Genomic DNA, 48,640 nt, shown 5'->3' with positions numbered 1-48,640 from the left:
CGCCCACCACGCAAGGAAAGTTCAAACCAAAAAGATTCATTTTTTTTGGAGCCTTCTCCATCGAAGATAGTTTTGGTCCCCAGACAAGCGAGAAGAGCATTCGGTCAACTTCAACGATACTTTCAATTGGAGCAATTAAGTCGTTGTTCGCGGGTTTCGGAACTTTACTTTTGCTTCTTGAGGAAACTTTGGGTTTTTCGCCATAAGCGTTGATTTTTTTCTTTAGAGCGGAGAGATCGCCTTTAGAGACATCTAGAATAGTCGTTCGCTCCTCAGGAATATCAAATAAAACCCGAACACCACTGAGCTTGTCACCTAGGCTGTCAACCTTGAGCTGGGAACCCTCTGCACGCTTGACAGCGACGACAGCTCCTTTTGCTTCAGCCAATTTGTTTTTGGACTTAGATTGAATATGCTTTTCTACATTGGAGAGTTGATCCAAAAGATATTTTCTGTGTTCTTTGGGATTCCTAGGAGGCAATGGGGTTTTCGGAAAGAACTGGCGAATAGACGTAAATTTTTTCGGCGCCTTCATTTTGGAAAAAATGAACGGTAATTTTTTGTCCGCCATAGGTTATCTCTTACGCTTGGGTTTCAGTAAAACTTTTCGTTCCCCAAGGAGATCAAAGGCCCATTTCAAATCCTCTTGATTTGGCGTATTTCGATTAGATAAAGCCATATTGCGGATAACATCGTCACAGGCTCTGGCAATGTCGGCAAAGCTCAAACCCACAGACTGTTGGCCAATTTTGGTTAAGTATGCGGAGCCAATTTCGAACTGGGCGAACCTAGTCGAAATCAGTGATTGAATCTGCTGTTTAGTTGGTAGGGGGAAGCTGACAACTGAATCAAAGCGTCTCAGTAGTGCTCGATCAATTAAATCTTCAAAATTAGTTGCCGCAATAATTGGGCTCTGACTTCGATCAGCATCTAGCATCTGCAAGAATGAAGTTACAACTCGCTTTACTTCACCGACATCAACGGCGTCTGAGCGATGTTTTCCGATGGCGTCAAACTCATCGAAAAAATAAACTGCCGGACGTCTGGACATTTCATTAAATATGGTTCGCAGGTGAGTTGCTGTAGCTCCAAGAAACTTTGAGAAAAGGGCGTCGAAGCGAACAGTCATGAGTGGAAGACCAAGTTCGGCAGCTAGAACTCTCGCAGTTAGGGTCTTTCCGCAACCTGGTGGGCCAAAGAAAAGCAGTCTACGAGTCGCCTGCACTCCAAAATCTTGCAGGGTTGAGCGCCGGCGATTTTCAAGAACTATGCGCTTTAGTGTAGCTTCATTTTCTTCTCCAAGAACCACGTTACGAAAACCCTCTTGGGGGAAAGTACATTCGATCAACTCAGCCAATTCGCCTCGGGGTTGTGCGATATTGATCGGCTCAGAAATCATCTCTGATCTCTCTGGCATTTTAGAGATCAACTCGCGCAACTCTTCGGCCAGCTTAGAGTGGCCTATACGACTTTCATTGGCCGCTATTTGCAAGGCGCTCTTACGAAAGAGATCGGAATCATTGTTCGCATATGCTCGAAGAAGTTGTTTTATCAAATCAGCAGACACTATTCGGCCCTCAATTCATCCCGCTTGTAGAGACTCCTGGCATATTGCTTCTCGAAGATTTCAAGAAGTTTGAGGGCCGGACCAGAAGCCTGTCTAGAGCCTGATTCCCAATGAGCAACAGCAGCAGCGGACACACCAAACTCACGTGCAAGACCACGCTGAGAAAGCTCCAATAACGACCTAAGATTTCGGAATCGAGCAGCGGCTGGCTTTTTAGAATTCATGGTACTTAGCTTACCTAGTAAGCAAGATTATGGCAAACGTTAACTTGCATGCGATTGCATAAATAATAGTCTTTCTAAATCCTTAGCAGACATTGGTTTGAGAAATCTCTTTTGAGGAACGAAACACTTGTCCAATTTTCACATAAAAGCATTCATTTCTTTAGGAGCAACAAAGGTGGCTTGCCCCAGTTGGAGGATCTGGACTCTTTGAGCACTTGAAATTGCGCCATCCGAACAGAATTAATAAGCCGCGGCAGCTGACCTGTAGCAGCAGTAAGAAAAACAAAAATCACAACTGCTTCGATAAGTTTATTTGGAATCATGAGACTCTCCTCTTTGTTGATGACGCTTAACAATCGAAATAACAAGACCGTGAAACCATTTTTTGGAACTTCGAGATTTGATCTGCTGATCATTTAAAATATTTGCGATGGACCGCGAACTCTCGCCCTTTTGCCAAAGCTGAAGTATTTTTTGGACCACTCGATATTCGCTTGGATCGGGCACTAGCCTTCCATCAAGCCAACCGTAGCCATAAGGTAAGACCGGGGAACGACGAGGCAAGGACTGCGATCCATGATGGTTCGGTCCAATTCTTGTTGGCCTAAGTGTGTAGCCATGAGACCGCAGCGATTCACGGATCGATGATTTTGCAAATCCTGTTTGCTCTTGAATCTCTCGCAAAGAGTATCCCGCTATGTAAAGCGGAGCACAAACTGCAAAAATTCGTTCTTTTGTTTTTGGGAAAAATCTAATAGTATCATGGTGATGAGTGGTTGTTTTGCTTTGTGCGCCTGTCTTTGGTCCAACGCCACCATTTTTTGATCATTCAGATATTGACCGCGAACCCCATTTACCTTTCCAATTTAATCCTATACATATCGTCAAAAAATGGTTCTACGGTTCTACGGTTGGAAAATGAGTTTTTATAAATAATTGATTTATCGATATTGTTGTCGAAACAATCAGATAATACTTCCTAAAAATAGATAAACTATGTGACGTCATAAAGGATGATAAAACTTTTGCTATATCAATTTAAGCTCCCTATCATAAACGATTATCCTAAAATTTGACTCTTCTTTTTCGATTTATTACCATCCGGAGTCTGATCTAAAGTGCAGTAGCACAAGGAACGAATATGAAGATTAAGTTAGCTAATTTTAGCAAACACAAACTGCAAAAACAATTAAAGTTCGAAAAAAATCGTGGTTACATATCCTTTTCAGGCGACTATGATGACGATTCGAATTCTGCAAAAAGCTGGCTATTGAATATTCTAGCGGTTCCAAACAAAGATAAGCCAGATCATGAACACTTTTTTTTATCTTTAGGTGAAGTCAAAAAACTGCATAAATATCTGGATAATTATTTAAAAGAACTTAATAAACATAAATTTAAGAAAACAAATTAACCGCTGCTGGTCTCAATATAGCTCAAGATCAAGAAGTAAATTAACAATGTCTAATTTGAATTGCGCTGATAGATTTAAAAAAATCAGAATCCTCATTAACAAATATCCAAAAAGTAATAGTGCCAATTACAACTGCTGCTCTCGCCTGCTCGTTCGATAAAGTTTAAGTGTATTTAACTAAAAAAAGCGACGGTGGCCCACGGACTGCAAACAGATCTTCAATTCACAGCAATTTTCTCCGGTCCGTTTAAGTTTTGACCTTTGAGGTCATATACATGTAACGAACGAATTGATTTGTAGGTACATCAGATGAGGTGCCTTTTCCGTTAACATCTAGAGATTTTATGCAATGTCGAAGAGATCAATATCTAACCAACCATACTCTGCGCGGCGATCCAGCCGCCGGTCCAAGCGTTTTGGAAGTTGAAGCCGCCAGTGATTCCGTCGACATCGAGGACTTCGCCGGCGAAATAAAGGCCTGGGACTAATTTGCTCTGCATGGTTTTAAAATCGATTTCTTTGAGGGAGACTCCTCCGCATTCGACAAATTCGTCTTTGAATCTATTTTTTCCTAAGACTTTAAATTCGGTGGCGAAAAGGACTTCGGCGATTTGCTGTATTTCTTTGTTAGAGACATCGGCCCAACGCTTGTCTTCGGAGACTTGGGCTTTGGCTAAAACTTTCACCCAGAAGCGTTTGGCCAACTGTTCGGGATAGATATTGTGGACCTGGGATTTGACGGCCTGGGATTTTATGCTCTTGAGCAGATCTAAAACTTCGTCAATGCGTTGAGCTCCGAGCCAATTCACCTTGAGATCGGCTTTGTAGTCGGCATGGAGCATTTCGCGTGCGGCCCATGCGGAGATTTTTAAGACTGCGGGTCCACTCACTCCCCAATGGGTGATGAGCAGAGGTCCCCGTTCCTTAAATGGCTTTTCGTTAGGGATCAGCAATTTCACTTCGGCGTTTTCGAAGCTTAAGCCTGAGAGCTCTTCGAGCAAGGGGTCGGTCACTTTAAAACTAAATAGCGACGGTGCAAGCTCGGTAATGGTGTGCCCTACATTTTTGGCAAGCTCGTAACCTTGAGCACTACTGCCCGTCGCGATCATGACGGCATCGGCGATGATGGTGTCACTGTTGCGAATCTCCACCGTGAGTGTCCCGTCCTCGTTCTTGCGAACGGCCTCGGCCTTGTGATGCAATTGCAGCTTTACGCCCGCGGCGCGCGCGGCCTCGGTAAAACATTCGATGATGGTCTCTGAACTATTTGTAACGGGAAACATGCGCCCGTCCTCTTCGGCAACGATAGGGACTCCGCGCTTTTCGAACCACTCCAGCGTGTCCTTGGCTTGAAATCTTTGAAACGCTGAGAGGAGTTCTTTAGCCCCTCGCGGGTAACGCTCGCAGAAGGCGCGAGGTTCGAACAGATTATGCGTGACGTTGCAGCGGCCGCCGCCAGAGATTCTGACTTTTTTGAGTGTGCTCCCCGAGAGCTCTAAAAGTTGCACCTCTCCCGGAAGGCCTTTGGATTTTAAGTTTTCGGCGGCATTGATGGCCGTAAAAAATCCTGCGGCGCCACCGCCGATGATCACTATTCTGCGCCCGCTCACAAATATTCCTTCGACTAGGGGTGAATCTTACCGAATTCCACATTTACGAAGAAATTGACCGGGGAACAAGACAATTTTTATCAGAACGCATTGATAAACCCTCCGTTTAATCCTACGATGCTCTGATGTTCGATACAGAGTGCTTAGTTAAACTTGCCAATTGGAAAATGCCCTACGGGAAGTACAAGGGCTACCGGATGATGGATCTTCCTGAATCTTATGTGGTGTGGTTTTCTAAGACGGGCTTTCCCGAGGGAGAATTAGGAGAGCTATTGGCCATACTCTACGAAATTAAACTGAACGGTCTTGAGGGTCTTTTAAGACCGCTCAAGGAGTATTGATTCCAAAAGACAAAGTCCGCTTCATTTCGCGGTTCTCACAAAGAATTACTCAAATGCGAAGCAACGAACCGTGGTGAGGACCTGAGTTGCTGGTGGGGGGCTAGAGGTCTAATCCATCCAATCGACGATCACTTGGCGCGCGCAAAAAGCGGATCCCCCATTTTTAAGGCGCATGTTCCAGATATAGCCATGGTCATAAGTAAAGAAGGCTCTATCAACACGTGAGATCCCACTGCGACACTCGATTTGAACGCGTTGGATGCATTCTTTGCGATCGTTGGAATTGAGCGAAGGAATTGCATAACTAGATGTGGGGGCGAAAATCATAATAAGAACGACTAGACTGAATAACTTCACAAAAGCTCCTTTGTTTAGATCTGGGCAACGGTTTCTGAGTGCAGCTTTAGCGTTGAGGGCAATAGAACACAAGCCACCCTGATCTCCTCCCCAAATTTACATACCCATTACAATGGAGCTATCCAATCCACAGAAGATGAATTCGCTCCAAACCTCCAGCTAAAGCTTGCAAAAAATCCATTTTCCGAACAAATATCAAGCGACTTAAGACCTCTCCATCAAGGGAAGCTGTATGAAAAAATTTTACTTTTTGACCGCACTCTCTATCTTCGCACTCGCCCTGATCTTTGCCACTCCCCGCTCGGCGAGTGCTTGGACGAAAACTTTTGGCGGCAAAAAATATGATTCGGGTAAAGGTGTCGCTTTAAGAAAGAATGGCAACATCGTTGTTGTCGGCGAATACGAAAAACTCGGTGGCCCTGCCCCGTCGAATCCCCTGGAGCATAACTCGGACTTTACTCTTGTGGAATACACTTCCAAAGGTCGCTTTCTTCGCCAAGTGGATGTGGGTGGATCCAGTTACGATTCGGCGGCGGCTGTAGCGAGCACTCCCGACGGTGGACTTGTTTTAGTGGGAACGTCTCGCTCCACTGACGGAGCGGTGAAAGGCCACCACGGCTCTAAGGAAAACTCTGATATTTGGGTCGTTAAGTTACGACACGACAACACCATCGAATGGGAGCGTTCGATCGGTGGCACCGCGGAAGACACCGGGCAGACCGTTTCTGTTTTAATGGATGGACACATTCTAGTCGGTGGCGATTCTTATTCGATGGACGGCGATATTGCTGGGCCTCAATCAAAAAATCATCACCACGGTTGTGGAGGAACGCGCGATTATCTGATCTCCAAACTCTCTCCTGATGGAAAAATTCTTTGGGTGGCGTCTTACGGCGGAACGAACGAAGAGTACATTTCCCAAATCACCGCCACCGCCGATGGCGGTGGGATCACGGTGGGCCGTACGGAAAGTTTTGACGGCGATGTGACAAACTTTATGGGCGAGTACGATGCCTGGGTGGTGAAATTTGATTCCTCCGGCGCGATCCAGTGGCAAAAAACCCTCGGCGGATCGATGTGGGATTGGGGAAGCGCCATCCTCGTGAGCCAAGAGGGCGGCTATCTTTTTGCGGGCTACACTTACTCTTGGGACGTCGAAGGAGCGCGCATCATCGGCGAATACGACAATTTCTTGGTCAAGTTAGATCAAAATGGAGAAAGCGAGTGGACCAAAATTTATGGGGGCGAAGTTGATGAATTCCTCCACACGGCCCTGCAGTTGAAAGACGGAAGTTATGTGATGGCGGGATCCTCGGCCTCTCATGATGGTGATGTGGATAAAAATCGCGGTAGTGCCGACTTCTATATCTTGCGAGTGGATTCCAAAGGAAATATTTTAGGGCAAAAAACTATGGGCGGGAGCAGTTACGAAATTCCAGGGCTGGGATCCTCTTCCGTGCAACTTCCCGATGGGAGCGTGGTCATTGTCGGAGAAACTGAATCTACCGATGGCGATGTCAAGGGCTCCTCGGGTGACTATGACTTTTGGATCGTGAATGTAGATCCTTTAAAATTTAAAATTGCGGATCCATCAAAGACTCAAGAAACCTCAACAGTTAAGACTCAACATCCTCCTTCGGTCGAATGGCTTAAGAATTATGGCGGATCTAAAGATGATCGCCCGCAGGACAGTCCTCAAGCCCTTGTGCGCACCACCGACGGTTACGCTTTTGTGGCGACGACGAAATCCGAAGACGGAGATATTAAAAACCATCAAGGCGAAAACGATGTCCTGGTTGTGAAAACCGGTTGGAATGGCGAAAAAATTTGGGCCCGAACTTATGGGGGCTCTAAAAATGATCAAGGCGCTGCCATCGCCGCTCTTCCCGATGGTGGGTTTGTCTTCACCGCAACGTCGAGCTCAGAGGATGGAGATGCCCTGGGAAAAAAACAACTGAGTGACATCTGGTTAGTTCGAATTAATTCCAAGGGAGATATTCTCTGGCAAAAGAATTTTGGCGGTGCAGGGCCCGATTTCGCAGCCTCGATCACTGTCACCTCAAAGGGCGATATCCTCGTGGGCGGTACGGTTTACAACACCGACCCGCTTTGCTCTCAAAATTTAAGCGCTTACGACTGGTGGGTGGCGAAAATTTCCCCCGACGGCAAAGTTAAATGGCAAAAAAAGTTCGGCGGAACTTCCAATGAGACTCTCACCCAAGTGATTGAATCCCGTGACGGAGGGATTTTAATTTCTGGAAAATCGGAGTCGGACAATGGCGACGCCATCGGTAACCACGGCACTTATGATTTCCTCGTGATCAAGTTAAATGCCGAAGGCGATAAATTATGGTCCAACACCTATGGCGGTTGGGACTGGGAGTGGGGAAATGCCATTACCGAAGCCAAAGATGGCAGCATCATTGTCACAGGTTACACCTATAGCTTTAAAGATTGGTATGTCGGTCAAGTGAAAGGCAGTCACGGCGAATTTGACTACTGGGTGATTCGGCTCGATGCCAACGGAAAACTCATCTGGCAAAAATGTTTTGGGGGCGCCAACTACGAACTCGGCTATGGCGTGGTCCAAACCAGCGACGGAAACTTCGCCATGATCGGCGGAAGCCCCTCTTCGGATCAACAAGTCCAAGGCCATCGTGGCAAATGGGACGCGTGGCTCATTCGCTTTTCAATCGATGGAGACTTCCTGGGACAACAGACCATTGGTGGAAGTGAGTACGATGCCGCTTACGCGATCGTCGAAGGCCCCAATCAAAGCCTGACAATCCTGGGCGAAAGTTTTTCTGAGGATGGCGATGTCACCGATCCTCAAGGGGAAAACGATATTTTCTTGGCGAATATTTTAATGTCCAAGGTGAAAAAGCCTTAGCGATTTTGGCGCTATTGAGAGCGAGTTGTTTTTAAACTCGCTAGCGCACACAAACGGCCTTCGGTGCGACTAAGCACCCACCGGTTCCATTTAAAAACATGACCATTCAAGTAATCGCTCTTCACTTGCTCTCGTACTTTATCGACGAGATGAGGCTTTTCGAAAAAAGAATCGGCCGAGTCCTCGATCCAAGCGTTGAGCTCCGATAACTCCGGCTCTTGCCCGAACTGCACCAAATAATCGTCTCCAATGACCACGGGCAACTGCGCCCGGTCTCCAAAAGCTGCGAGTGCATTGAGAGGGATACCTTCTAAAACCACAAGGCTTGTGAGATAACCTAAAGATTTAAGAAAAGTTCTTCGTCTTGGATCTAACATTAAAACCTCATCTTTAAATGGTCACTCAAGCGCAAAGCTAGGGCGACAATTGTTAAAGTAGGATTGCCGTAACCGCCAGTGGGAAACACCGAGCTCCCCGCAATGTACAAATTATTTAAACCATGGGCGCGGCTATTGGCATCGACGACGCCCTCTTTGGGATTTGTCGACATGCGCGTGGTCCCCATGTGGTGACAGCCGATCCACACACTCCCCGGCCAAAGATTTTCCTCCAACATTTTGAGCTGAGATCGCCCGAGGCCTAAAAACGAAAGGTGCGACATCACGGCCTCTGTCGAAATTCGAATGGAGTCCAAATCTTTCTGCGAAAAATTCACGTTCATTTTGATGCGATTCAGCCCAAGCTCATCTTTTTGAGTTCCTAAAAAGACACGGTTATTGGAGTTGGGCTCCATATCGGCACGGACATTGAGAATCGAGAACTTGGGCGTCTCGGTGGTATCACTGACGAGTGCCTTCATCTGCTCGAGAGTTTTGGAATTGGAGGGCTCATCGCCGTCGGCCATAATTTCGCACGAGTAACTCATGGTTTTGTTTTTTCTTTGAAACTCGGGACTGGTCACAAAAATCCGTTTGCTTTGTCCAGGTCCGAGGGCTGCGAAACTCTTTAGCCAATCGGTTCCTTTTAAATTCATGAGTACGGCAAATTCGGAATGGGGATGTTCTAGGAAATACCGACCAACAACATCATTCTGATTGCACAGTCCTGCTGGTGCTTGGTGGTTGGAATTTAAAAGCAGTCTCGGATTCTCGAGCCCCCCACACGCCAACACAAAAACCTGGGCATGGACTTCGAAACTTACGCCATTTTGATTTTTACAAATGACTTTTTCAATGCGCTCATGAAATGGATCCATGTCCAAGCGAATCACGTTGGCATTGGTCGCCACGGTGACGTTGGCAGACTGATGGAGTTCGTCTCTATATTTTTCTCCAAATCTCGTCGGAGGACTGTAGGAAAAGTAGCGCTGCTCCAGTTTTGAATTCAACGAACTTTCTGCGAACAGCTGATCGTAATCTTCCGACGGCACAAAAAGTTCGGACTGGGAGAGATTCTCAAAATTAAATCGTGGGATTTCGATCAAGTCGCAGGCTTTGTCGTAGTAGCGAAGAATTTCCCGGCGAAGAAAGGGCCAGCCACTGTGATCCACCCAATCCTTTTGTACAAAGTCGTTCTCCTCCAAGGGACAACTCCACCCTCCCCAATGACCTGTTGAGCCGCCAAAATAACGGAGGCGGGACCAGCCCGGGTAAGTGCCATCTAAAACGCTTTCGGTGTTGGTGGTGACGGATTCGGCCTCGTAAACGGCCTGAGACTTTTGATCATACTCATAGTCGCCCGCCTCGAGCAGCAGGACCGGTACGTTCGTGCCTACAAATTCGCGTGCGATAGTAATACCCGCAGCGCCCGCACCAATGACGGCCACCTGTGTTTTAAAAATTCGCTTTTCAGAGAGATGATTTGCGTTAAACTCCAATTGAGCCCCCACAATAAAGAGAATACCGAACCTCGATAACTCGACCTTTAAAAGGTCACAATGGGAATCCTAGGCGAGAATGCAAAGGATGTTTTTTACAAAAACTAACCCCTTTGCCAGTCTGACAAATTGTAAAAAATAATATTTAACTCTGCATGACATAGGCATAGATGTTGATTATTGCGAGGGCATTCATTGGCCATAAAGTGAGTTGCATGGCGAGCTTTCTTTTCTTAACAGTACGTTCTTTATCTTTCATCGTTAAATAGTGAAGCACACGCCCCACTGAAAACGTCACCCCTATTACGTGGAGGAGAACACTATTAGTGTTTTGCTGTTCTAGTAAAAAAAACATCAATAGGAATAGTGGAGCATAACTTGAGAAGTTACCGTGGGCCGAAACTAAATGAAGGACCTCGTTATTCGCGCCAGGACCCAGCGATACTTTTTCACGCCCTCGGGCAATAATGGTGTCGAGCGAGATCTTAAAATACAGTAACCCAAGTAAGCCAATATAGAGGGAAGTCATCATAGTATTTGTTTCTTTAAAGGGGTTTGTATTCTTTCATCTTTTCTTTTTGAATGATCTCTTCGATTTGACTCCAGCTTAATGGAATCTCACTGGCCTTGACCTTAAAAACCAAGGATCGCATCTGTCGAATGGCGGAATCAGAGGTGTACATCGCATCGACGTGCTGGCGAGAGTTGGCAAATTGGTCTAAGGCCTCCTTGCTTTCCCAAACTGTATAGGTCCACACCTCTTCCCCCAGCAGACGGAGACGAATAGAGCCCACCAGATAGCCCATGTTTTGCTCTAAATTTTTGTAGATCTCCTGGGTTTTTCGATCAAATAGAGATCTCTTGGAGCGGATGACGTAGGCATTGGTGATAGCGACATAAACATCACGATTGAGATCTCCTTTGAGAGTTTCCGCAGAGCTATCATATCCAGGACCGGACATGGGCCGGGATATAGCAAAACCCAACAAGGTCCAAAGACCCAAAATTAAAAAGATAAAATGTTTCATGGATAAAAGAATATCAGGAGGTCACTATTAAATCAATAGTTACTATCGATTTAATAAATATTGTGCTAAAATAAGGCTATGAGTAGTAAAGTGATCGTTCGGGGGCTTAACTGCCCGGTGGCGCGAAGTTTAGAAATTATTGGTGATAGATGGACCATTTTGATCCTCCGCGATCTTTTTCTGGATGGCCCTAAGAAAAACCAAGAGCTTCAAAATTCGCTCCAAGGTATTTCCCCCAACATCCTCTCCAATCGTTTAAAAAAATTGGTTCAATTCAATATTATCGAAAGAGTCATTTACTCCGAGAACCCGCCGCGATACGAGTACCAACTGACAAAAAAAGGAAATTCCCTACGACCCGTCCTCGAGGAACTCCGAGATTGGGGAAAAGCCAATACTTCTGCTTAGAGCCAGTTCACATCATGGATGAAGGCCCGATAGGAACGATTCGGTAAGGATTTATAAAATCGTGGGAATAATAGTAGTGGTGTTTGATCTGCTTCATATTCGTTGTCGACTTGACGGCGTCCATCTCCATAAACCGTTGGAGGTAGGCCGAAAGATTTTTATATTCGGAGATTTTTTTCACATTACATTTAAAGTGGACGTAGTAAACGCTATCAAAGCGAATAAGCGTCGTGAGAAGTCGAATGTCGGCCTCCGTCAGCTGACTCCCCACTAAATATTGCCGCTTTTCTAAATGAGCTTCGATTTGATCGAGAGTTTTAAACAATTTACTGCAGGCGTCTTCGTAGGCTTTTTGTTTCTTTGCAAATCCCGATTTATAAACCCCATTGTTGACGGGCTCGTAAGTGACTTCATTCATTTGATCAATCTCGGAGCGCAGGGCTTCAGGGTAGAGATCAATTTGAGTGGGACTGAGTTTTTCGAAAGCCGTATTAAAAATGCGAAGAATCTCTGAAGACTCATTATTAACAATGGATTCGGTCTTCTTATCCCAAAGAATCGGCACTGTGACTTTGGTTGTGACCTTGGGATCGTGCCTTTGATAAATATTGTAGAGATATTTGCTATTATATAAAGTGTCACCGGTGGAACCGTCGAAATCTTTTCGAAATTCCCAGCTGTTCTCCAGCATCTCCGGATGCACTACACTGACACTAATAAAATCTTGCAGTTTTTTAAGATGACGTGTGATCAGGGTGCGATGAGCCCAAGGACACGCCAAACTCACAGACAGATGATAGCGATCGGCTTCGGGCTTAAACTTTTCGTGATCCTCGGAAATCTGGTCGCGAAATACAGAGGCCTCACGCTCAAACGCTCCACCCACTCCACTGGTTGCGACTTCGTCATTGTGCCACTGCCCGTTTTTTAAATGTCCCATCGTTTCTCCTCGCAGTCACCCACCATAGCATTGCTTGCGAGAAGATCAACCCCTGAGAGTCAAATCGAAATGGGGAACGTGCGAATCCTGATCGTCTTCGGAAAAATCGTGTTGCGGGTTCCACTTTGATTTTAACATTTCATTACGCTCGTACTCCGCATCCATGTAGTAGTGATCGTCTTCGCCCCAACGAAAAATTCGCGGCAGAGAATAGTACATCAAACTCAAATAAATCCGATGGGGTAAAATTTTGCGAAGCAGTCCAAAAAAATAAGCATCAATCGTGACCGGCACACGGAGCGGAGGATTGGAACTTTCCATCACCTTTCGAATCTTCTTAGCAATGGATGCTGGAGTTGCCGGTGAAAGCTTCATGAGTTTGGCGATAAATGGCGCCATCGAGCTGTAATGATAATAGTAGGGATTATTTTTATCCTGAATGGATTTACGACTTTCTCGTGAAAACTGGACATTCTTAAACGAATCCGAATTTATAAATCCAGGTTGAATCAGGCAAACTTTAATTTTCCAGGGACGAACCTCGTACCATAGAGCTTCGGTGGCTCCCTCGAGAGCAAACTTCGAGGCACTGTAAATCGACATGGTTGGCATCGCCATCATTCCAGCCACAGAGGAAAGATTAATAATGTGACCCGATCGCTTTTTTCTCATATGAGGAAGGACCCCTCGGATCAACGCCATCGGAGCTCTAAAGTTGGTGTCGATCTGCTGAAGGCGCTCCGTCTCGTTAACTTGCTCCACAACGCTTCTTAAACAGTAGCCCGCATTGTTCACAAGGACATCAATGCCACCCAGTTTTTCCGTAGCTTCGGTGAGTACGCTGTCTCTTTCCGATTTATTTAAAACGTCGAGGGGGCGGATCCAAAGATTTTCACCCTCCACGATTCCCGCCTCCTTGAATCTCTCCAAAGAAGACCTTCTCGCCGTCGCTATCACGTGATAATTTTTGGACTGAAGGAGTTCCTGCACAAGTGCTAAACCCAAGCCGGTGCTCGCTCCAGTGATCAACACCACACGTTGACGCATTGGAGCCTCATTGGTCGAAGGAGAAAGTGGAATCCTTAAAGCGGACTCGCCCCCAAGTTTCCAACTGATTCCGAATTGTTTTTTCAACCTGCTGAAGAGCTTTAAAAGGACTATCGCTTATGGCATCTGCCACAAATGTTCCTGCCTGGGAAACAATTCGACAAGAAACTTCTATGGCTTTTTTTGTTTTACGAACTGCAATCTTCGTCGTCGAGTCACTGGGCGCATTCCAGTGCAATTTATCCCCGACGAACCAAACGAAATCTTTCACTTCGTCATCTGGCTTAAATCCCAAAAACTCAAATTGAAGATCGTTCATCATAAATACCTCCTTTATTTATGAGAGCTTTTGCACTCTTCTTTTTTATTTTGGAAATGGCTCTTAAAATGTCAAGATTGGAAAATTTTGCTCATTTTCAAATCTAGACTTTGGATTATAAACAAAAAATATCGTGGCTGCGCCGCAAGGGCAGCCACGATCTCCAACCCCCAGCACTAGGAGTGCTTCACGTCTTTCATTTCGGGAGAAGAATCCTTTTTAGATCCTAGGAGCTGGCTCAAAAATCCCGATTTTCCCGTTTGAATCGGAATAGTTCTCCCCTGCGCAATCTCCGCTTTTGGCAAGGCTACGTTTAAAACGCCGTTTTCGTAGTGAGCTTCAATCTTATCGGCCGCAACAGATTCAGGAAGTGTAAAACTGCGCTCAAAACGGCCATAGGATCTCTCGTGACGGAGAGTAGTCTCGTCCTCTTCTTTGGTGGCACGATGACGCTCGCCCGAAACGAACAATTGATTTCTTTTCACTTCGATCTTTACGTCTTCCTTTTTAACACCGGGCATATCAAAGCTGATCAAGTAGTGATCTTTCGTTTCGCTGACATCACAGCTCGGCTGAAAATTGTGGCTGGTCGCCAACGTGGGTCGAAGAAAACTTTCGACAATTTGATCAAACTCTTCAAACGCATCCCCCATCTGAATGGGAGACAAACTGCGACGTGGCCATGACCACGTTGTGGAAATTGGACTTAACATTCTCATTTTGGACCTCCTATTGGGTTAATGGTTATCGTTGATCTCGTATCAACGGTTATACCAAAAACCTGGGACCGGTAAAAAAAATGTCAAGGACGCGACCTAAAAAAAATTTATGGCCGCTGAAATGGCCTAAATCCCGAATTGATAATGGGGAAGAAGAGCAAACCGTTTTTGTGAGAAATATTCAGAAGGCCGATCTGCAATCCATGAAGATGATCGGTGACGTTAAAGAGACCGAGCTGAACTCCGTAAACAGATGCGGCGCAGTTGTAAGCTCCCACCTGAAATTCCATATTTATGCATAATCGTAGTCTAAGAGAGCTCCGACGAGATGACAAGGTCCACGAACCTGAGTAGCACCCAGGCCCCTTAAATAATCTAAATCTTCCCATGACAGGGCTACCCCACTCCGCTAGTGTCCTTCATAGAAGCTGAACTTCGCCTGTAAATCCTGTCACACTCCTGTAAGGACTAGATCTCAATGTTTACAAAGAATCTATCACGGCAGGATGTGGCTGCTTATCTTGCAAAAGCCAAATCCGAAATTTTCGAAGACTGGGAAATGCGGGCCCGCCAGCGAGTGGAAGCCGCCAAAGTTCAAACAAAACTCGCGCTCCTCGACTCTCTTCCTCAGTTTATGGATCGGCTGGTAGCAACTCTCCACAGCGTTCGCCCTGAAGACTCAGTCCAAACCAATACGGATGTGGCCAACGAACACGCCGAGGACCGCGCAAGCCAACCTGAATACACCCTTGACCAAGTGATCGCTGAGTATCATTTACTCCGAGTGACTATTCTCGAGTCCATTGAAGATCAGGGCCTGATCGAGATTGAAACCCGAAAGATCTACCACGAATTTGTAGATCTCAGCATCAGTAAAGCCGCCATTCGCTACATTGAGATCGAAGCGCAACGGCAAACGCAGCAGACGGCCGAAATTGAGGCGACGCGGGTCGAAGCCGAACGCGCCAGTCAAGCCAAGTCCGCTTTTTTGGCGAATATGTCTCACGAAATTCGCACTCCCTTGGGAGCTATCATGGGCTTTGTGAGTTTAATCAAAGATTCGAAAGTGGTTCAAGATCCTGAGGTCTCAAATTTTCTTTCGATTATCGAACGCAACTCTCAACACCTACTAAGGGTCATCGATGACATCTTAGATTTAACGAAAGTTGAATCTGGTAAGATGGAGATTGAGACTGTCGAATTTAATCTTATAGAATTTCTGGCAGATTTTTCTTCGTTAACGGGGATGAAAGCGCGCGAAAAGGGAATCGTTTTCGAGTTTCTCTCTGAAACACCACTGCCTGAATTTATTCTCTCGGATCCCACGCGCATTCGCCAGATTTTAAGTAATGTCGTCGGAAATGCGATCAAATTTACAGAACGAGGACGAGTCGAACTCCGACTCATCTACACTCCCAATCATATTGAATTTAAGATCACCGACACGGGACGAGGCATTACTGAAGAACAAAGAAAATTGTTATTTAAGGCTTTTTCGCAAGCAGACTCATCGACGACGCGAAAATTTGGCGGGACGGGCCTTGGCCTCATCCTCTCTAAAAAATTAAGCCAAGCCTTAGGCGGTGACTTTACTCTCACTCACAGCAAGATTGGTTGCGGGAGCGAGTTCAAGGTTGAGTTTCCGGTGAGTGTTCCCGTCGCAGCGCAACTCGTTCCACTTCAAACGGCAAAAGTCAGTCCTCCCCCAATCCTAACTGAACCAATTTACCCTAACCTTCAAGACTTCGAGGTGCTCCTTGTCGAGGATTCTCCAGACAATCAGTATCTGATTCAAAAAATGCTCGAAAAAACCGGCGCCAAAATCGCGCTCGCCAATAATGGTGCCGAAGGCGTAGACATGGCGCTCGCGAAAGACTTTGGTGTGGTACTGATGGATATTCAGATGCCGATCATGGATGGGCATCAGGCTGTCAGAGCGCTCAGGAGCCGGGGATTCAAGGTCCCAGTGGTGGCGCTCACCGCCCATGCGATGAAAGACGAAGGCGAGCGTGCAACGCAATCGGGTTTTTCCCATTTTCTGACAAAACCCATCCATCGAAAAAATCTAACAGATCTCTTGGAAAGTATTCATCGACAAGCGAATTTAGAGACATAAATCAAAAGGCGCGTTCGCTTTTTGATTTGGGCGGCGTCCCTTTTGAAATCTTAGGCTTAGTATTATTGTTTTCGCAGGAGAAACCACCCTGTGAAATCGCCACTGGATCCGCCGGAACTTAAACGCCAACTCGTATCGCTTTTACTGAAACAGCTTCAAGCAGATTTGGATGCGCTGATGCTCACTGCGCATATTGCTAAAGACGCTGCCACCACTGAAGAATCTAAGGCCGAGAATAAATACGACACGCGCGGGCTCGAGGCCTCTTATCTTGCAGGCGCTCAAGCGAAGCGTGCCGATGAATTTAAAGTCGTGCTTCACAAGCTCAGCCAACTCGATCCTCGAAATTTTAAAAGCGGCGATCCCATCAGTTTGACCGCGCTGGTTCAAGTCCGTATTAATGAAGAAACTGAGAAAAACTTTTTTATCTTACCTGGAGCTGGGGGGACTAAGCTTTCTTTACATTCTTCGGATTATCACATCATCACCACCGATTCAGTTGTGGGTCAATCGCTCGTCGGAAAACGCGTCGGTGATACTTTTGAAATCAAGATTAACAACAAGCTCTTCGATTACCAAATTACAGCCCTCTATTAAAATATTCTAAATCCTTCGAATACCAAAGGCGCTGGATACGATTCAAGAAGCCAGTCAAGAAATTCTTTTCTGCATCGGACTGAAATAGGAGTGCGTTGAAGCAAACCCTCTGAAAGGTCGAGCTCTTTGACCGAATCGAATGCCCCTGGACTCAGTTTTGCATTATTCTAGAACTATCAAGGAGGCCCTAGTGCTAATTACAATTCACACCGATAAACATATTCAAGGTCGCGAAGATGTGGCGCAATCTGTTGAGGCGCTGGTAGAAGACGCTATCGGCGAGTTCAGCGAATGGTTGACGCGCGTTGAAGTTCACCTGAGCGATGAGAACGGAAGTAAAGGCGGCGGCAACGATAAACGCTGTAAGATCGATGCGCATCCCAAGGGGGGGCAGCATGTCGCCGTTCACCATGATGCTCCGACGATCAAGGAAGCCATCGAGGGTTCTCTCGATAAACTGATGACTGTACTTGGCAAAATCCACGATAAGCGCATCGATAGCAGACATCGGCCAGCGCCGATCCTCGCTAAAGAAGAATAAACCGTTGAATAATCATGTGGCATGCAGGGACGTGGTGGGCGAATTGACCCACCCGCTCCTATAACTCTTCCGCAAACACTTTTTCCGTAATCTTCCAAAACTTATCTTGCTTTCGAGCTATGATAAAAGACGGCAGACGGAATAGATTCTGATACTTGAGGACATCTTTGGGATTTACGATTTCGATAGCGAGCTCCGGGCGCTTTAAATGGGATCGTAAAAAGTTAATATTAAATTTTTTAATCGACGAAGGATGACTAAAAAAGTGAGCTTCGCTGATATAATTCGCGTCGTAATCGTAGTACCGAATTTCTAAATACGGGTTTGCATTTTTATCTTTACGCTCCTCGAAGGTGATTCGATCCGGTGTCATCACGTGAGCATTTTTAGAGAGTTTGGCTTGCTTGAGTTTGGCGTCGGCATCGATCAACTCGGTTTTACATTTTTCGCACGCTCTGGCGGTAATATCGTTTTCCGATCCACACACATGGCAGAGTTTAAAGCGGAAGCGAAAACCACAGGGAGTGACTTTGTATGTGACGGGATCCACTTTTCCCCCGCGACACTGTCGACCAAAATGCTCCGTAATGTCGCCGAATTCATCCACTCTCCCCCAAAAATCATTTTCAAAGCCACAGGCCGGGCAAGGGATTCGCACTTGAACAGTATCTTTCGCTGGGCGCTTGTCGCTAATCTCCGGAGCGTAGATGTCGTGCCCCATACCGGTGTAATCCAAAATAAAACAATCTTTCTTTTCGCTCGAAAGTCTTAAACCTCGACCCACAATCTGCTGGTATAGACTGTTCGATTCCGTCGGGCGCAAGATGGCGATGACGTCGACATGAGGAGCATCAAATCCCGTCGTGAGGACCGACACATTCACTAAATACTTAAACTTCTGTTGCTTAAAGTCCTCCACAATTTGATCGCGCTCTTCCATATCGGTATCACCGATCACGAGTCGAGCGTCTTCCGGTGGTAAGTAGGTCATGATTTCTTTGGCGTGCCTCACGGAACCGCTAAAGATCATCACACCTTTACGATCAAATCTTTCGGTGATGTCTATGATATTTTTAATAATAAACGGAGTCAGTCGCTTTTGGCTCTTAAGTATTTCTTCCACTTCCGCCGCTGTAAATTCGCGATCCTTATCCGAGAGCTCTGAAAAATCATAGCAAGTGACAGGAATATCGACTTTGACGGGCGTCGTAAGAAACTTTTTTTGAATCATATAAGACAGCGGTAACTCGAATACACACTGTTTAAAAAATCGCTTTTTTGTCGTTTTGATTTCACCATTGGCTGCGTACTCGTAGATCCAACCTAGGCCCAACCGATAGGGCGTTGCGGTTAAACCCAGAATACAAAGCTTAGGATTTCTCTCGGAGAGTTTTTTGATCACTTCTTGATACTGCGTGGACCCTTCGTCCGCGACCCGATGGCACTCATCGATCACAAGTAAAGAAAAATCATGAAAGAAGTCGTCGGGAGCTCTTGCCACCGATTGCACACTTCCAAAGATCACTTTTTGATCCCAATCTTTTTTCCCAAGGCTGGCCGAAAAGATTCCCGCTTCTAGCTGATAACTCCGGTACTTTTCGTAATTCTGTTCCACGAGCTCTTTGACGTGAGCCAAAACTAAAACTCGACCGTTGGCGATTCGAGCCAGCTCCGCGATCACTAAACTCTTACCAGCCCCGGTCGGGAGTACCACCACCGCCGGCTCTCGCTGCCGTCGGAAGTATTTCACCGTGCTATCGACGGCCTGCTGCTGATAATCGCGGAGTTGATACATCGAGGCAGTCTAATCCTCCTCAAGAACTTTGTACACCGCCAACGTGCTTTGTAAACTTGCAACCCGACGTTCCCACTGGTAGAAAAACTCATCAGGAGGACAACTATGAAATGGGGACCCGCCGAAAAAGAGCAGTGGCTCGCAGAACAAACCATCAAGCGCTCCTACCGCGACGAGGTGGTCACAAAAATCAAAAAATTAAGCGATGCATTTGACGTGATTCAGTATGGAGCTCTTTCGATCAACCCCGAGCTTTATCCCGTATTCCTGATCAAGTCTAAAAAGTTCGATAAAACCAAAGAAACCATTCTTATTACTGGCGGAGTCCACGGCTACGAAACCAGTGGCGTTCACGGCGCTCTCGGATTTATGGAAACTGCCGCCACTCACTTCGAAAAACAATTTAATTTTGTTTGTGCCCCTTGTATTAGTCCTTGGGCCTACGAAACGATCAATCGCTGGAATCCCAAAGCCATTGATCCGAATCGCTCTTTCCGCGAAGATAGTCCTGCCGAAGAATGTGATCTCTTTTTAAAAGCCATGAAGTCCGTGGGAGTCACTCCCTTTGCTCACTTTGATCTTCACGAGACGACCGACACTGATAACTCGGTATTTCGACCCGCTCTTGAAAAAAGGGACGGTATCCCTCAAGAGTTATGGGACATTCCTGACGGATTTTATCTGGTAGGGGACTCGGAAGATCCCAAGCCCGCCTTCCAAAAGGCCATTATTGACGAAGTCAAAAAAGTCACTCATATCGCACCTCACGATCAAGAGGGCCGAATCATCGGTGTCGAGATCGAACAAGACGGCGTGATCAATTATGAGCTTAAAAAACTTTATTTGTGTGCGGGATTCTCCGGAGCTGAATACACCACCACCACAGAGGTTTACCCCGATAGTCCAAAGGTCAACGATCAGATCTGTATCGACGCGCAGATTGCGGCCATAAACGGTGGGCTTAATTATCTCCGAGCGAATTTTAAATAAAAGAAGGGAGCATTACTCTGCTCCCTTTATGAGAAGTGATTTACTTTTGAGCGACGATATTGAGAGTCAGATCAAAAGTATCATTAATGATCTTATCCGCGGTCAGCGACTTAAAGATGCTACCAGAACCATATTGAAGACCCCACTTTAATCTCTCGATGGTCACCTTCGCAGATCCAGAAAGCTTATTTTTGTCTGAGGACATCGTCGCTGGAAACTCGATGGCTTGAGTTTTTCCAAGCATCGTAAGATCGCCTTTGACGACGTATTCAGTGGCAGAGCCTTTTTTAGGGGCGATGGTCTTCAGTGTGAATTTGGACTCTGGGAATTGATCCACTTTGAAGAAATCATCACTCGAAAGATGGCCCACAAGTTTCTTTTGCATATCCGGACTGTCTTTGAGATCCGTATTGCTGATCGACTTCATATCGACAACCACCACGGCCGAAGTGACTTTTCCTGCACTGTCGGTCTGCACTTCGCCACTTTTCACTTTAATTTCTCCATTGTGTCCACCACCGATTTTTTTCCCACCCGACCATTCTACCTTACTGGCGTTGGCATCAATTTTATAAACGTCGGCAAAGCTGGCACTTGTCATAAGAGTGGCTGCTGTTACTAATAATACTTTCATGTGTTTACTCCTTGTTAGTTGTTCCATGAATTTTTGTTTTCATTAATATATTGAATCAGTGAGCGAGGCTTCTTTCCGGTAATCTCTTCCACACTGGAGGTGGTTCTCGCGCTGTAACCCTCCTTGAGAAATCCAAAGATCATCGTGAGAAATTCAGCGTAATCTTGGGGAAGACCGGCCTGCACTAAGCCCTTTTGAAAAGACTCCGAGCTGATCTCTTGGTACTGAATTTTCCTTCCCGCGACTCTCGAAATCGCATCAGCCACTTGCTGATGATCCACAGCCTCTGGACCGGTGAGATCAAAATCTCGATGATCCCACTGAGTGCTCGTTAAAAGTTGCGCGGCCACGGCCGAAATATCCTTCGCATCAATAAAACTCACTTTCGCGGTCCCCGCCGGGAGAAGAATTTTATTCTCCTCCATGATCCCTTGGATCCAAAACGTTTGGAAGTTTTGGAAAAACCAATTCGGTCGAATGATGTTGTAATGTAATCCTGATTTTTCAAGTTCCAGCTCGGCTTTTCGCATGGGGGCCGCTTCGCTCGCGTTCGCACCCATCGCGGTCATCAAGACCACTTTCTTAAGTCCACGACGCTTTGACTCTTGAATCAATGGCGAAAGCATCGCGTATTGATCTGCATATCCCGGAGGTGACAATAAAAACGCGCGGTCCACACCTTCAAAAGCCTCTTTAATCCCTTCGCCCGTGGCCATATTCATCGACACAAGGTCTTCGGTGGGTTGAACGGGTTTGCTGGTGGTGGCTCGAGTTCGAAATCCTTTGTTTTTGAGTAGGAGTATCAATTCGCTACCCACCGTTCCTGTCGCACCTACAACTAAAATAAGATCGTTCTTCATGGCCGCCTCCTCCAAGCGTTGTTTGTATGAATCTACTATCGACGATTATTCGACTGTTGATTAGATGCACTAATTGAATTATACTGTTTCTATTAGGAAACAATATGGATCTAGAGCTTGTGCACATTTTTATACAAGTGATTAAGAGCGGAGGCTTTTCGAAGGCCGCAGACTCTCTCAAACTCCCCAAGTCCACAGTAAGTAAAGCCATCACTCGCCTCGAGACTGAGACGGGCACAAAGCTCCTACTCCGTACCACTCGAAGTCAAACTCTCACCGCCTCTGGTAAGGCCTTCTATGACAGTTGCGTGGGCCCGCTCGAGGCCATCGAAAACGCCCAAAAATCTTTATACGGAAGCACAAGCCTGATCACCGGCAATATTAAACTGACCGCTCCCGAGGATTTAGGCTCCGAGGTGATTGCGCCGGCCGCAGGACTTCTCACCCAAAAGCACCCTGGTTTAACGTTCGAATTAATTTATACGGACGAAGTCTTGGATTTGGTCAAAGACGGTTATGATTTAGCGATACGAATTGGAAAACTGAAAGAAAGTTCCATCAAGGTTAAAAAATTAGGTGATATCAAACTCATCCTGGTCGCATCGCCCGCGTACCTTAAAAAAAAATCTAAGATTTCTAAACTGGAAGACCTTCAAGATCATGACTGTTTATTTTTAGGACCGCGTTCATCACGGGGACAATGGGTTCTTAAAGCGAACGCGTCTTCGGTCCAAGTCTCGATCCGCCCCCGCATCGTGAGTAACCAGATGTCGAGTCTTATAAAAGCGGCTTTAGCCGGGAGTGGCTTAGCTCTTGTTCCTATTTTTCTCGCCGCTCCCGATCTACAATCTCAGCGTCTCGTTCGAGTTCTTCCCCAATGGACGACACCAGGAGTACCGGTCTCTTTGCTTTCGCCGGTGCCTTTTTCGTCGTCGGCACGACTTCGATTAGTCACAGACCATATCACTCAAGAAGTTCAAAAAGCGTTAGCCTTAAAAGGCTAAACCAACTTTGAGAACTCTCTGCTTATCTTTTGGACTTGGCGTTTTCTTGAGCTTTAGAAAAAGCCGCGGCAAAGGCTCCACCTAACGACGAGGTGGATTGATGCTCGCGCCACGATTCGTCCTGCTCTTCGGTCGGTAGACCTAAAGAAATTTTGCGTTCATCAAACTTGAGTTCATCAATTCTCACTTTCACGCTGTCGCCTTTTTTCAACGACTCGTATTTCTTAGAATCTTCGGAATCGCGCCATTTGGCTTTCGGCAAGAGACCGTTAATTCCGTTCTTAAGAGTTATAAAGTAGCCATAGACTTCTTTTTTATCGACAGTGCCGTCGACAATAGCGCCCACCGGAAAATCTTGAGGCACCAGAGCCCAAGGATCACTCACTCCACCGGCCTGCTTTAGAGACAATCCGATTTTTAAACGAGTCCCTTCCTCTTCGATTTTTAATATTTTAACCTGAACTTGGTCGTTGATTCGAACACCTTCGTTGGCGTGCTTCAAGCGAACAAAGCCAATTTCGGAAACATGAACTAAGCCTTCGACACCGCTGCCTAAGTCGACAAAGGCGCCGTACTGCTCAACGCGTGTGACTTTTCCTGGGACAATATCACCGACTTTGTGAGATTCAATCCAGGCTCCTTCACCCTCGGCTTTTTGGAGATCTAAAAGCTTACGACGAGAGACTACGAGATTTCTTTTACGAGCGTCAAACTGGGTAATAATAAACTCGAATTTCTTGCCGATGTAATCACTAGCATCTTGACCGTAGGGAACCCCTAATTGGCTGATCGGACAAAACGCAGTTTGTCCCTGGATCAACACACGATAACCCCCGTTGACCGCTTCTGTAACTTTACCCTCCACCGGAAGTTCCATATCAAAGGCGTCTTCGAGACTATCGATATCGACCGGCGCAGATTTAGAACCACGGCGAGTGACCCGAATTTCATCAGCATTGGCGCGCACAACGACCACATCGATGCGATCGCCCACTTTAAATTTAAGGTTTTTATTTTCATCTAAGAGATCAACGTTTAACAACACCGCATCTTGAGTGGTACCGGTGGCTACAAAAGCTTCACTTTTACCGATACTGAGGATTTCGGCATCTTTAAGCACATCGCCCACTCGCAGAGTTTTTCCGATATTGGACATCGATGTTTCAAACATCGCTGCGAAATCTTCGGATTCGTTTTTTACAGGATCATTGAATAAATCAGGGGTATTTTTCTTTTTGCTCATAGCGAGCTTTATAGCTCACCGCGCCCACGATTGGTACTCAAAATTAAGGCGATTCCTATGAAACTTATTTTTTAGATGAGCGTTGGGTGTAGGTCTTTGCCCACTGCTTCACCCTCGGTAAAGTTGCAAATAAAACTTCGAGCAGTATTCGACGTGGAATAAATCGACGTAAATAATAAAAGGTTTTGGCATCGAGAGTGGCTGGAATCCAGAGAGCGGGATTTCGCTTTTCCATAGTATTTAAAATCTGTCGCGCCACACCTGCCGGCGTGGTTAAGCTATACCCCATGAGTCTTTCGATAAAGGGAGTCATATTTTTGTAATAATCAGCGTAGAGCCCTTCGGTTCCATGCTCAGGCCCCGACAGTTGCGAGTACTGCACATTTAAAAAAGATTTGGATCTCACAAAACCCGGTTGAATCAGGCTCACATTAATTCCTAGAGGCCTCACCTCAAACCACAACGCCTCGCTAATGCCCTCTAAAGCATATTTCGATGCGCTATAAGAGCCCATTGTAGGCATCGCCAACATCCCACTCACCGAGGACACATTGATGATTTTCCCCCAACCCGCCTTCCGCATCGTCGGCAGAACGGCTCGAATTAAACTGACAGGACCGAAATAGTTGGTTTCGAATTGATGGTGTTCTTCGCGGGCACTCATGTGCTCCACCACCGCTCGATAACTCACACCTGCATTATTCACGAGGATATTTACACCACCCCACTTGGCGTTGATTTCAGCGATCAGCTGTTGCCGCTCGGAATCGACCGTGACGTCTAATGATCTCACCCAAAATCTATCCGTCTCCGGAAAGCGCTCGATAAGATGAGGTAATGAAGCTCCCCGACCGGTGACGACCACCCGATAGTGAAGTTGCGTATAAAGAATTTTTGCAAGTGCTAACCCAATTCCAGAACTACATCCTGTAACCAAGATAACAGACTGGAAGGGATTAGAAGATTTTTTCCAAAAACAGAACATTAAAAATTAGTGCAAGAGTTGCGAAGAAACGACATTGCTTGAGGCATCGATCTCTTTAGCGGTCGCATCGCGGGCATCGATAGTTTCAATCTCAAACACCAGATCTTGCCCAGCGAGAGGATGATTTCCATCTAAACTTGCAAAGTCGGAGTGCAGTTCGACCACGAGATAAGCGCGACGAACACCCGTTTTACTGACGATGCTGACCGCTTCGCCTTTTTTCACGGAGCGAGGTAGGTTTTTGCGTGGAAACAAAATAATTTTTTGCGGATCGTAGAGACCGTAAGCTTCTTCAGCGAAAAGTTCGATGCTTCGTTTTTCACCTTTGGTGAGGTTTTGTAACTTCTTTGCCAGGCCTGAAAGCATGCCCTCGTGGGCGCCATCAACTGACGTGAGTACTTCTTTATTAAAGGTGGAACTGATCATTCGGCCGGCTTTATTTTTGAGAATACATTTAAAAGAGATAACTTGTGGACGCATGGAATTCCTTCCGGTGTTAAAAAAATAAAAACCGACCCTTTCGGATCGGTTTCTAAAATTTTATTAATTTTAAAATCGGAAACTAGAGGCTACTCGATAAGTAGCTACTCACTAGTAGCGACTGCGTCCGCCGCCACCGCGACTGTTATTGTCACGAGGAGCTTGAGGCTTCGCTTCGCTCACGTTCATCGCGCGACCGTCCATTTGAGAACCGTTAAGCTTGCTGATAGCTTCTGAAGCTTCTTCCTCTGTAGACATTTCTACGAAAGCAAAACCTTTGCTGCGACCAGAGTCACGATCCATGATGATTTTAGCTGACTGAACAGATCCGTAAGCAGAAAAAGCTTCGCTTAACGTCTCGTCTGTTGCTGAATAGGGAAGATTACCGACATATAGTTTTTTACTCATAATACCTCCTAAAGGCTTGAGCGCTGACTTTGGAGGATATGAACACAATGACCATTAACTCTTAAAGCTAGCAATTGAACTGGATTACAGACTAACACAAGTTCTATTCAACTTTCAAATTCTTATTCTTGACTCCCCTAGGAAAACTCGGTCCTGAAAGCACCAAGTCCGCTTTATGCGTTTTAAATCAAAAATTGGCGAAAAATGAATCTGACCTAGATCCATGATTTATATGAACAATTCGATGACGAACTTGGGCTTTTGAAAATAGTACTAGGTAAAAAAGGGGTTCGGTGTTAGCTTGATCGCTCCAAGTAACTGCTAATTTCGAGTTTGTGTCCATTGTGTTCATGTCCTCCGGAGTAGCGCTCAAAGCCTATAGGAGGTATTATGAGTAAAAAATTATATGTTGGAAATCTGTCGTATTCTGCAACGGATGAGTCTTTAAATGAGACTTTTTCTGCTGTTGGAGCTGTTCAATCTGCAAAAATCATCATGGATCGTGACTCTGGTCGCAGCAAAGGCTTCGGCTTTGTTGAGATGTCTTCAGAATCAGAAGCCGCTGATGCCATCAGCAAATTCAATGGTTCGCAAATGGATGGTCGCGCGATGAATGTATCTCTCGCAAAACCACAAGCTCCTCGTGACAATAACAGTCGCGGTGGTGGCTACAATACTCGTTACTAATATTAACGGTTTATAAGTCAGTTGATCCAGCTCATCGGTCCAAAAAACTGTGGAGCTGGATAACCTTCTCCTCTCCTTCGTAAATTCTTTTTCCCCAACAATAATTATGTTACCCTTGCCGAGTGAAAAAAGCTCTTCAGATGTTTTTTATTATTTTAGCGGGCGAAACTGTTTTTATGCTGCCGTTTTTAATTCCTCGCCTCTACCGACCCTTAATGCTGGAGGGCTGGAATCTCACCAACACGGATCTTGGCGTAGCCTTTGCCGCGTATGGCTTTACTTCGACGATCTCCTATCTTTTTGGCGGCGTCTTTGCAGATAAATATCATCCCCGCTTTTTAATTTCTATTTCTCTCGCTTTGACATCTTTTGCGAGTTTATTTTTAGTTCTCAATCCATCCTCCATCACCTTTATTAGCACCTACGCCTTCTTTGGTGTGAGTACGGTTTTTCTTCTCTGGGGAGCGCTGATCAAAACGACCCACGTGATTGGGGGCGAAGATCGCCGCTCCAGTGCGCTGGGAGTTTTAGACGGCGGTCGCGGATTTGTGGCGGCCATGGCGGCTTCTCTTTTGCTTGTCGCTGTTTCATTTTACTTCCCGAATCTCACAAGCCTCAAAGAGCAGCAAGAGGCGCTTCGTCTTATTTATTTTTCGGTGGCCGCGTTCACTTTTATAACGTCGCTCGGAGTGTGGTGGAGTCTTAAAAGCTATCAAGCCACCGGGAACACACCCGAACGATGGAATTGGTCTCTCGCTTTAAAGTGTCTTAAAAATAAGGACGTGTGGCTCCTGAGTGTGGTGATCCTCGCCTCCTACTGCGGATATAAGGGGATTGATAACTACTCCATCTATTTGGTCGATGTTCATGGCAAAGATTTAGCGACCGCCTCGTCGCTGACCTCTATCATTTTGTGGCTCCGTCCCGCATCGGCCCTGCTCACGGGTGTGTTTGCTGATCACGTTCACCGAAGAAGGCCCAGCGGACGATTTTTTATTCTGTTTGTTCTCTGCTTGTTGGGAGGGATTTTCCATATGATCGCCGCAACGACAGGATTTTCTCACTTTTATTACGCCTTTGGTGTCTTGCTCATGTCCTCTTGTTTTGTCTACGGGCTTAGAGCTGTTTACTTTTCCATTTTTGGAGATTTAAGAATCGAAAACTATCTGGTGGGAACAACAATAGGAATCGCCTCTTTTGTCGGCTTTTTACCGGATTTCTTTTTTGGCTACATCTGCGGCGTACTGATCGACGCGAACCCGGGATCTCTCGGCTACAGTTACGCTTTTATCTTCACCGCGGTTTGCTTATTTGCCGGCGCCTTTTGCAGCTATGGACTTTACCGCCAGGCACGAGCATTTGACCCTTCAGCGCTCCCTGAGTAACATATTCGGAACACAGGGATCTCCGAAGGACAGGTTGTCATGAAGTACGAAAATCTCTCTCCCATTCAACACACACTTCCGTTTCGTATTGAGGCCGAAGAAGATTTGTACAGAATCTTTCGCGCCGATGATCACAGCAAAGTCATTCTTCCCAACACGATGGAGTTTCCACTCGAAATTGAATATTACCACAGCTGGACAGAGTCTTCGGGAAACTACACCTATTTGATTTTTAAGCGACCCAATTGGGATTCACCCCACGGTCTGGTTTTTCGCCGGGTTCAATCCCACGAGTCCACCACCGGAATGTGCAGTTGGTGTCACTCCACCGGGGGCGCAGATCAAATTGGAATGCTCACGGTCTCCGTGAATCCTCGTAAAACTATAGGCCAATATATTTGTCTCAACATCGACTGCCTGTCCAAACTCGAGACCCAAACGACGATGACCGGTAAAAGCTTAAACACGCTGACCGAGCAGCTGTGCGGAAAAATGGGCGACTTTTACGAAAAAGTGATTTGGGCAGAGCCTAAAGTTTAAGTGATTTACAGCTTCTTGTATTCGACATCGATCACCTCACCGTCTCCAACCCGACGCTGCCCCGGTTTGGATCGCGCGGCGGGAACGTTTCTGCGCAGAGTGTACTTTTCCGTCGATTCTCCAGAAAAAGCAATAAACCAACTGATGATCACCAATATGGGATTGGTATCGGCGTAGGACATTGTTGCCAAAACAGCCACTAAAATTCTTGGAACAAAAATAAATCCTAACCACCAAAAAAGACCACCGCTGACCACACTGGAGAAAAGCAGAGTGAGTCGCGGAAATAAAGTTATGAATATAAGAAAAAATATTCCGTGTTTGTCCCAAAAATTCACCATGAACTAGCCCTATCAATCTTTTGGAAATGGATCAATGAGTGACTTATTTTTTTTAAATAGGTATAGTGTTATTGGAGACGAATTTAGCGCATGAAGACGACAAATTACTTCGCCCTTGGCTTTCGCGAAACCATTCCTATCCTTACCGGAGTGATCCCCTTCGGCGCAGTGATGGGAACCGTCTCTGCCGAAGCACATCTGACTTTTTTTCAGACCATGTTCATGAATCTGTTTGTATTTTCTGGCGCCGCTCAACTGGCGTCTATTGAGTTAATGACCAAACATGCGGCCAGTGTCGTTGTGGTGGCGACAGGGCTCGTGATCAATTTGCGATTTCTTCTCTATAGCGCGGCGGTGTCCCCTGTTGTTCAACGATCTTCGTTTTTAATCAAACTCCTTTGCGCCCACTCACTCACGGATCAAAGTTATGCGGTGATGTCTTCTCACCAGGACAAACTCAAGACGAATGCAGAGACCCTGCAATTTTATTTTGGAACCGCCGCCTGCATGTTTCTGTCGTGGCAAGCTGGGGTGATTGCCGGCTTTATTTTTGGAAATTTCGCGCCCGCCTCTTGGGCTCTGGACTATGCCGTTCCCTTAAGTTTTTTGGCGCTGGTTATACCAACGCTTAAAAATAAAAAGTATATAACGATTGCGATCTTTTCTTCGGTGGTTTCAATTCTTCTCCACCCACTGCCGTATCGCACAGGTTTGCTTGGCACTGCGATACTTTCTGTGGGACTGGCTTATCTCCTCTCTCGAAAAAAGGCGAATCCATGATCGAGAGCAGTTATCTTTGGTGGAATATCATTTTTTTGATGATCGGGACCATTTGCATTCGCGGGTCGATCATCGCGCTCTCGGCGAGAGTGACAATTTCGGAGCGTGTTCGTGAGATTTTTTCTTATATTCCTGCCGCTATTCTACCCGCGTTTATAGCACCGTCAGTTTTTTTCCATTCGGGCAAAGTGGAATGGGCTTTTGGAAAAGAGCGCTTACTCATCATAATTCTAGCGAGCGCTGTATGTCTTGTGGTTCGAAGCACGCTAGCTACGGTTTGCTTCGGCTTAATTATGCTCTACGCTCTCACTCAGTTTTTTTAATTTTATATAAAGTGACCTAGGTCGATCAAATAATTAGCAAACTGGAAAGAACAATTCTTTTTTGTCCTACTTTTCCCAGTTTTTTAGATTTATTTGGCGCGATCTAAGCACGATCAGAAAAAGCGGACGTTTTGAAAACCGCCCATTCGATTATAATCTACGCACTGCTAGCTAATCTGCAATTATATGATCAGGCTTATGACTTAATCTATATTTAGTGCAACCATAATAAGCCCCTACAGCAACGACAAAACCTATGCTGGACCAAATAAAAATTTTTATATTAGGTGGTATTTTTTTAATTTTCGACCTCACCGTTTATAATTATTAAATTCATCATCATCTATGCTCCCCTTCTAGCAGGATGCTGTGGAGGGGAAATTAAATCTAGAGGATTATGAGTATCTCCTCCTGCTGGCCTTGGGCGAAATGGAATACACTTCTGTAAGTCATGAGGGCCAAGTTTATCATTTAAAAAATCATTAACGTTATTAATATTGCTAGTTTCTAATTCTGAAACAGTTAGTGGACCAAACAGGATTTCATATCCAGCCATAGCACCACCTACGATCGCCCCTCCCACAACAGCAACTACGGGTAATAAAACCGCAGCTCGTCCTTCAGGATCAATAAAATTCACAGGATCACTCAAAACATATCCATAAAGATTCATGTCTCCACCATCAAATCTTATCGGATCTTTACTTGTCCACCTTCCACCAGCTCTTGGGTCATAATCTCTCGCTCCGAATCTCACTAACTGAACCCCGGGCTCGTAAATCCCTCCAGTAAAGCCAAACGGCTGGAAGCTGGGATTTGTATCTGACTTCACTTCTCCTAATACATTGTAATCCATGCGTTGGGCTATTGTACCATCCGTCGTTTTCACCATCAATCGAGGAGATCCTAAGTGATCGGTTATGATACGGTACTTTACACCGCCGGTAATCATGTAATCAGGAACATTTATTCGGGTAGCATACACAAACTCTTTAGCTAAAGTACCAGCAGTGTTGTTCACGTAGGCCGCGATGCGGAGTTGATCTTCGTACACTGCACGCCACTGTAAAGTGCTACCAATGCTCTTTGTGACTCTTCGATCTAATCCATCGTGATCAAAAGTGTGGACTGCACCGCTTGGGAGTGTGGTTTGCTTTAGATTCCCCATGACGTCGTAGACAAAACTACTGCTCGACGTTGGTGTCCACTGGATTCCAGTGAGGTAACCATTCGTGTTGTGATTATATGTCCTAGAATTATAAGTTAAAATACGATCTTGATTGTCGTAGGTCGCTGTGAATGCGACCCCATCGATTGTGCCGCTGGTGCGATTACTATTGCTGTCGTATGTGAACGTCGTCGTTGTCGTCCCGTTGACAGACATTGCGGTTAAGCGGCCTGCGGAATCGTAGGAGTAGACGTAGTTGATGGTAGTGCCTAACACATTCTCGCTCTTGGCTGTGATTCGGCTAGTGACATCTCGGGTTAAGGTGTAGCTATAAAGCACCGTAATTGTCGGCGTATAGGTCGCTGTGTACGTGATTAGATTGCCGTAAACATCGTAAGTCCTTGCATCTGCGATGTTACCAATCGTTGTCGTGCTTAATCGCCCCGACGGATAGCTATACGTTAAAGCGAGATCACCAACTTGAGAGAGCTCATCGTCATTATTGTAGGAATAATTGATGGTAGAAGCCCCACTGGATGAACTAGGTTGAGTTATTCTTGAGCTCAAGCGATGTTCGCTATCAAAAGTGAATGCGACTTTACCGAAAAGATAGTTATCGGAGTTCCTTCTCTGCTCATCATCTTTGCGTTGGTAACCATAGTAGTCAAAAACCGAAGCCGGGCCGTTGGGCGACACTATTTTTTCTAACTGTTTGGTCGTGGAATCGTAGGTGTAGCTATAGTTTCCAGAGGGGACAGTTCGAGTTGTTAAAAGGCCCGTGGATCCATTGTACGTAAATCCGATAGTCTCTGAGCTGGGCAGAGTCACTAGTGTCAGTTGTTTATCATTATTGTAGGCGTAGGACGTATTTTTAGCAACTCCCACTCCAATCGATGGAGGCTGATAATCACTCACCTCTTCCATGGCGTTATATAAAAAAGCATGCGCCGGCCGACCCGGAGGGGTAACGGTTAATAGATTTCCATTGGCATCATATGCCTTCGAAATCACCCGAGTGTCTGGAAGCGTTACTGAAGTGACTCGACCTGCATTATCGTAACCAAAACTTGTGACCTCGCTTAATGCATTTGTTACGGACGACAGATAACCGGAACCATTGTAGGCGTAGGTGAGAGAATTTTGCGTGAGCCCCTGCTTCCTATTCGTCAACCTGCCGTAGATGTCATAGGTTAAGGTCCACGGGGTATCGCTCCCCACCTGCGAACCGACGAGCTGGTCCAACAAGTTAAACACGGAAGTTCTTGTCCTACCTTCCGGAGATGTCACCGTTTTTGTCAGCGTTGGTAAATCAAAGACGGAGTTCCATGCTTTCGCATTGGTTGTCGTAGACGTAGTTATTTGATGATAGTTAAACCAACCCGGAGTAATTCCGCTCCCGTAAGAAACTGACTGAGAATAATTTGTAGTTTTAGTGTTGGACCCCACTGTCACAGATTCGGAAGCAACACGTTTAACCTGTTCACCGAACCTTTCATCATTAATCTGTGTAATTCCTCGAGACTCAATCGCGTTCCATATGTTGGACGACCCTGTCAATTGATTGTTGATGTAGGTTGTTTGAAAGCCGTCGGGAGTCGTCGTATATCTTGTGTGAACCCCTCCATCATTTGTGAAATTAAAAGTAGTCTCCCGACCTAAATTTGATTCTTGAGAAACTGAACCTGATGAATCACTTCCCGTTTTCGCTAAATCCCATTTATTGCCTCCGTGTCCCAAATCTCGGATGAGCCGCCCATTGCTGTCATAGCTAAAGGTCGAAACTTGCCCCCCCGGCTTAGTAAAAGTCTCTAATAAGTTGGTGCTCAATTTGTAAGTCATGGAGTGCGTTTCACTATTTGGATTTGTAACCGAAAGCAACTGACCACTTCCACTGCGAGTGAATGTTGTGGTTTGTCCAAAGGGTGCAACTATACTAGTGCGACCACCGGAACCGTTGTAATTAAGTACAGTGCGATTTCCAAAAGCATCATCGATATAAGTGAGACGGTTGGAACTGTAACCAAACGAATACAATGTGCTTCCAGTTGACGCCGATCGCGTCTCTTTGTGGATGCCAGTTGTTGAGTCAAAAACAAATATTTGACGGCCATCCGGGCTGACCACCAGATCTTCTCCTGCCACTGAATCGGTCATAAATTTAACAGTCTGATTTGCTCCGTCACCCATAAAAAGTTTCCGGTTACTTTTTTGGAAGTAGTGTTGTACCGAGATTGTCCATAGGTGGCGATTAAATTCAGGCAGAATCCCAAGACCGGCGTGATCCGTAGTATAACTATTCGTAAAGTCGCTTGAATAGTTTAAGAAATAATCGGTACCGACGATGGGTATTCTTTCTGATAATGTTTGAGAAGTAACACCTATAATAGAGCCTGAAACTTGTTCTTCACAAGGATCCTTGCGCTCAAAAGTCTCAACAGATAGGGTGTAATTGTGGGTCGCCATATAGGTCGAGTGGCCAATGTCTATATTAAATGACATCGTATGTTTTCCCAGAAAGGCTGCATTTTGATCAAATGCAATATCACAATACACAGCGCTCATTGCACTGGGGGGATTGTACGTTCCCGAACATGTATCAGTGGCCAATGTCCAACCGGGACCCGCGTTGTAGTAAAGTAGACCGGCAGTGCTCATCGGTTCAATCGCAAAAGTAATCACAACTCGAACGGGGCTTCCGATATTAGTACCTACAGGGGCTATCGTGCAGTAGGGGTCATTACCCACATAGTAACAGCTACGCTTTGCGGAAAAGTTCAAACGACGGCCATCTTTGTAAATGGCATATCCCTCTAGCGGCTGATCCTTTTGGGAAGCATATCCAATCCATGGAATTATAAATATTAAAAATAATGTGAATACATATTTCATAATGACCTTTCGAATAAATGGCCCGAACAGAATTCCGCTATTGCATAATGGTGTAAAGTTGAAATTCAAAAATGGAATAATTGTGGATTAAAAACTAGACTTATTTAGTATATAGAATCTATTTATTCATTTTTTTTGATTAGATTCTCAGCAATTTGCTTAAAAAATATAATTATGTCAGGAAAGCTCGCATTCAAAATACTTCAAAAGAGAAGGCGATGGTTTGGATGCAATTAAAAAAGCCGCTATTCCTAGCGGCCGATTTACAAAAGATTAAAAATCAATTTCAAACTATTGAGCCTGCGTTGGAGTTGCCTCAGGCGCGGGAACAGCTTCCGTCTTAGGAGCGGGAAGATTTTCGCCCTCTTGAATTCCATTACGCATGTTTAAATCTTCGGTGGGAGCCGGAGTATCCAAAGGGGTTGCTGCGCTATTCATTGCAACATCCCCTACAGGGCGCGCCACTAAAAGAGTAGCCACGGCCAAAATGAGGGCTAAAACCGCTCCGATGATCCAATATTTTGTTGTGTTGCGATTGCGAACCTGACGTGATCCCATTGTTGTTGTTGCCATATTATTCTCCTTTTTAAATACGACTCTGTCAGGATTTAATGCAAATCGAGTTCCATCATTGAAAACAATTCTAATCGATCTCTGAGGCCAACTCGAGCTTATGCCCCAGTCTGTGTGGAGAATTAGGACGCAGATTTGAACCACTAACAGAATCTTAACAATCGTAAATTTGCCCTAGAAGACACAGACACTGAAGAGTTTACAGTCTCAGTGTCACTATAAGCGTTTTAAATGTGGCCGGGGTCTCGTCCGTGAGTTTTAGCCGATCTTGCGCTTCGGCCTCCCCTTGACAGGGAAAAACCGCTAGTGCAACTTCCCGGCGAACATCCCAGGAGCACTTATATGATGAGCTGGTTCGTACCTCGTGAGGCCAAGTTTTTTGAAATGTTCCGTAGCGCGACAGACCTCCTTCTCGAAGGTTCTCGAGAACTTGTCGCCATGATTGACGACCTTCCCAATGTCGAACAGCGAGCAAAAAATATTAAGCTGATCGAACAGAAGGCCGATAAAATCACTCACACGGCTGTTGAGGCTTTGCACTCCACGTTTATTACCCCCTTAGATCGCGATGATATTTATAAGTTGATCTCGAAGATGGATGACATTTTAGATCACACCGATGCGGCGGCTCAGCGTTTTCACCTTTATGACATTCGCACCGTCACTCCCGAAATCCGAGAACTCGGCGCCATCATTCTTCGCTCTGTCGAAAAAGTTTCAGAGGTCGTGGGGCGTCTGGAAGATATGAAAAATACCGAAGGCACTTTAAAGCTCTGCGAAGAGATCAATCGTCTGGAGAATGAGTCCGACCACATTATGCGCGTCGGAATGGCTAAACTCTTTCGGGAAGAAATCGGATTTAAAGATCTGATCAAAATGAAAGAGATCCTAGAACTTTTAGAGTCGGTGTGCGACCGATGCAAAGACGTATCTCACATTGTTGAAGGCATTGTCCTGGATCACGCTTAGTTATGGAATACAGCGTCTACCTTATCGGTTTTATCATCATCATCGCACTGGCGTTTGATTTTATGAATGGGTTTCACGACGCTGCAAACTCGATCGCAACCATCGTCTCCACGCGGGTTCTTAAACCACAGACGGCAGTGGTGTGGGCCGCATTTTTTAATTTAATCGCCTTCGCCTTCTTTGGGCTTCACGTGGCAAACACCATTGGCCGAGGCATCGTCGATGTCAGTATTGTTGATCCCATTGTGGTCCTCGCCGCGTTGATTGCGGCGATCACCTGGAATGTGATCACATGGTACTATGGCATCCCCTCCTCCTCGTCTCACGCTCTGATTGGTGGGCTCATTGGGGCCGCTCTCATCAAAGCGGGAACATCCGCTCTGGAAGTCGCAGGAATATCTAAAGTTGTTGTCTCCATTTTTCTTTCGCCACTCTTCGGTTTTGTTCTTTCCTTTTTTATTATGGGGATTGTCGGGCGAATTTTGTTTTATGCCGTTCCTGCGCGGATTCATTCCGCCAGTCGAAAACTGCAGCTCGTTTCTGCAGCACTTTACAGTATTGGGCACGGCGGTAACGATGCCCAGAAGACCATGGGGATCATCGCGGTTCTTCTGTACACCTCCGGGCATATGACAGGTGACTTTCATGTCCCACTCTGGGTGATCGCCGCATGTCACATTGCTATGGCGTTCGGCACTTTGTTTGGCGGTTGGAGAATCGTTGAGACCATGGGCCTCAAAATTGCGAAACTGACTCCTTTGGGGGGCTGTTGCGCAGAGACCAGTGGAGCGATCACACTCTTTCTCGCCACCTCTCTCGGTGCACCTGTCTCCACAACCCACACCATCACCGGCTCAATCATGGGAGTCGGTGCGGTGAACAAGTTGTCGGCCGTAAGATGGGGCGTCGCTAAGAACATTGTACTCGCGTGGATTCTAACGATCCCCGTCACCGCTTTCATTTCGGCGGTCACGTGGTGGCTTTGCCAAATGATGATGTAGGGACTATACTCGAGCCTTCATCCCAGGAGGTTCACGATGATTTCCGCTAAAGCTTACGCCAACACGTCCCCGACTTCACCCCTTCAACCGCTTCAAATTGAGCGACGCTCGCCAAAGCCAGACGACGTGGTCATCGAAATTGATTATTGCGGAATTTGTCATTCCGACATTCACACGGCCCGTGGTGAATGGGGCCCCACTGCCTATCCCTGTGTTCCAGGCCACGAGATCGTCGGTCGCGTGACGGCCGTCGGGAAAAAAGTAAAACGATTTAAAGTGGGCGATCTTGCTGGCGTCGGATGTTTTGTCGACTCCTGCGGAAAATGCCCAAGTTGTAAATCTCATGAAGAGCAGTTTTGCAGTGTACACACGGCCTTCACTTACAACAGCACAGAACTCGACGGAAAAACTCCTACGCTGGGTGGTTACTCTTCCCATATCGTGGTGAAAGATAAATATGTTCTCAAGATCAAGAAGGGACTACCTCTCGAGCGCGTGGCCCCTCTTCTGTGTGCGGGTATAACAACCTATTCTCCTCTCAAGCGGTACGGGACAAAAAAAGGGATGAAGGTGGGAGTGGTTGGACTGGGCGGACTCGGTCATATGGCGGTAAAGATCGCGAAGGCCATGGGAGCTGAGTTGACAGTATTTAGTACCTCCGCCAACAAACAAGCCGATGCTAAAAAGTTGGGAGCCAAAAATTTTGTGATCACTCGCGATCCAAAGAATTTTGCTCCTTTGGCCGGAAAGCTCGATCTGATTATTGACACTGTTTCCGCCGAGCATGACTTCTCGCCGTACATGGGAACACTTAAAATTGGCGGCACCCACGTCCTCGTCGGAGCGGCACCGGAGCCAAATAAAGTTGCGGCGATGGCGTTGATCTTTGGACGCAAACGTTTAGCAGGATCTCTCATCGGTGGAATCAAAGAGACCCAAGAGATGCTCGACTTCTGCGCGAAGAAAAAAGTTCTCGCCGACATTGAGCTCATCAAAGCCTCACAAGTGAACGAGGCTTACAATCGCACCGTTAAAGGCGATGTGAAGTATCGTTTTGTGATGGATACAAAAACTCTTTAATTATCTTAATTAAAGTTTCTTAAGATTTAAGTTTTTTAAAAAAACTCCGATGGTTGTGCAAACCTACTGTCGGAGTTTTTGTGCGCTTTATTTTGTTCCTAATTTTTTCGTCCATATCCACTTCGTTCGCTTATGATAAATGTCGTTACGAATATGTCTACAATCATACAACCCAAGATCCTCTAATTAAGGAAACTGTAGAAAAAGGGGAATATATTGGATGTAACCAACGCATTGGGAGCGTGATTCTTTTTTTTACGGCTAAACAAGTGGATAAAGTGAACTGTCCCACAATTTGCAAGCATGAAGGAAGAGTGTCCCAAATGAAGCAAGAATCTGCAAAACCCGCACACTGATAATAGTGATGGTCTTCATTTTGTGCGCAGCATTTATCTCTCTCGACAATTCTTCAAGCTCGCTATAACCTCATCCTATGAAAGATATTTTTATTGTGGGTTTAGGCGGATTTTTAGGCGCGACCTCGAGGCATCTCGTCTATCTTTGGTTTGGAGCGCGGAACTGGACAAGTTTCCCCTGGGCTACTTTATTTATAAATATTCTGGGCTGTTTTCTCATCGGCGCATTGAGTTTATGGATCGAAAAATCACTGCCGTATCATAGAACAGTGTTTCTGCTCGCCTCGGTGGGGTTCCTCGGAGCTTTCACCACGTTTTCGGCGTTTGGACTGGAGACCTTTAATTTATTGAAACAGCAGCAAGTGCCATGGGCACTGATGAATATTATTGCGAGCATCACACTCGGTTTAGTGGCCGTGGTCCTCGGAAGATGGACGGCGCTTCAAATCTCTTAACGAGCTCTATTTGACTTCTAAAACTTTGGCGATGATCTTTTCGATACTCAGAATTTGTCTTTGCACAAAAGTGGCTTCTAATTGAGATGCTGAATAGGCACTGATCACCAGATCAAGATCTTTCACCAGTGAGTCCTTCATTTTTTCCTCCAGCGGAGGGAGCTGATCTAAATCGAGCAATGAATTATTAGCCAGGCAATAATTGATAGATCTCGAGTTTTGCTCACAAAGAAACACTTGGACACTTTCGTAAACTTTGTTTCGAACCGCTTTAAAGCAACTGAAACGCTCATAGGGACTCAACTGTCGGCCGCAGACACCCACTGCACTTTTATCAAAAACAGCACCGTCAATTTGAGCGATACACTGAGCCTGATATTTACTGTGAGTGATTTCCAGACACTTATTATGGGCCAATAGATTATCGAATCGGCCCGAGGAACTCTGGGCATAGGAGGGGATGGAGAGAATCGAAAGAAAAAGGATCGGGATTAAATTTAATAAAAATGGCTTTCCCATAAATACGTCCTGTCTAAATTTTAGATAGCCCGCTAAAAAAAGAGTCCAATTTGGGCTCATTTATGGGCCTATCTCACCTTAATGAGCTCTAGGCTCAACGTATCTATTAGAATGCGAATTTGATTCCAACTTTTTCGAAGTGGTAAAATTCATCTCGTTCGTTGATCTAAATCTTTTTGACAAACTGAGATTTAAGATTCATCGAACCCAGCCCATCAATCTTGCACGCAATGTCGTGCCCATCGTCCCCGTCCACCAAACGTATGTTTTTGACTTTGGTTCCGCTTTTTACTACGGAGGATGAGCCTTTCACTTTAAGATCTTTGATGACTGTCACCGTATCGCCGTCCTGTAAAATATTGCCATTGGCATCGCGGATGACGTCGTCGTCTTTATTCGCGAGCTCGTCCTTGTCGGACTGCTGTTGCGTTGGATTCCATTCGTGGCCGCACTCCGGGCACACCCACATATGACCATCAGGATAAACGTTTTCGGAATTGCATTGAGGACAATGAACTTCTTGAGACATGCGGTGATTCTAAAGCGGCGAAGCTATTTGTCAAAGCTATTTGTGAGGTCGCCCTTTGGACTGTGGGGCGGCGTTGAGCGGATCCTCGGGCCAGGAATGTTTCGGATAGCGAGCGCGCATTTCTTTGCGTACGTCCATGTAGGCATTTTTCCAGAAGCTCTCAATGTCCCGTGTGACTTGAACAGGTCGGTAGTTGGGAGCGAGCAACGTGAGCGTCACGGGTTGACCTGCAACCGAAGGAGTGTGCTTGAGTCCAAACAGCTCTTGAAGTCGAACCTCAACTTGAGGGCCTTGCTCGGAGGTGTACTGTATGCGAAATCGATTTCCCGTAGGTGCGGTCCAATGAGTGGGGCAATCCCTTTTGAGCGCAGCAAGATGCTTTTCTTCGAGACTGTTCTCGAAGTACGTGTCTAACTTTTTTTGCTCAACAGCAGCTAAGGAATTTTCACCGTAACACGCGAGGGTCAAAGCTTCGCGAATTTTTTCTTCGTCGAGAAGAGGCCACTCCGAATTCTGTGTATGTAAAAACTGTATTCGAGATAAGAGACTCGATAGCTCGTCGTTCTTTTGCAAAATAGAATCCCAACGCTGCAAAGCCACATCCACCAATCGCTCTTTGATTTCGTCGGGCAAAGCTGGGCGACGCTTTTCTGCGGACACCGCGAGACCTCTCCATTGTAAACTCTCGACAGTATAAAACTTTTGTTTTTCCTCATCCCATTCCACATCCCAAACCGAGACGGCCTCGGGGATTAGTTTTTCCTCAATGGTCTGAGGATGAATCCCGGCAGCCTGGAAAACCAAGGCATGAGAGGCATCACGTCCTTCTGAAATCTCAAGGGCCACAAAGAACAAGGAATTCTTAACACTCGAGTCCTGATGCAAGCGAACACCTCGCCCTCCGACCATCTTGGCGTCACTCCCTTCGGATCTCCGGCGCCGACAAAGACGATCGGGGTAAACTTCTAAAAGAATCTTTTCCAGGAGTTCGTCTGTGGGTTTTTTAGAGTCCTGGTTTTTCACCAAATCTTGAAGTTGTTCCACGGCGCGATTCACCGTTTTAAATTTGGGATGAGTTTTGTTCTTCTTCCATTCTTCCCAGCGAGCCATTAGATCATTTTCTCGTTGAGAATGGATCTCCGACCCAATCGCTCGCCCCTCCGACAAAAGAGCCGCTAATTCACAGGTGAATTGAGAAACTCCCTTCTCCAGTCCAACGATTAATAATTTAGCAAGCCTCGGATGAAGAGGGAACCGCTGGAGTTTTTGGCCGAGTTCTGTCAGCCCACCGTCGGTCGTGATGGCACCAATATTTAGAAGCAACGACTTCGCCATTTGTAAAGACCGCGCCGGTGGCAACTCGAACCAAGCAAAACTTTCCGAATGGGTCACACCGATGGCCGCCAGTAGAAGTAGTGCTTCGGATAAATCCACGCGATGAATCTCTGCCGTTTCAAAAGAGTGCATGGATTTTTCGTCATGGATGGTCCATGCTCTATAAACGCGCCCCGGTCCTAACCTCGCCGCACGACCCGCACGTTGAGTGGCCGACGCTTTCGAGATTTTTGCGAGCTTCAGTGATTCAAAACCAGTCTTCTGATCTTGCATTTGAAGACGTGCCAACCCGCAATCGACAACAATACGCACACCTTCCACAGTCAAAGAGCTCTCGGCAAGATTGGTAGAGAGGATAATTTTACGGTGGGTGTTTGACGGTAGAATTGCAGCCTTTTGTTCGACGAGACTGAGTTGTCCATGGAGAGGAAGGATAAGAACTGAATCGGAAAGCGACTCTTCAAGAGCCCGCTTGAGCCTTTCAATTTCGCCTCGCCCCGGTAAAAAGCAAAGCACGTCACCTTCGGAATTATCATAAATTGCTTTATGGATCAGTTTCCTCATGCGCTCGATAAAATCGAAACCTGTTTGCAGTTGGAGGGGCTTATCATCGTGGATAATCTCTAACGGAAACACTTTCCCGGGAGAATCGATCACCGGTGCACCGCCCAGGTATTGTGATAATGGGCTCGCGTCTAAAGTTGCCGACATCACGACGATTTTGAGATCTGGCCGAGACAATTCTTGAAGTTCCTTTAATGCCCCTAGGGCCATATCCACGTGTAAAGATCGCTCATGAAACTCATCCAAAACGACGCAGGCCACCTGACGGAGATCTGGATCCTGTAAAAGCTTTCTTAAAAGTAGGGCCTCCGTTAAAAATAAAATTTTGGTTCCGACAGAGAATTTATTGTCGAAGCGGACTTGATAGCCCACTTCTTGACCTACAACCCATCCATTTTCGTCGGCTATACGTTGAGCCGCAGAGATGGCAGCGATACGTCGGGGCTCTAACACCCAAACTTGCTTTTCGACCATCGACGATAACGCCGGGGGAATTCTTGTGGTTTTACCTGCCCCGGGGGCCGCCGAGATCACCAGTGACTGGGCGTTAACAAATGCCTGTTTTATCGAAGGAATAATTAGATCTACGGGCAACGGACTCAGCATACTTTAAAGTACAATTTTATAAAAAAACTAGCAATGAGTTAAAGATTCGACTAGTACTAAATGCTCCTAAAAATGAGATAAATTATGGTTTTTAGCTCGCTAAAATTCTTATTTATTTTTCTACCAATTGTCCTATTGGTTTATTTTGCCGTTTATCATTATTGTGCGCGCAGCCGGCGCCTTTTCACGTGGTTAAACTTCGTTCTCCTTCTCGCAAGCTTAGTTTTTTATATCGAGGGTGAAAAAAAATTCTTTTATGTCATGCTCCTGGTGGGATTTATCGACTACTGGCTGGCGCTGCTCTTAGAAAATGATCGTCAGAAGTCTCAACCAAATCCCGGTTTTCAAAAAATAATTCTTCTCGCCTCTATTTTTTCAAATATGGGGCTTTTGTTTTATTTTAAGTATTTTAACTTCGCCGCAGGTCTAGTGACGGACCTCGCTGATCAGCTTTATCCATTAAGTCACGGCTCGCGAGTTTTTATCGAAGTGGGTCTACCGATTGGTATCAGTTTCTATACGTTTGAGTCCATGAGTTATATTATTGACGTTTATCGCGGAGAGATTAAAGCCACCCGTCGCTTTGTTGATTATTGGACGTTTATCACTTTTTTCCCTCACCTCGTAGCGGGACCCATCATTCGTTACATCGATCTTCGAAAACAATTGGAATCTCGCACTCACAGTTGGATCAATATCGTCGAGGGATTTCGGCGCTTTTCGGTGGGGCTGGCAAAAAAAGTCATCATCGCTAATCCGTTGGGATACTACTCCGATATTTTCTATGCGGTCGATGCTTCCAAAATGGATACACTTTTGGCTTGGTTTACAGCAGGGGCCTACGCTCTTCAGATCTACTTTGATTTCTCCGGGTATTCCGATATGGCGGTGGGGCTTGCGCGCATGTTTGGAATTACCCTTCCGGAAAATTTTAATTATCCCTACATCGCGCAAAGCATGAAAGACTTCTGGCGCCGATGGCACATGACTCTCTCCCAGTGGTTTAGAGATTACCTTTACATTCCCTTAGGAGGAAATCGCCTAGGGACATTCAAAGAGTACCGCAATTTATTTTTAGTCTTCACATTGTGTGGTCTATGGCACGGAGCGAGCCTTAATTTTCTGGGATGGGGAGTTTTCCACGGGCTCTTCCTCGTGCTCGAACGCGTGATGGATTTCAAAGAAAACAGAGCTCCCCGACTCCTCCGACACATTTATGCCATCATCGTTATTCTTTTTAGCTGGGTCATTTTCCGTAGCGAAACTTTATCTCAGACTGTGGCGATCTGGAAAGCAATGCTAGGACTTGCTCCCGCCCTTATTTCCACAGACAGCTTGCAATTGCTCTCTCTACCTCATTTTTATGTTTATTTCATCTTGGGCATCGTTCTGAGCGTTCCACTTTCCTACTGGGGCCTCTCTCCGCAGAGACGAGCAACGTGGAATTTACATCCTGCCCTGAGAGAAATGAGCTATGTCGGTCTTTTAATCTTCTCTGCGATCGTACTCTGTGGACAAGAATATAACCCATTTATCTATTTTAGGTTCTAATGACGAAGCCCCAAAGACAAGCAACAATTTATTTACTGTTTCTCTTCCTGCCGATATTGGTCGCGCTTCTGATGTATATTCCTTTTCGACAAAAAGGAAAGCTCTCCAACTTTCTTAAAATGCATTATCCTGTTCGCCAGTGGGCGTTCAAAGCCAATGCGTTGATTCAAATTCGATTATTGGGAAGCACGAATCTCGGAAACATCCATATTGGAAAACACCCGTGGCTTTTTTATATTACGGAATCGGACGGTAACTCCTCGCGCGATCTGTGGGGCCTGCCTAAGGAGCATATCGAGGAGGCCTGGACGAAGTATTTGCAGCAAACGTTACAAAAGCCCTTGGGGTTTCACAGCAAATATATTTTGGTACTCCCCCCCAACAAAGAATCCGTCTACCCAGAAAATTTACGCTATTTGTTTTTAGACTATATCCCCCAAGGGAATAAAAATTATTCTCGAGTGACTCAAGTGGCCCGCAGCTTGGCTCCAGACAACGTGGTTCCTTTAAAAGAAACGTTAGTTCGCGGCAAAGAAACATTCCCTACTTTTCATTCGGGTGACACTCATTGGAATCAATGGGGTGCCTATCTTGCCCATCGCGATCTTATTCAGACTGTGAATAAAGTTATGGGTTCTCGTCTAGAAATTATCAGTGCGGAGCCGTCGGTGTCTTCAGAACCACCAGAACATGACATTCTTAAAATGTTCAATGGAGCGGACCGCACCATCGCTTACAAAACCGACGCGGGCCCGAACATTGTCGTCAACTTTCCCCAACTTCCGAAATCCATAGAGGATTTACCTTACACCGTGAGCATCAATCCTACAGGTCAATATACCGTGTGGTTTCTCGGAGACTCTTTTGGCGAAAGGCTTAAGTCGTTTTTGCATCCGTACTTTGGCAAAGTGATTTTTATCAAAGGCACAAACAAAGTGCTCAAGAGATCCATAGCCAAGGCCTACTCTGAGCACGGTCACCCCGATTTGATCATCGAGGAGCGTGTCGAGCGGTATTTGAATAATCCTGTCAGATACAGAGATTTTGCCAAAGAATTAGGATTTAATCCTCGGCCCTGATTGCAAGAATCCTAGGAGTGTTTAGAAAAGCTTCTCTCACCATTTCCACGGCGTGAGTTGCGAGAGTTTCTACGACCGCCCCCACCACCTCCACCGCCGCGAGCTTGACCTCGACGTTGAGGACGACGGGAGTGTCCACCACGACCGCCACCGTCATCATTACGTTGGCTTTCAATTTTCGCTTTGGCCTTTCCAACACCGATAATGCGCGCGTTGGCAGCGTCTTCTGAGTGATAAGGCTGGTCGGAATCCACTTCAATTTTTTGCTGAGTGGTTTTTTCGATATTGGCAAGATACGACCGCTCGTCCGCGGTACAAAAAGAAATGGCATCCCCGTCAGCACCGGCACGAGCCGTACGACCAATCCGATGCACATAGTTCTCGGCGACGTTCGGGAGTTCGAAGTTAATGACGTGAGTGATTCCATCGATATCGATCCCGCGCGAGGCGATATCTGTGGCGACCAGAACTCGGATGCGATCGCGAGAGAAGTCCTCAAGAGCGCGCTGACGCGCACTCTGAGATTTGTTTCCATGGATGGCGGCGGCCGTGATTCCATTGGCCATGAGCTTATCCACAACCTTATTTGCAAAGTGCTTCATCTCCACAAAAACCAGAACCTTATAAAGGTTTTTGTTTTTAAGAGTATGAATCAAAAGATTCATCTTCTCTTTCTTTTCCACAAACATCACCGTTTGACGAATACGCTCTACCGTTGTGGACGGCGGGGTGACTTCGACTTTTTTAGGATTCTTAAGAATAGTTTGCGCCAGAGTTTGAATCTCTGGAGGCATAGTTGCCGAAAAGAAAAGGCTATGTCTTTTTTGAGGGAGTAAATTGATAATTCTCTTCACATCTTTGAGAAAACCCATATCCAACATGCGATCGGCTTCATCAAGAACAAAGATTTCAACATGATCCAACCGAATATATTTTTGCTGAATCAAATCGATCAGACGACCCGGTGTCGCCACAAGAACATCCACTCCTTGAGATAGGTCGCGGACCTGATTCCCCTGACCGACTCCTCCAAAAATAACCGCATACTTTTGTTTGAGATTTTTACCGTAATCCAAAAGATTTTTATGAATCTGAATCGCAAGCTCTCGCGTCGGAGTCAAAATCAAACTGCGAGGAGAGCGAGGCTCGCGACGTCTTTGTTGGGTGGTTAAGATATTAATGATCGGAAGACAAAACGCCGCAGTCTTGCCAGTCCCTGTTTGTGCAACACCCAATAAGTCTTGTCCATCAAGGACCAGCGGTATCGCCTGACTTTGAATCGGAGTGGGGGTGAGATAACCCGCCTCTTTGAGTGCCTGTTGAATAGGAGGAAGAAGTTTAAGATCTGCGAATGCAATAGTTTCAGATGAGTTCATGTTTTCCAATCGGTAGACCCCCTTTTAGCTCAGACATTATAAATTAGCCACAAAATCGGGATTTTGATGTTAAATCTACACGTAAAAGATCGTCAGAATGAAGATATGAGTTCTCACAGGCATAACCTTCCGCGGTGCCCGGGAATATTGCCCCCAGACGCAAAAACAAAAGCGTGTCCTTCGCTCTGAATTCACAAGGCTTTGGTTTTCTTTTTGCACACTTAAAGGAGAATCAACCAGGAGGTCCTTATGCCGAATGTTCAAAAGCAAAATACGCCCAAAAAAAATAATGCCCAGACAAAACAAGAGCTTAAAAAATCGTCCATGCCCGCCAGAGCTCGAGACAATCTGGCCCAGGCCTTCGCAGGGAATGAGAATAAAGGTCCCTCCGGAGTGAAGCTCAACAGCCACAGTACAAATACGAAGAGTCGCACGACTCGTCAGAGCAAAGAGCGCGATCCAAAGCGATAATCACGATTATTTTTCTGATCCTTAAGAGATTGAGTAGGGTCGATTGAAGTTGACCCTACTCCTGTCGTGTTAGTGATGGGGGAGTTCGATCTGATCGGGGTTTAATGTCGTCAGCGCTTGCCCGTCTTCACCTACGGGAGCCGAGATGTGCTCGTGAGCGATCAACCACTTTTCTCTCACCTTCACAAGACCACAAGTGTGCCTTAGCCAGTTTTCGATTCTTTCTCCAGTGTTCTTAAGAGTTCCCGCCATGTGAATGATATCAAACGTAAAACCCACATCCCCACTGACATGAACTTGCAGATCGAGGGAATCGTAGATGACGGGGAAATCAAACTGACCGGCGTACCACTTCTCCCAAGACTTCATGTAGTCACCGAGACCCACCATCTTGTGGGGCGGCGGCATATCAAAAGAAACGACGTCGTTGGTATATAGAGATTTAATTTTTTTGAGATCTCCATCTCGACAGGCGTGGATGTAGTCCGCCATCAAATGACGAATTTGGATTTCCTCATAGTGCTTCGCCTTACTGGTCGTCTGCTCCGTGGGCAGGCTCCGAATATCCATATTTTCCTCCTTGAAACTGTTTGGAGAATAAAAATGCAATATCCGAACCACTGAGCCAGTGCGATCTTTTCTTTTTAAGATGGGTCTAGGTGATTTTTTGCCTCACACTCTTTTATCGTTTGAGAATCCAAGAGATGATCCAAACTAAAAGACTAATAAGAACACAGGTCGTCAAAGGGAAAAAGACCGTAGTCCCCCCAGCCTTAAAATAAAAATCCCCTGGAAGTTTTCCTAACTTAAGGGATTGAATCCAGCCGAAATGCCAAGCGATTCCCGCACAGACTAATGCAAGGCCCAAAATAATGAGTAGCTTTGCGATCGATTGCATTCAGTCCCCCCTCCTTACGAACGCTTCTGTCCAAAGATTTTTGCATCGAGAGAAAATTTTCCCGCGCCCAACGCCAGCAACACGAAAGAGACCACGAGATAACTTAAAGCATGCTCGTACGAGGACATTCCTGGTCCACTGGCCACAAATGGATCTTTCATGACGAATGCATGCATCGCTGTCGCTACAATCATTGTAAAAGTGAGTCCTAAAGCCGCCAAAGGTGTCAGTAGTCCAATCATCCAAGCGATTCCTCCGCCAAATTCAGAAAACGCCGCTAAGAATTGCAAAATTCCTGGAACTCCAGAATCTGGTCCCATCCAACCCATAGGATTTTGTATTTTACCCCAGCCGTGAAAGACAAATGCCAAACCAATCACAAGGCGAAGAGAGAGTAACGCTAAAGATCCAACGGTCGGAATAACTACGGGTTGAAAAAAATTTTTAATTTTTTGATTCATGAAGCCTCCATTTGCCATTATGATACTCAAATTAATTTGAATGTCTAAGACATTTGTCGAAGAAAGACTACGAGCTAAGGAGCGCGTTTTGGAAGCACAACCCAAAAATCGGAAAGAGCAATGGAAGTACATCTTAAAAATAGCTTGGCCACTGATTGTCGCTAATAGTTTTTGGAATCTTCAACTGACAATTGATCGCATCTTTCTTGGAAATTTCTCCACCGAAGCGCTCGGTGCAGCCATGGCGGTGATGGGAGTCTTTTGGACTCCGATGGCACTCCTCCAACAAACGGCCGCCTATGTTATGACGT

55 protein-coding genes (1 of these 55 running past the window's edge) are annotated in these 48,640 nt (G+C 45.9%); 22 read left to right on the top strand and 33 right to left on the bottom strand.

Features of this window, described 5'->3' with window-relative positions:
• The 5 genes from K2Q26_11190 to K2Q26_11170 form a co-directional block, all read right to left on the bottom strand.
• Positions 1-571, bottom strand: a 571-nt coding sequence (locus K2Q26_11190) for a hypothetical protein (protein ID MBY0316079.1), incomplete at its 3' end; no start/stop codon positions are given.
• Between the two features lie 3 nt (positions 572-574).
• Complete coding sequence (locus K2Q26_11185) at positions 575-1,567, bottom strand: ATP-binding protein (GenBank protein ID MBY0316078.1); 993 nt, start codon at positions 1,565-1,567, stop codon at positions 575-577.
• Complete coding sequence (locus K2Q26_11180; protein MBY0316077.1) at positions 1,567-1,791, bottom strand: helix-turn-helix domain-containing protein; 225 nt, start codon at positions 1,789-1,791, stop codon at positions 1,567-1,569. The genes K2Q26_11185 and K2Q26_11180 overlap by 1 nt, the downstream gene beginning before the upstream one ends.
• Positions 1,792-1,943: 152 nt before the next feature.
• Complete coding sequence (locus K2Q26_11175) at positions 1,944-2,114, bottom strand: hypothetical protein (GenBank protein MBY0316076.1); 171 nt, start codon at positions 2,112-2,114, stop codon at positions 1,944-1,946.
• Positions 2,101-2,475, bottom strand: coding sequence for a recombinase family protein (locus tag K2Q26_11170; protein ID MBY0316075.1), 375 nt, complete (start codon positions 2,473-2,475; stop codon positions 2,101-2,103). The genes K2Q26_11175 and K2Q26_11170 overlap by 14 nt, the downstream gene beginning before the upstream one ends.
• Before the next feature lie 457 nt (positions 2,476-2,932).
• Here K2Q26_11170 and K2Q26_11165 point away from each other — a divergent pair, with 457 nt between their 5' ends.
• On the top strand, positions 2,933-3,205 hold the full coding sequence (locus K2Q26_11165) for a hypothetical protein (protein ID MBY0316074.1): 273 nt from the start codon (positions 2,933-2,935) through the stop codon (positions 3,203-3,205).
• A gap of 368 nt (positions 3,206-3,573) precedes the next feature.
• On the opposite strand, the gene K2Q26_11160 is transcribed toward K2Q26_11165, so the two are convergent.
• The gene (locus K2Q26_11160) at positions 3,574-4,815 is read right to left on the bottom strand and encodes an NAD(P)/FAD-dependent oxidoreductase (protein MBY0316073.1); all 1,242 of its coding nucleotides are present in this window, start codon (positions 4,813-4,815) and stop codon (positions 3,574-3,576) included.
• A 125-nt stretch (positions 4,816-4,940) separates the two neighbouring features.
• Between K2Q26_11160 and K2Q26_11155 the strand changes: the two genes are divergently transcribed.
• Positions 4,941-5,156: a DUF3820 family protein gene (locus K2Q26_11155; GenBank protein MBY0316072.1), complete on the top strand. Its 216-nt coding sequence runs from the start codon at positions 4,941-4,943 to the stop codon at positions 5,154-5,156.
• Between the two features lie 108 nt (positions 5,157-5,264).
• On the opposite strand, the gene K2Q26_11150 is transcribed toward K2Q26_11155, so the two are convergent.
• On the bottom strand, positions 5,265-5,513 hold the full coding sequence (locus K2Q26_11150) for a hypothetical protein (GenBank protein MBY0316071.1): 249 nt from the start codon (positions 5,511-5,513) through the stop codon (positions 5,265-5,267).
• A 232-nt stretch (positions 5,514-5,745) separates the two neighbouring features.
• Here K2Q26_11150 and K2Q26_11145 point away from each other — a divergent pair, with 232 nt between their 5' ends.
• Entirely contained in the window at positions 5,746-8,403 is a 2,658-nt protein-coding gene (locus K2Q26_11145; protein MBY0316070.1) for a hypothetical protein, read from the top strand.
• An 11-nt stretch (positions 8,404-8,414) separates the two neighbouring features.
• Here the strand turns inward: K2Q26_11145 and K2Q26_11140 are convergent, their stop codons facing one another.
• The 4 genes from K2Q26_11140 to K2Q26_11125 all read right to left on the bottom strand — a co-directional run bounded on the left by K2Q26_11140 (position 8,415) and on the right by K2Q26_11125 (position 11,307).
• Positions 8,415-8,780, bottom strand: coding sequence for a hypothetical protein (locus K2Q26_11140; GenBank protein MBY0316069.1), 366 nt, complete (start codon positions 8,778-8,780; stop codon positions 8,415-8,417).
• On the bottom strand, positions 8,780-10,279 hold the full coding sequence (locus K2Q26_11135; protein ID MBY0316068.1) for a GMC family oxidoreductase: 1,500 nt from the start codon (positions 10,277-10,279) through the stop codon (positions 8,780-8,782). Before K2Q26_11135 ends, K2Q26_11140 begins: the two co-directional genes overlap by 1 nt.
• Before the next feature lie 145 nt (positions 10,280-10,424).
• Positions 10,425-10,811 (bottom strand): MAPEG family protein, encoded by a 387-nt coding sequence (locus K2Q26_11130; protein MBY0316067.1) that lies wholly within the window; start codon positions 10,809-10,811, stop codon positions 10,425-10,427.
• 13 nt (positions 10,812-10,824) lie between these two features.
• A complete protein-coding gene (locus K2Q26_11125) occupies positions 10,825-11,307 on the bottom strand; it encodes a hypothetical protein (protein ID MBY0316066.1) in 483 nt (160 codons plus the stop codon).
• Positions 11,308-11,385: 78 nt separating this feature from the next.
• Between K2Q26_11125 and K2Q26_11120 the strand changes: the two genes are divergently transcribed.
• A complete protein-coding gene (locus K2Q26_11120; GenBank protein ID MBY0316065.1) occupies positions 11,386-11,715 on the top strand; it encodes a helix-turn-helix transcriptional regulator in 330 nt (109 codons plus the stop codon).
• Positions 11,716-11,722: 7 nt separating this feature from the next.
• Here K2Q26_11120 and K2Q26_11115 read toward each other — a convergent pair whose 3' ends face one another.
• From K2Q26_11115 to K2Q26_11095, 5 genes are all read right to left on the bottom strand, one after another.
• Positions 11,723-12,655: a glutathione S-transferase family protein gene (locus K2Q26_11115; protein ID MBY0316064.1), complete on the bottom strand. Its 933-nt coding sequence runs from the start codon at positions 12,653-12,655 to the stop codon at positions 11,723-11,725.
• A 45-nt stretch (positions 12,656-12,700) separates the two neighbouring features.
• Positions 12,701-13,702 (bottom strand): SDR family oxidoreductase, encoded by a 1,002-nt coding sequence (locus K2Q26_11110; protein ID MBY0316063.1) that lies wholly within the window; start codon positions 13,700-13,702, stop codon positions 12,701-12,703.
• 7 nt (positions 13,703-13,709) lie between these two features.
• Positions 13,710-14,024 carry a hypothetical protein gene (locus K2Q26_11105; protein MBY0316062.1) on the bottom strand — a complete coding sequence of 105 codons (315 nt, stop codon included), beginning with the start codon at positions 14,022-14,024 and terminating at the stop codon, positions 13,710-13,712.
• A 173-nt stretch (positions 14,025-14,197) separates the two neighbouring features.
• A complete protein-coding gene (locus K2Q26_11100; GenBank protein ID MBY0316061.1) occupies positions 14,198-14,740 on the bottom strand; it encodes an Hsp20/alpha crystallin family protein in 543 nt (180 codons plus the stop codon).
• Between the two features lie 107 nt (positions 14,741-14,847).
• Positions 14,848-15,030: a hypothetical protein gene (locus tag K2Q26_11095; GenBank protein MBY0316060.1), complete on the bottom strand. Its 183-nt coding sequence runs from the start codon at positions 15,028-15,030 to the stop codon at positions 14,848-14,850.
• Positions 15,031-15,218: 188 nt separating this feature from the next.
• Here K2Q26_11095 and K2Q26_11090 point away from each other — a divergent pair, with 188 nt between their 5' ends.
• The 3 genes from K2Q26_11090 (at position 15,219) to K2Q26_11080 (ending at position 17,994) form a co-directional block, all read left to right on the top strand.
• On the top strand, positions 15,219-16,856 hold the full coding sequence (locus K2Q26_11090) for a response regulator (protein MBY0316059.1): 1,638 nt from the start codon (positions 15,219-15,221) through the stop codon (positions 16,854-16,856).
• Positions 16,857-16,946: 90 nt separating this feature from the next.
• Positions 16,947-17,453 carry a GreA/GreB family elongation factor gene (locus tag K2Q26_11085; GenBank protein MBY0316058.1) on the top strand — a complete coding sequence of 169 codons (507 nt, stop codon included), beginning with the start codon at positions 16,947-16,949 and terminating at the stop codon, positions 17,451-17,453.
• Positions 17,454-17,643: 190 nt separating this feature from the next.
• Positions 17,644-17,994, top strand: coding sequence for an HPF/RaiA family ribosome-associated protein (locus K2Q26_11080; GenBank protein ID MBY0316057.1), 351 nt, complete (start codon positions 17,644-17,646; stop codon positions 17,992-17,994).
• 58 nt (positions 17,995-18,052) lie between these two features.
• Here the strand turns inward: K2Q26_11080 and K2Q26_11075 are convergent, their stop codons facing one another.
• Positions 18,053-19,789, bottom strand: coding sequence for a DEAD/DEAH box helicase (locus K2Q26_11075; GenBank protein MBY0316056.1), 1,737 nt, complete (start codon positions 19,787-19,789; stop codon positions 18,053-18,055).
• A 105-nt stretch (positions 19,790-19,894) separates the two neighbouring features.
• Here K2Q26_11075 and K2Q26_11070 point away from each other — a divergent pair, with 105 nt between their 5' ends.
• Positions 19,895-20,779 (top strand): M14 family metallocarboxypeptidase, encoded by an 885-nt coding sequence (locus K2Q26_11070; protein ID MBY0316055.1) that lies wholly within the window; start codon positions 19,895-19,897, stop codon positions 20,777-20,779.
• A gap of 40 nt (positions 20,780-20,819) precedes the next feature.
• On the opposite strand, the gene K2Q26_11065 is transcribed toward K2Q26_11070, so the two are convergent.
• On the bottom strand, positions 20,820-21,413 hold the full coding sequence (locus K2Q26_11065) for a YceI family protein (protein ID MBY0316054.1): 594 nt from the start codon (positions 21,411-21,413) through the stop codon (positions 20,820-20,822).
• Positions 21,414-21,427: 14 nt separating this feature from the next.
• Positions 21,428-22,273, bottom strand: a complete 846-nt coding sequence (locus K2Q26_11060) for an SDR family oxidoreductase (GenBank protein MBY0316053.1) — start codon at positions 22,271-22,273, stop codon at positions 21,428-21,430.
• Between the two features lie 104 nt (positions 22,274-22,377).
• Between K2Q26_11060 and K2Q26_11055 the strand changes: the two genes are divergently transcribed.
• Positions 22,378-23,277, top strand: coding sequence for a LysR family transcriptional regulator (locus K2Q26_11055; GenBank protein MBY0316052.1), 900 nt, complete (start codon positions 22,378-22,380; stop codon positions 23,275-23,277).
• 22 nt (positions 23,278-23,299) lie between these two features.
• Here K2Q26_11055 and K2Q26_11050 read toward each other — a convergent pair whose 3' ends face one another.
• The 4 genes from K2Q26_11050 to K2Q26_11035 all read right to left on the bottom strand — a co-directional run bounded on the left by K2Q26_11050 (position 23,300) and on the right by K2Q26_11035 (position 26,393).
• Positions 23,300-24,520, bottom strand: a complete 1,221-nt coding sequence (locus K2Q26_11050; GenBank protein ID MBY0316051.1) for a S1 RNA-binding domain-containing protein — start codon at positions 24,518-24,520, stop codon at positions 23,300-23,302.
• Between the two features lie 64 nt (positions 24,521-24,584).
• Complete coding sequence (locus K2Q26_11045; GenBank protein MBY0316050.1) at positions 24,585-25,505, bottom strand: SDR family oxidoreductase; 921 nt, start codon at positions 25,503-25,505, stop codon at positions 24,585-24,587.
• 6 nt (positions 25,506-25,511) lie between these two features.
• A complete protein-coding gene (locus tag K2Q26_11040; GenBank protein MBY0316049.1) occupies positions 25,512-25,985 on the bottom strand; it encodes an FKBP-type peptidyl-prolyl cis-trans isomerase in 474 nt (157 codons plus the stop codon).
• A 111-nt stretch (positions 25,986-26,096) separates the two neighbouring features.
• A complete protein-coding gene (locus K2Q26_11035) occupies positions 26,097-26,393 on the bottom strand; it encodes an RNA-binding protein (protein MBY0316048.1) in 297 nt (98 codons plus the stop codon).
• 390 nt (positions 26,394-26,783) lie between these two features.
• Between K2Q26_11035 and K2Q26_11030 the strand changes: the two genes are divergently transcribed.
• The 3 genes from K2Q26_11030 (at position 26,784) to K2Q26_11020 (ending at position 29,005) form a co-directional block, all read left to right on the top strand.
• Positions 26,784-27,080 carry an RNA-binding protein gene (locus K2Q26_11030; protein MBY0316047.1) on the top strand — a complete coding sequence of 99 codons (297 nt, stop codon included), beginning with the start codon at positions 26,784-26,786 and terminating at the stop codon, positions 27,078-27,080.
• Positions 27,081-27,220: 140 nt separating this feature from the next.
• Positions 27,221-28,465 carry an MFS transporter gene (locus tag K2Q26_11025; GenBank protein ID MBY0316046.1) on the top strand — a complete coding sequence of 415 codons (1,245 nt, stop codon included), beginning with the start codon at positions 27,221-27,223 and terminating at the stop codon, positions 28,463-28,465.
• A gap of 39 nt (positions 28,466-28,504) precedes the next feature.
• Positions 28,505-29,005, top strand: a complete 501-nt coding sequence (locus K2Q26_11020) for an FBP domain-containing protein (protein MBY0316045.1) — start codon at positions 28,505-28,507, stop codon at positions 29,003-29,005.
• Positions 29,006-29,010: 5 nt separating this feature from the next.
• Here the strand turns inward: K2Q26_11020 and K2Q26_11015 are convergent, their stop codons facing one another.
• Positions 29,011-29,346, bottom strand: a complete 336-nt coding sequence (locus tag K2Q26_11015; GenBank protein ID MBY0316044.1) for a hypothetical protein — start codon at positions 29,344-29,346, stop codon at positions 29,011-29,013.
• Positions 29,347-29,436: 90 nt separating this feature from the next.
• Here K2Q26_11015 and K2Q26_11010 point away from each other — a divergent pair, with 90 nt between their 5' ends.
• Together K2Q26_11010 and K2Q26_11005 are read left to right on the top strand one after the other, a co-directional pair.
• Positions 29,437-30,126: an AzlC family ABC transporter permease gene (locus tag K2Q26_11010; protein ID MBY0316043.1), complete on the top strand. Its 690-nt coding sequence runs from the start codon at positions 29,437-29,439 to the stop codon at positions 30,124-30,126.
• Entirely contained in the window at positions 30,123-30,449 is a 327-nt protein-coding gene (locus tag K2Q26_11005) for an AzlD domain-containing protein (GenBank protein MBY0316042.1), read from the top strand. Before K2Q26_11010 ends, K2Q26_11005 begins: the two co-directional genes overlap by 4 nt.
• 343 nt (positions 30,450-30,792) lie before the next feature.
• Here the strand turns inward: K2Q26_11005 and K2Q26_11000 are convergent, their stop codons facing one another.
• Both K2Q26_11000 and K2Q26_10995 read right to left on the bottom strand, forming a co-directional pair.
• Complete coding sequence (locus tag K2Q26_11000) at positions 30,793-34,506, bottom strand: hypothetical protein (GenBank protein MBY0316041.1); 3,714 nt, start codon at positions 34,504-34,506, stop codon at positions 30,793-30,795.
• Positions 34,507-34,797: 291 nt separating this feature from the next.
• Positions 34,798-35,079, bottom strand: a complete 282-nt coding sequence (locus tag K2Q26_10995) for a hypothetical protein (protein ID MBY0316040.1) — start codon at positions 35,077-35,079, stop codon at positions 34,798-34,800.
• A gap of 342 nt (positions 35,080-35,421) precedes the next feature.
• Between K2Q26_10995 and K2Q26_10990 the strand changes: the two genes are divergently transcribed.
• From K2Q26_10990 to crcB, 4 genes are all read left to right on the top strand, one after another.
• Positions 35,422-36,048: a DUF47 family protein gene (locus K2Q26_10990; GenBank protein MBY0316039.1), complete on the top strand. Its 627-nt coding sequence runs from the start codon at positions 35,422-35,424 to the stop codon at positions 36,046-36,048.
• Positions 36,049-36,050: 2 nt separating this feature from the next.
• A complete protein-coding gene (locus tag K2Q26_10985) occupies positions 36,051-37,049 on the top strand; it encodes an inorganic phosphate transporter (protein MBY0316038.1) in 999 nt (332 codons plus the stop codon).
• Positions 37,050-37,085: 36 nt separating this feature from the next.
• The gene (locus K2Q26_10980) at positions 37,086-38,129 is read left to right on the top strand and encodes an NAD(P)-dependent alcohol dehydrogenase (GenBank protein ID MBY0316037.1); all 1,044 of its coding nucleotides are present in this window, start codon (positions 37,086-37,088) and stop codon (positions 38,127-38,129) included.
• A gap of 433 nt (positions 38,130-38,562) precedes the next feature.
• Complete coding sequence (gene crcB / locus K2Q26_10975) at positions 38,563-38,940, top strand: fluoride efflux transporter CrcB (protein ID MBY0316036.1); 378 nt, start codon at positions 38,563-38,565, stop codon at positions 38,938-38,940.
• 6 nt (positions 38,941-38,946) lie between these two features.
• Here crcB and K2Q26_10970 read toward each other — a convergent pair whose 3' ends face one another.
• The 3 genes from K2Q26_10970 to hrpB all read right to left on the bottom strand — a co-directional run bounded on the left by K2Q26_10970 (position 38,947) and on the right by hrpB (position 42,493).
• The gene (locus K2Q26_10970) at positions 38,947-39,459 is read right to left on the bottom strand and encodes a hypothetical protein (protein MBY0316035.1); all 513 of its coding nucleotides are present in this window, start codon (positions 39,457-39,459) and stop codon (positions 38,947-38,949) included.
• Positions 39,460-39,625: 166 nt separating this feature from the next.
• Positions 39,626-39,988, bottom strand: a complete 363-nt coding sequence (locus K2Q26_10965; protein ID MBY0316034.1) for an alkylphosphonate utilization protein — start codon at positions 39,986-39,988, stop codon at positions 39,626-39,628.
• A 36-nt stretch (positions 39,989-40,024) separates the two neighbouring features.
• On the bottom strand, positions 40,025-42,493 hold the full coding sequence (gene hrpB, locus K2Q26_10960) for an ATP-dependent helicase HrpB (GenBank protein MBY0316033.1): 2,469 nt from the start codon (positions 42,491-42,493) through the stop codon (positions 40,025-40,027).
• Positions 42,494-42,577: 84 nt separating this feature from the next.
• On the opposite strand from hrpB, the gene K2Q26_10955 reads away from it, so the two are divergent.
• Positions 42,578-44,044, top strand: coding sequence for an MBOAT family protein (locus K2Q26_10955; GenBank protein MBY0316032.1), 1,467 nt, complete (start codon positions 42,578-42,580; stop codon positions 44,042-44,044).
• The gene (locus tag K2Q26_10950) at positions 44,044-45,123 is read left to right on the top strand and encodes a hypothetical protein (GenBank protein MBY0316031.1); all 1,080 of its coding nucleotides are present in this window, start codon (positions 44,044-44,046) and stop codon (positions 45,121-45,123) included. The genes K2Q26_10955 and K2Q26_10950 overlap by 1 nt, the downstream gene beginning before the upstream one ends.
• An 11-nt stretch (positions 45,124-45,134) precedes the next feature.
• Here K2Q26_10950 and K2Q26_10945 read toward each other — a convergent pair whose 3' ends face one another.
• Positions 45,135-46,499, bottom strand: coding sequence for a DEAD/DEAH box helicase (locus tag K2Q26_10945; protein MBY0316030.1), 1,365 nt, complete (start codon positions 46,497-46,499; stop codon positions 45,135-45,137).
• Between the two features lie 249 nt (positions 46,500-46,748).
• On the opposite strand from K2Q26_10945, the gene K2Q26_10940 reads away from it, so the two are divergent.
• Positions 46,749-46,970: a hypothetical protein gene (locus tag K2Q26_10940; GenBank protein ID MBY0316029.1), complete on the top strand. Its 222-nt coding sequence runs from the start codon at positions 46,749-46,751 to the stop codon at positions 46,968-46,970.
• Between the two features lie 69 nt (positions 46,971-47,039).
• Here K2Q26_10940 and K2Q26_10935 read toward each other — a convergent pair whose 3' ends face one another.
• From K2Q26_10935 to K2Q26_10925, 3 genes are all read right to left on the bottom strand, one after another.
• Positions 47,040-47,540: a nuclear transport factor 2 family protein gene (locus K2Q26_10935; protein MBY0316028.1), complete on the bottom strand. Its 501-nt coding sequence runs from the start codon at positions 47,538-47,540 to the stop codon at positions 47,040-47,042.
• Positions 47,541-47,652: 112 nt separating this feature from the next.
• The gene (locus tag K2Q26_10930; protein ID MBY0316027.1) at positions 47,653-47,868 is read right to left on the bottom strand and encodes a DUF2905 domain-containing protein; all 216 of its coding nucleotides are present in this window, start codon (positions 47,866-47,868) and stop codon (positions 47,653-47,655) included.
• A gap of 14 nt (positions 47,869-47,882) precedes the next feature.
• On the bottom strand, positions 47,883-48,329 hold the full coding sequence (locus K2Q26_10925; protein MBY0316026.1) for a DoxX family protein: 447 nt from the start codon (positions 48,327-48,329) through the stop codon (positions 47,883-47,885).
• A gap of 88 nt (positions 48,330-48,417) precedes the next feature.
• Here K2Q26_10925 and K2Q26_10920 point away from each other — a divergent pair, with 88 nt between their 5' ends.
• On the top strand, positions 48,418-48,640 hold the start of the coding sequence (locus K2Q26_10920; GenBank protein MBY0316025.1) for an MATE family efflux transporter. 1,151 nt of this gene lie beyond the right edge of the window; the window shows 223 of its 1,374 coding nt (coding positions 1-223); it begins with the start codon at positions 48,418-48,420; its stop codon lies off the right edge, out of view.

This window comes from Bdellovibrionales bacterium, assembly GCA_019750295.1.
In the GTDB taxonomy this organism is placed as follows: domain Bacteria; phylum Bdellovibrionota; class Bdellovibrionia; order Bdellovibrionales; family JAGQZY01; genus JAIEOS01.
This window is presented reverse-complemented; position numbering and strand designations above follow the sequence as displayed.

Coding starts and splice junctions, on each gene's coding strand:
- K2Q26_10925 (MBY0316026.1), bottom strand. CDS start 48,329: ATGAATCAAAAAATTAAAAATTTTTTTCAACCCGTAGTTATTCCGACC.
- K2Q26_11005 (MBY0316042.1), top strand. CDS start 30,123: ATGATCGAGAGCAGTTATCTTTGGTGGAATATCATTTTTTTGATGATC.
- K2Q26_10985 (MBY0316038.1), top strand. CDS start 36,051: ATGGAATACAGCGTCTACCTTATCGGTTTTATCATCATCATCGCACTG.
- K2Q26_10935 (MBY0316028.1), bottom strand. CDS start 47,540: ATGGATATTCGGAGCCTGCCCACGGAGCAGACGACCAGTAAGGCGAAG.
- K2Q26_11145 (MBY0316070.1), top strand. CDS start 5,746: ATGAAAAAATTTTACTTTTTGACCGCACTCTCTATCTTCGCACTCGCC.
- K2Q26_11110 (MBY0316063.1), bottom strand. CDS start 13,702: ATGCGTCAACGTGTGGTGTTGATCACTGGAGCGAGCACCGGCTTGGGT.
- K2Q26_11165 (MBY0316074.1), top strand. CDS start 2,933: ATGAAGATTAAGTTAGCTAATTTTAGCAAACACAAACTGCAAAAACAA.
- K2Q26_11045 (MBY0316050.1), bottom strand. CDS start 25,505: ATGTTCTGTTTTTGGAAAAAATCTTCTAATCCCTTCCAGTCTGTTATC.
- K2Q26_10995 (MBY0316040.1), bottom strand. CDS start 35,079: ATGGCAACAACAACAATGGGATCACGTCAGGTTCGCAATCGCAACACA.
- K2Q26_11095 (MBY0316060.1), bottom strand. CDS start 15,030: ATGGAATTTCAGGTGGGAGCTTACAACTGCGCCGCATCTGTTTACGGA.
- K2Q26_10945 (MBY0316030.1), bottom strand. CDS start 46,499: ATGAACTCATCTGAAACTATTGCATTCGCAGATCTTAAACTTCTTCCT.
- K2Q26_11055 (MBY0316052.1), top strand. CDS start 22,378: ATGGATCTAGAGCTTGTGCACATTTTTATACAAGTGATTAAGAGCGGA.
- K2Q26_11020 (MBY0316045.1), top strand. CDS start 28,505: ATGAAGTACGAAAATCTCTCTCCCATTCAACACACACTTCCGTTTCGT.
- K2Q26_11100 (MBY0316061.1), bottom strand. CDS start 14,740: ATGAGAATGTTAAGTCCAATTTCCACAACGTGGTCATGGCCACGTCGC.
- K2Q26_10965 (MBY0316034.1), bottom strand. CDS start 39,988: ATGTCTCAAGAAGTTCATTGTCCTCAATGCAATTCCGAAAACGTTTAT.
- K2Q26_11015 (MBY0316044.1), bottom strand. CDS start 29,346: ATGGTGAATTTTTGGGACAAACACGGAATATTTTTTCTTATATTCATA.
- K2Q26_11115 (MBY0316064.1), bottom strand. CDS start 12,655: ATGGGACATTTAAAAAACGGGCAGTGGCACAATGACGAAGTCGCAACC.
- K2Q26_10990 (MBY0316039.1), top strand. CDS start 35,422: ATGATGAGCTGGTTCGTACCTCGTGAGGCCAAGTTTTTTGAAATGTTC.
- K2Q26_11000 (MBY0316041.1), bottom strand. CDS start 34,506: ATGAAATATGTATTCACATTATTTTTAATATTTATAATTCCATGGATT.
- hrpB (MBY0316033.1), bottom strand. CDS start 42,493: ATGCTGAGTCCGTTGCCCGTAGATCTAATTATTCCTTCGATAAAACAG.
- K2Q26_11040 (MBY0316049.1), bottom strand. CDS start 25,985: ATGCGTCCACAAGTTATCTCTTTTAAATGTATTCTCAAAAATAAAGCC.
- K2Q26_11175 (MBY0316076.1), bottom strand. CDS start 2,114: ATGATTCCAAATAAACTTATCGAAGCAGTTGTGATTTTTGTTTTTCTT.
- K2Q26_11065 (MBY0316054.1), bottom strand. CDS start 21,413: ATGAAAGTATTATTAGTAACAGCAGCCACTCTTATGACAAGTGCCAGC.
- K2Q26_10955 (MBY0316032.1), top strand. CDS start 42,578: ATGGTTTTTAGCTCGCTAAAATTCTTATTTATTTTTCTACCAATTGTC.
- K2Q26_10950 (MBY0316031.1), top strand. CDS start 44,044: ATGACGAAGCCCCAAAGACAAGCAACAATTTATTTACTGTTTCTCTTC.
- K2Q26_11050 (MBY0316051.1), bottom strand. CDS start 24,520: ATGAGCAAAAAGAAAAATACCCCTGATTTATTCAATGATCCTGTAAAA.
- K2Q26_11060 (MBY0316053.1), bottom strand. CDS start 22,273: ATGAAGAACGATCTTATTTTAGTTGTAGGTGCGACAGGAACGGTGGGT.
- K2Q26_11180 (MBY0316077.1), bottom strand. CDS start 1,791: ATGAATTCTAAAAAGCCAGCCGCTGCTCGATTCCGAAATCTTAGGTCG.
- K2Q26_11105 (MBY0316062.1), bottom strand. CDS start 14,024: ATGATGAACGATCTTCAATTTGAGTTTTTGGGATTTAAGCCAGATGAC.
- K2Q26_10940 (MBY0316029.1), top strand. CDS start 46,749: ATGCCGAATGTTCAAAAGCAAAATACGCCCAAAAAAAATAATGCCCAG.
- K2Q26_11030 (MBY0316047.1), top strand. CDS start 26,784: ATGAGTAAAAAATTATATGTTGGAAATCTGTCGTATTCTGCAACGGAT.
- K2Q26_11035 (MBY0316048.1), bottom strand. CDS start 26,393: ATGAGTAAAAAACTATATGTCGGTAATCTTCCCTATTCAGCAACAGAC.
- K2Q26_11025 (MBY0316046.1), top strand. CDS start 27,221: ATGTTTTTTATTATTTTAGCGGGCGAAACTGTTTTTATGCTGCCGTTT.
- K2Q26_11140 (MBY0316069.1), bottom strand. CDS start 8,780: ATGTTAGATCCAAGACGAAGAACTTTTCTTAAATCTTTAGGTTATCTC.
- K2Q26_11120 (MBY0316065.1), top strand. CDS start 11,386: ATGAGTAGTAAAGTGATCGTTCGGGGGCTTAACTGCCCGGTGGCGCGA.
- K2Q26_11010 (MBY0316043.1), top strand. CDS start 29,437: ATGAAGACGACAAATTACTTCGCCCTTGGCTTTCGCGAAACCATTCCT.
- K2Q26_11075 (MBY0316056.1), bottom strand. CDS start 19,789: ATGTATCAACTCCGCGATTATCAGCAGCAGGCCGTCGATAGCACGGTG.
- K2Q26_10930 (MBY0316027.1), bottom strand. CDS start 47,868: ATGCAATCGATCGCAAAGCTACTCATTATTTTGGGCCTTGCATTAGTC.
- crcB (MBY0316036.1), top strand. CDS start 38,563: ATGAAAGATATTTTTATTGTGGGTTTAGGCGGATTTTTAGGCGCGACC.
- K2Q26_11070 (MBY0316055.1), top strand. CDS start 19,895: ATGAAATGGGGACCCGCCGAAAAAGAGCAGTGGCTCGCAGAACAAACC.
- K2Q26_10970 (MBY0316035.1), bottom strand. CDS start 39,459: ATGGGAAAGCCATTTTTATTAAATTTAATCCCGATCCTTTTTCTTTCG.
- K2Q26_11090 (MBY0316059.1), top strand. CDS start 15,219: ATGTTTACAAAGAATCTATCACGGCAGGATGTGGCTGCTTATCTTGCA.
- K2Q26_11155 (MBY0316072.1), top strand. CDS start 4,941: ATGTTCGATACAGAGTGCTTAGTTAAACTTGCCAATTGGAAAATGCCC.
- K2Q26_11125 (MBY0316066.1), bottom strand. CDS start 11,307: ATGAAACATTTTATCTTTTTAATTTTGGGTCTTTGGACCTTGTTGGGT.
- K2Q26_11130 (MBY0316067.1), bottom strand. CDS start 10,811: ATGATGACTTCCCTCTATATTGGCTTACTTGGGTTACTGTATTTTAAG.
- K2Q26_10980 (MBY0316037.1), top strand. CDS start 37,086: ATGATTTCCGCTAAAGCTTACGCCAACACGTCCCCGACTTCACCCCTT.